We start from the raw sequence: 54,550 nt of genomic DNA on the forward strand, positions 1-54,550 counted from the left end.
CGGTTGGCCTCGTCGGCATCGAACTTCACGAAGGCATCGGCATATTCCTGCTTGAACAGCGGGCTATCGGGCAGGACGGTGTCGGCGCTTGGCGTTCCCAAGCCGTAGAAGGCGACCATGTTGATCTCGTGCCGGTCGATCGCCAGCGACAAGGCGCGGCGCAGACGCACATCGCGGAAAAGGCCGCGCCATACCTCGTCGGCGCAGTTGAGGTTCGGCAGGAGCGTGATGCGTGATCCGCGCGCCACCTTCCAGAGATTGACCTTCACCGGGAAGCGCTTCTCGGCCTCCTTGAGGAAGGTATAGTCGTTGAAGTCGATGCCGGTCGCCTGCAGGTCAGCCTCGCCGGCACCCGCCTTGGCGGCAATGATCGACGAGGAGGAGACATTAAGGACGAACCGGTCGAGGTAGGGGAGCTGCCTGCCAGTCTCGTCGACACGGTGGAAGAACGGGTTTCGCTCGAAGACGAATTGCTCGGCCGGCAGCGGCGTCGTGTTGTGCCAGGGATCGAGCGTCGGCAGGTTGGGATTCTCCGGCCGGTAGGAGCGGGCCATCTTGATGTGCAGGTCCTGCCATTTCTTGACGCGGTTGGCCTGCATCATCTGTTCCATCTTCGCCTCGTCGGGCTGGAACTTCTTATGGAACTGCTTGAGATAATGCGCGGGCCCGACGATGACGAGCGGGATGGGGCCGGCCAGCGTCGGCAGGAACATCGGGTTGGGTTTTTCCCAGGTGTAGCGCACCGTCAGCGGATCGAGCACCTCGAAGCGCGGCAGGCTGCCGTGCGGGCGAAGCTCCAGCGCGCCGCCGCCTGGTGTCAGCTTGTCGTTCAGGATGACGTCTTCCCACCAGTAGCGGAAGTCGTCGGTCGTGAACGGCTCTCCGTCGGACCATTTATGGCCCTCGCGCAGCGTGAAGGTGAAGACCGTATCGTCTTCCGAGTGGAAGTCGGCGAGGATATCCGGCTGGAACTGCAGGTGCTTGTCGTAGCCGATCAGGCGGGCATAGCCATAGATCGTCATGAAGCGGATGTCGCGCTGGCTGCCGATGATCGTGCGCACCGTGCCGCCGTAACTGCCGGGTGCAAGCCCCATCTGTTTCAGGTTGACGATGCGCGGGCGGGCGGGAATGCGCTCGGCCATCGGCGGCAGGCTGCCCGATGCCAGCCGTTCCTTGAGAAACTCAGGCTCGCCGGCCTGTTCCGCCCGAAGCACTGCCGGGGCGATTGCCGCGCCGACAAGGCCGCCGAGAAAGGTGCGACGCGTCACCATCAGCGCAACTCCCTGGCATCGGCGCCTTTGCGGGCGCGCACCAGATGGCCATCGCCGAGATCGGCATAGGCAAGCTCGGCGGCATCGTCATGCTCGGCGGTAAAGGTCGCACCCCAGTTCTGTTTGTCGGCGGCGCCGTTTTCCTGGAGCGCCTTGAAATCGAGCGGCCGGTCGAGATCGGGGAAGGGGACGGCGGCGAGCAGCGATTTCGTATAGGGGTGCACCGGATCGCGCAGGATGATCTCACGCGGTGCGATCTCGACGATGCGGCCCTTGCACATCACGGCGATGCGGTCGGCCATGTAATCGACGACGGCGAGATTGTGCGAGATGAACAGATAGGTCAGTCCCAGTTCCTTCTGCAGGTCCTTCAACAGGTTGAGGATCTGCGCCTGCACGGAGACGTCGAGGGCCGAGACCGGCTCGTCGAGGATGACGAGTTTCGGGCCGAGCGCAAGCGCACGGGCGATGCCGATGCGCTGACGCTGACCGCCCGAGAAGCTGTGCGGGTAACGGCTGAGGTAACGCTTGTCGAGGCCGATCGCCGCCATCAAGCCTTCGACCTTGCGCTTGCGCTCGTCACTGTCGCCGCGGTCGTGGATCTCAAGCGGTTCGCTGAGGATGTTGCGCACCGTCATGCGCGGCGAGAGCGAGGAGACCGGATCCTGGAACACCATCTGGATCTTGGTGCGCATATCCTGAAGTGCCTCGCCGCGCACCGAAAGCACGTCGATCACGTCCTTGCCGTCGTTGAACACCACCGCGCCGCTGTCGGGCGTGATGGCGCGCATCAGGATTTTGCTGAGCGTCGTCTTGCCGCAACCGGATTCGCCGACAAGGCCAAGGCATTCGCCGCGGCGGATGTCGAAGCTGACGTCGTCGACGGCGTGCACGACGGCGGCTTCGTGCTTGCCGAGCAGACTGCGCCTGCGCGTCTTATAGGTTTTCGAGAGGTTGGCGACCGAAAGCAGCGTGCCCGGCGCCTCCGCCTGCAACGGCTTCTTCTTGCCGACAAGGGTCTCGAGATTGACCGGCACGTCGCGCAGCGCCTTCAGCCGCTCTCCGGGTTTCATGTCGAAATGCGGAACGGCGGCCATCAGGGCCTTGAGATAGGGATGCTGCGGATTGCGGAAGATTGCCTCGACCGGCCCGGCTTCCATGATCTCGCCGTGATAGATGACGACCACCTCGTCAGCCATGTTGGCGACGATGCCGAGATCGTGGGTGATGAGCAGCATCGCCATGCCGAGCTTGGCCTGCAGCTCGCGCAGCAATTCGAGGATCTGCGCCTGGATTGTCACGTCGAGCGCCGTCGTCGGCTCGTCGGCAATCAACAGCGCGGGCTTGCAGATTAGCGCCATGGCGATCATCGCGCGCTGGCGCATGCCGCCCGACAGTTCGAACGGATACATGTCGTAGGTGCGGTGCGGATTGGTAAAACCGACAAGACCGAGCATTTCTTCGGTCTTTTCGCGCGCTTCCCGCTTGTCGGTCTTGGTATGGATCAAAAGCACTTCGCTGATCTGGTTGCCGACCGTGTGCAGCGGCGAAAGCGAAGTCATCGGCTCCTGAAAGATCGTCGCCATGCGCCGGCCGCGCAGATCACGCATTTCCTCGCTGTCGCGCGAAAGCGACAGGATATCCGTCGTGTTGCCGTCGAGCGGATCGGTGAAAAGGATGCTGCCGGAAGCACTGGCCGGGTTGGGCAGGATGCCCATCACCGACTGGCTGATCACCGATTTGCCGGAGCCGGATCTGCCGACGAGAGCGGTAACCTTGCCTGGAAGGATGCGAAGATTGGCTTCCTTTACGACACGCAGCCGGTCGCCGAAAACCGAGAAGGAGATGTCGAGATTTTCAATACGCAACAAATCGGCTGCAGACGCCATACCAATGAAATTCCCCAGTCTTCTATGTTCCCGTTAAGGCACACTATCGTACCGCAAACGGGGTGTCTAGCAGATGACAGTCAAGGGAAAACCACTACATCTCGCCGAAGTTCCCCAGGCGAGACGCGCAGATTCATTGCAGGCATTCGAGTATCTACTGGATGAACTTCTCCATGGTTGTACGCTCCACGTGTTTCTTCGCGTCCCGGTGCAGGAGAATGACTTGCTCGGCCTCGGAAAGCCCGTTCTGCACCGACTCGCGGAAGCCCTCGTCGACGTTGATCTCGGGGGCCGGCGCCCGCGGCTGCAGTACGGTCACCTTCTGGCGGATGCCGCGCAGCTTTTCTTCGCCGAGCGTCGTCCATTCGCCGCCGCAATAACCGGCGAAAGCCTGGCTGGCGACGACCTCGCGGCCGTATTTCTTGGTCAGGATCTGCAGCCGCTGCACCTCGTTGACGGCCGAGCCGAAGGCGGAAAAGGTCAGCCGGTCTTTCAGGCCGACATTGCCGAACATGACGTTGCCGACATGCAGGCCGATACCGTAGCCGACCTTGCTGAGGCCTTTCGCCTCGCGGTCCTTGTTGAGTTCGGCGACCCGCGCCTGCGCCTGATGGACGGCGGAAAGCGCTGCCTCGCAGGCGATTTTCGACGGGTCCTTGTGGCGCCCGCAGGGATAGACGGCGAGGAAGCCGTCGCCGAGGAAGCTCAGGATCTCCCCGCCGTTGCGGTTGAAGGGCGCCGCGATCGCGTCGAAGAACTGGTTCAGCGTGTCGATGTAGGCCTGGCGGCCTTCCTTTTCGGCATACATGGTGGATTCGCGCATGTCGCCCATGACGAGTGCCGCACGGATCGTCTCGCCGTCGCCGCGGCGGATCTGGCCGTTCAGCACCCGCTTGCCGGCATCGCCGCCGAGATAGGTGGTCAGCATGTTGTTGGCGAGCTTGCCGAGCACGGCCATCTTGGCGGCGACCGCCAGATGGTTCTGCATCCGAAGAAGCGCGTCGATCATGTCGTCGGAAAAGCCGTTGTGGTGGTCGGTCGACCAGGAGCCCATCATGCCCTGCACCGAGCCGTCGCCGAAGGGCTGCACGAAGGCGAGGTAATCGGTGATGGCGTCCTTGCGCAGGTCCTCGAAGATCGGAAATTCGGCCGGCCCTTCCTGCATCAGGCGGCGGCGGATGTGCTGCAGGTTGTTGTCGAGCAGGTAATAATAGGGGCTCTGCAGAAAACGGTCCGGCTTCTGCCCGGCCGGCATGCGGAAGCCCTCGATGGTGACGCCGCTCGCGCGCCGCCAGGTGAAGCTCAAAGCGTCGTAAAGCGGATGCAGCATCGAAAAGGTCAGATGCACCCGTGCGATCGGCAGGCCGGCCGACGCAATCCTCTCGCAGAAACCGCGCACGATGTTTTCAAGCTCGTCTCCGGCCAGCGAAGAATTCGTCAGCCATTCAGCGACCCGGTCCAACAGGATGGAGGACACGCTGGATTCGATCGTGCTCATTCTCGGTATGATCCTCATAAGGCACGCCATCCCCAAGAGCCAAAAATCCCCCTGCCGGCACATTTTCATGCGCAGGTCACAAGGAAATCAGGATGTACGAGCGGTATTATTTGTCAACGATCTGCCGAAAGCCCGACAGCGGCACCCCTCTGCTCCCCTATCGGGGACCGGACGGGCAGTCCTTTCGCGGCGGTTTATTATCGAAAGTCAAAATAGGGATGCTGCAAATGCGAAACAATGGGAGCGGAATTTTTTTGTGCCTTCAAGTTGTAGCAAAGGGCGGCGGCGGGGCATTTTAGCCACACCCGGGTAAGGGTTCTATCAGCCCAGGAGATCGGTGAGGCCGGCACCTCCCGGCTGCCTAAACCCCTCCCCACAAGGGGGAGGGGCTTAACTTGCCGCATCGCCTCCACTAAAAATCATCGCCGAGAACGCTGTGGTCGAAAGAGGGCACACCGGCGCGCCGTGAGTTAGCCCCGCCCCCTTGTGGGAGGGGTTGGGGAGGGGCCTTGTTCGCCAACCGAACGCTAGTGCCACTCGGGGAGAAGAGAACCCCGGGTTTAATTCACCGCGATCATGCATTAGATCAGCTTCCTCTTCCCCGTTCCGAAAGATCCCGCCTTGGCCATCTCCACCTTCGACACGCTTTTGCAGAAAATCGAAACCCGCAACGCCCGCGCCGGCGTTATCGGGCTCGGTTATGTCGGCCTGCCACTGGCGATGGCGGTGGCGCGCAGCGGATTTGCGGTCACCGGCTTCGACATCGATCCCTCCAAGATGGTGGCGCTCGATGCCCGCCGTTCCTATATCGACGCCGTCAGCAATGAGGCGCTTGCCGCGGAGATCGAGGCTCGCCGCTTCCAGGCGACCACCGATTTCGCCGGGCTCGCCGAGTGCGACGTCATCATCATCTGCGTGCCGACGCCGCTGACCAAACATCGCGATCCCGATCTCTCCTTCGTCGAGGCGACGTCGCGCTCGATTGCTGGGCATCTGCGCCCTGGCCAGCTCGTCGTGCTGGAATCGACCACCTATCCCGGCACGACCGACGATATCGTCAAGGTCATCCTCGAAGGCACCGGGCTGAAATCCGGTTCGGATTTCTTCGTCGGCTTCTCCCCGGAGCGCGAGGATCCGGGCAATCAGCATTATCATACCGCCACCATCCCGAAGGTCGTCGCCGGCGACGGTCCCGAGGCGCTGTCCTTGATGAAAGCCTTCTACGGCGCGGCGGTATCGACCGTCGTTCCGGTCTCCTCGAATGCGACGGCCGAGGCGGTCAAGCTCACCGAAAACATCTTCCGCTCGGTCAACATCGCCCTCGTCAACGAGCTGAAGACCGTCTATGCGGCGATGGGCATCGACGTCTGGGAAGTGATCGATGCGGCCAAGACCAAGCCCTTCGGCTACATGCCCTTCTATCCCGGCCCCGGCCTCGGCGGCCACTGCATCCCGATCGATCCCTTCTACCTCACCTGGAAATCGCGCGAATACGAGCTCCCAACCCGCTTTATCGAGCTCGCTGGCGAGATCAATTCGGCGATGCCGCGTTATGTCGTCGGCAAGCTTGCCGAAGCGCTCGATATCCGCGCCGGCAAGGCGCTGAGCCGCAGCAAGGTGCTGGTGATCGGGCTCGCCTACAAGAAGAACGTAGCTGATATTAGAGAGAGCCCGTCGCTGCGGCTGATCGAGATCATCGAGGAACGCGGCGGACGGGCGGATTATCACGATCCCTTCGTCGCCGAGATCCCGCCGACACGCGAATACCAGGCGCTGAAGGGCCGCCGATCGGCGGCGCTGACGCCGGAAGCTGTGAGCGGTTACGATGCGGTGCTGATTGCGACCGACCATGACAGCGTGGATTATGCGGCGCTCGCAAAAAGCGCTACGCTGATCATCGACACCCGCAACGTCTTCAACCGGCTAGGCCTTTCGGCCGATCACGTCATCAAGGCATAAAAGCAGCGCGACGGCATAAGCCGAGTCGATCCGCTATGATGACGGCGACAAAGAAACCACCCCGACCGGGCGTTGCCATTTCAAATAAGTCCTTCCCTAAATCAGGATAAGATCAGCCCGTCGCCTCAAAGCGGCGGGTTTTGCTTTTTTCGGTGCGCCTCTCAAATGACGCTCGGCGCTGCAGAAAGTGATTTGCCGGTCATCCGGCTGGCGGCTACCGCATAACCGCCCGACGCGCCGTCGATGAAATGCATATGGTCGCGCGAAATCGGCGTCGGCACGAAGCAGGTCATCAGCGCCGAGGCCTGCCGATGCAGGCCGTAGCGGGCAATGCCCTTGGCGCGCGCCGCTTCCAGCAGCGTCTCGATCCGTTTCAGATGTTCGGCGTCGACGTCGACCGTCATCTTCAACCCGTCGTCGAATTTGCGGAAATCGGAATTGCCGGCGACGTCGCGCTTGTAGCGGCGCGCATCGAAGCGGCCGAGCGGAATGCCGAGCCGATAGCAGACCACCGTGATGGCGAGCTGCAGGAAGATGATGAGCTTCTGGCGCAAGCGCCGGCCGGCGGGTGCTGTGGCCTTAGCCTCGCGATTGATGCCGTGCAGCGAGAAGGCAAGCTCCGGGCCGTCGGCCGGCACCGGATGGCTGCCGCGGTTCTGCTCACTGGTGATGGCGACGATACCGTTGACGAGGTTGCGGAATTCCTCGCCCGGCCGGCCTTCGCCGGGCACCGCGATGATCGAGACGATCTCGCCGTTCTGCGCATCGATCGGGCTCCAGCGGCAGGAAAGGCCGGTGAGATCGGGGCGTGTTCCGGCCGCCGCGCGCTCGACGGCGTAATGGCCGAGCTTCATCTGTCGTTCCGCCCAGCTGGTGCCGCCGCCCCAGAACATCGCATAGGTGACGTGCGGGCTTGCCGAGTAACGCGCGACGCGCACGTCAAGCCCCTCGGCGCGGGTGTCGGTGACCGGAACGATGGCGACGCGCAGCATCAGGCCGAGATCCTCCTCGACCCAGATCTGCACGGCGGAAAGGGCGTCGCGCGCCGCCTGCTCCAGCGAGCCCGGAAGCGCAATCAGCGCGCCGTCGCCGCCGAAGACGAAGGGATAATCGCCCTTGCCGACGGCATTCAACACGGCCGAAATGACGCTGGCGCCCGCCATGTTGACGTCCTTGTAGCGTCCGCCGGCGATTGCCTGCGTCGAGCCGACGATATCGGCAAGCGCCAGCACCCAGCCATCCGGCAGCGGCCGGTAATTGGCGGCATCGGTCACGCCCTCGAAGGCGCTGAACAGCGGCACGGCGGCAAAGAATTCTTCGTCGGTCACGGTTTTCATGTCATCCAGCTTAGCACAGACCCATGTTGCCACTGCAACGCCATTTCCCATTTACGGCAATCGACTTGGCAAGGTTTCATGTGTTAGCACCCGCGGACGATTTTTCATCACGGATACGGATTAGATGAGCCGCCTCGACAGCTTCATTCGCCGGTTGACGGCCCAACGCGACATTTTGAACGCGATCATCGATCTGGTCGGCGAAATCGAAGGCCCGGTGCTGGAATTCGGCCTCGGCAACGGCCGCACCTACGATCACCTGCGCGAAAATTTCCCCGGCCGCCGCATCGTCGCCTTCGACTGGGAGGTCCGCTCCTATTCGGCCTCGACGCCAGCGGCGGAAGATATGGTGACCGGCAATATCCGCGAGTCCGGCCAGGCCTTCCTCGGCATCGGCGCTGCGCTCGCCCACGCCGATATCGGCACCGGCCATGACGAGATCGACGCGGTAACGCTCACCTGGCTGCCGCAGCTGATGGCCGGCGTGCTCGCCCCAAACGGCATCGCCGTCAGCGGCCTGCCGCTGGAGCATGCCGAGCTGGTGGCGCTGCCGCTGCCGGAGGGGATCAAGGAAGGGCGGTATTTTCTGTATCGGAGAGGATAAGCGGTTGTAGGCGGCGCTCACGAGGCGCAGGGATACGACGTCGCCCAGCGCGCGGTAAGTTTCGCCTCGAAGTCGGCGGCGATTTCCTCCAGTGTTACGCTGCCCAGCCGCCGCAGGAGTAGGGCCTCCGCTTCCTTCATCGCGTCTTGAAGGACGCTATTCACTGCCTGTTCCACAAGGCACTTCGGCTGATCGTCGGCTGGGCCGATGGCGAAGAGATGTGGTTCGCCGAGAGCGTTGTAGACATCGAGCAGGGTGATTTCCGACAACGGACGCACCAGTGTCCAGCCGCCACCATGACCCTTTTCGGAGCGCACATAACCCCGTTCCCGCAAGCCGGCCATGGTGCGACGGACGACGACGGGATTGGTATTCAGCATCTTGGCGATCATCTCGGAGGTCGCCGAATGCTGATGCCTGTCCATGTGGATCAGCACGTGCAGCATTCGGGAGAGGCGGCTATCATTGCGCATGATTTTCGTCCTGTCGATCGAGCGGGCCACTATCGCAAGTCAATCGTAACAAGACAAGTAACGTGACCCTTGACCGGATTGTATCATGTAACTTATGTTGATCCATGACCGCGGCAACGTCAAAGGAGAGGCTCATGTCGTTCGAAGCCATTGTCATCGGCGGAAATTTCGCCGGTCTGTCGGCAGCCATGCAGCTTACCCGGGCGCGGCGGCGGGTTTTGCTCGTCGACGCAGGCGCGCCGCGAAATCGGTTTTCGCAGGCCTCGCATGGCTTCCTCGGCCAGGACGGCCAGACGCCGGCGGCGATCATGCGGGAGGGAAAGCGACAACTCTCGCTTTATCCGAACATCACCATTCGCACAGGCAAAGTCGTCCAGGCGCAGTGCGATGGTGACGAATTCGTCATCAACGTAGAAGGCGGGGGCGAAGAGAAAGCCGCGCGCCTTGTTCTGGCGACCGGGGTGAACGATACGCTGCCAGAGATATCAGGCCTGCGGGAAAGATGGGGCCGCTCCGCACTGCACTGCCCTTATTGCCACGGTTACGAGGTGAGCGGCGGCAAGCTCGGCGTTCTGGCAAACCATCCGCATTCGGCGCATTCGGCCATGCTGATTCCCGACTGGGGAGCGACGACCTTTTTCACCCAGGCACAGTTCGAGCCCGATGAAGAGCAGCTCGTGCGGCTGAGCGCCCGTGGCGTCCGGATCGAGCGCAGTCCTATCGTCGAATTATTGGGCGATAATCCCGGGCTTGACGCCGTTCGCCTCGCCGATGGGCGCGTCCTTCCACTCGACGCCGTCTTCGTCGCTCCGAAAACGGCGATGGCGAGCCCGCTTGCCGAACAGCTCGGCTGCGTCTTCGATGACGGCCCGTTCGGGCCGGTCATTCGCAACGGCGACAATAAAGAAACCACCGTCAGGGGCGTCTTTGCGGCCGGCGATGCGGCAAGCGCCATGCACAATGCCACACTCGCTTCCGCTTCGGGCGTGCTTGCCGGCGTTCATTGCCATCAATCGCTGGTGATGTAGTTTGCGCAGGTGCATGGAAATCCGTGGCGCGCCGGATGAAACCGATCGGCTTGATGTGATCGCCTATCTCAGAACACTCGCCGACACTCCGGTTCCGCTTCCCTCTGATGGCATCGCGCGCAGCGCCCACGCCGCAGGAGGATGCGGTGGGATCGCTGCCCGTTCCCGTCAATGCCGCCGCGCGCAAGGTCGATCTTCCGCTTCTGGCTGATATTGTCGATTTACTCTGACAAATGGGGCCCGCCGGCACGAGGCTTCGCTTTGAACGCGCTCTTGAGCGCATCGAGGACGACACGAATGGACGGAAAGTCCTTGATCTCCGAGTGCACGACCAACCACAGCTCCCTTACCAGAGCATGTTCGCCCTCGATGCGCTGGAGATCTCCAGGGACTGCGAAATCGGGTAGCATGACGACACCCCCGTCGAGCCTTGCGGCCGCGACCTGAAACTCCAGAACGGACGATCTCAACGCAATTGGGCGGCCGGCGGCCACCTCCTTGAGACGCAGCTGCTGCGGCGAGGCATTCATCGCTTCATCGTAGCCGATAAAGGTCCATTCGGACGGCGCAACGGTTTCGAGATAACGCTTCGAAGCGAAGAGATTGAAAGTCATCTCCTGGAGCTTGGTGATCGAATAGTCGCCATCTTCCGGTCTCGACAGCCGAACCGCAATGTCCGCTTCGCGCCTGTTTAAGGAGGTGAACCGCTTTTCGCCAACAAGCGTAATCTGAACACCCGGATGATCGCGCCGGATGGCGACGATCGGTTTTGCCAGAAGCACGCTCGAAAGAGCGGGTGGGGCGCTGATCCGCACATGGCCACGCACTTCCGTCGCACTGCTGCGCCCAATCTGCTCGACCGCGGCAGTCTGCAGGGCGATGACAGCGGCATGCTTGGCAACCTTCTCCCCTTCCAGAGTGAGAATGACGCGCCGCCCGCGACGGTCGATGAGCTTGCGTTCCAGCTTTGCCTCAAGCGATGAGACGCGCCGGCTTATGGTCGCGTGTTCGACCCCCAGCTGCTTTGCCGCGCCGAGAAACGTTCCCGACTGCGCCAGCGCCAGAAAATGCCGCAAGTCGTCCCAATCGAGTTGTGTGAATTTGTTCCCACTCATTGTGCAGCAATAGGGAATTTTCACAGGTTTGGCCAGCCGGTAGCCTGTGCGCATCAAGGAGATCTCACGATGACAGATCAGATCGTAATGTTGAACGCCCCCGGCGACGTCACGCGGTTTCAGGTACAGGATCACCGTCCGGCCGCTCCCGGTCGGGGCGAGATAAAAATTCGTCATGAAGCGATCGGGACCAACTTCCTGGACATCTATCATCGGAAGGGCATCTATCCGATGCCCTCCTATCCGGCCGTGATCGGTGCTGAGGCTGCGGGTGTCGTGGCAGCGGTCGGTCCTGACGTGACCGACTTGAAAGAGGGCGACCGGGTGGCATATGCGGGGCCGCCGGTCGGAGCCTACTGCTCGACAAGGACCATTGCCGCTGAAAGAGTGCTCAGGCTTCCCGACTCGGTTTCGGCGAAAACGGCTGCGAGCTCGCTGCTCAAAGGCATGACGAGCTACATGCTGCTAAAGAAGACGTGCGATGTTCGCGACGGAAGTCGTATTCTGGTCCACGCTGCTGCCGGTGGGCTTGGAAGCATCCTCGTCCGCTGGGCCAAGTCGCTCAATGCCACGGTGATCGGCACCGTCAGCACGCCCGAAAAGGCGGTGCTCGCCAAGTCCTTCGGCGCAGATCATCTCATCGTCGGGCGAGAGGCCGATATCGTCGCGGAAGTCCAGCTGCTGACGAATGGCAATGGCGTTGATGTCGCCTTTGACGGAATAGGCGGCGATATGCTGGTCAAAAGTCTTCGTTCGGTCCGGGCCTTCGGAATGGCTGTGACCATCGGGCAAGCCGCCGGACCGGTTCCACCGGTTCCGGTCGAGGAGCTTCGGCCTGGAAAGTCGCTCTCTCACCCGAGCATCATGGCCTGGTGCGCCGATGTCGGAAGATACCGCGAGGCGGCGCAGGCGGCAGTCCAGGCCATGGAAACAGGGATTGTCTGTCAGATCGCTGCCGAGTTCAGCCTGGCAGATGTTGCAAGAGCGCATATCGAAATGGAGTCGGGGCGGGCCGCAGGCAGTATTTTGCTGATCCCTTAAAGCATGGCGCGCAAAGGGATGGCTCCGTAGCCGCCTCTACGGCAGAAACAGCACGTTATACTGATCGAATTCCCCCGGCAGATCCCGCACCTTCATCTCCTCCTCGCGGTCCTCGAAGAGGACGAGGCAATCCTCGTAGTAGCCGGCGAGCATGGAGATGAAGGCTCTTGTTCCCTCGGCTCCGTAGAAGAGCGGCGTGAATTCCATATGGAGCGGCACGCGGCGGGTAAGCAGGGGCTCCATCGAGCGGCAGGCGATCGGCTCGTAGCCTTCGATATCCATCCAGACGAGGCCGATTGCTCCAGGGTCGATCGACAGGCCGGCGAGGATTTCGGAGACCGGCTTCACCGGCACGCTGATCTTTTTGTCGGTCGGGCTCTGGCGGATGGCGCTGCTCTTGCCGTGATTGTTGCGGTTGAGGAAGAAGTCGATTTCGCCTTCGCTCTCGCCGGCGGCGCAATTGACGAGCCGGACCTTTTCTTCCAGCCGGTTCTGGCGGATGTTGAGTTCAAGCAGCGGGAAATTGCGCGGGTCGGGCTCGATGCTGACGATCCGGGCGTAGGTGCGGCTCAAGGCGAAATAGACGGTCTGGGTGCCGATATTGCCGCCGATCTCGAGCAGCGTCGCATCCTTCCGCAAGAGGCCGCGCTCGCGCAAGATGACGATCAGCCGGTCGACGGCGTCGCGCTCGAAATGACCCTTCCGGAAGACCTTGCGGCCGATATAATCAGAAGGTGAGAAGGTCATCAGATGGTCGCCGGCGTCGACCGTCATCGAGACGACGCGCGGGCCGATATTTTCGATCAGCAGCCGGCGGCCGAAGCGGGTGTGGAAGAAGCGCGAGGCTGCAGCATTGCGCGCCTTGCGCAGGCGGCGGCTCCAATATTTGGCGGTGAGCCAGGGCTTGCCGGGCATCAGGCTTTTCCTTCGAGCGGTTCTGCAGCTTTCTCTCTCGGAATGACATAGACTTTCAAGGGCAGGGCGCGGCCGCGCACGCTGATTTCACGGCTTTCGATGCCGGAAAGATCGGCGCCGGAAAGGGTTGCTACCGGCTCGGAGATGACGATCGCCGCTTCGAATTCCTTGGCGGCACTTTCCAGCCGGCTCGCGACATTCACGGTATCGCCGATCGCCGTCATGCTGCGCACCCGGCCATAGCCCATTGTGCCGACGACGGCCGGGCCGGTGTGAATGCCGATCGCGATGCGCAGCGGCAGCGCCAGTTCCTCGGCGAGCTCGGCGGCGAGTTTCTCGATCTCGGCGACGATCGCCGCCGCTGCCTTGAGCGCCTGGCGGCAGGCTTCCTCAGGCGCGGTGTTGAGGCCGAAAAGCGCCATGGCGCCGTCGCCGATGAACTTGTCGAGCCGGCCGCCCGTCTGCTCCACCGCCTTGCCGATGATGGCGAAATAGCGGTTCAGCAGGAAGACGACGTCGAAGGGCAGGCGCGTTTCCGTCAGCGTGGTGAAATGGCGGATGTCGACGAAGAGCACGGCGATTTCACGTTCGCGCCCCGGGCTGGTCTCCTGGCTGTTGGCGGGAAGGGCTGCTTCGAGCGCCGGCACAAGCAGCGGCGCGACCGCGACATCGCGGTTCGGGCGAAGCTGGCAGGCAAGCCGCACATCTGGGCCGGCATTGATTCTCCTCAGGGTCGTCTGTTCCATCTTGTCGGGGGCCGGCAGGTGCTCGTAGTCGCCCAAGATCTGCACCCGGCAGGTGGAGCACTGGCCCTTGCCGCCGCAGACGGAATAATGCGGCAGGCCGCCGAGCCGGCTTGCCTCGAGCACCGAGAAGCCGCGCGGCACACGGATCACCTCGCCGCCCGGATAATGCACGGCCACCTGGTCGAGGCGCTCCTTCAGCCTACGCCGGGCGCGGGCGGCGACGACGATCAGCAGCGCGGTCGAAAAAGCGCCATAGAGCCCGGCGCGGATCGTCGAAACCTGGCGGAGAACCTCCGGGTTCGAGGCGTAACGGGTGTTGACCGTCGCCTTATAGGGGCTGTTGGCGATCGCCGGCTGATAGGAGGGGTCGGCCAGCGTGCGGCCCATTTCGACGAAGCCGAGCAGCGAGAGCACCGGCACGAGGATTGCCAGCGCCAGCAGCAGCGGTGCCAGGCCTGGGTACCAGGGGCGGTAGCGCAGCCAGAAATGCAGGCCGATGCAGCCGTGGATCCAGACGGCGATGAGACCGAATGCCTGCCGCAGGCCGTTCGCCGGAGCCCGGATCCACAGCGAGCCGACGACCGTCTCGTAGTCATCGATATAGCCGTAGAGTTCGTGGGCGATGCGCGTGCCGATGACATGATCCATGAGAAGCAGCGGGATCAGCAGGCCGAGCACGATCTGCGCCGTTTCGCCCTTTGGCATGACCAGGCTGCGGCGCATATAAATGGCGCGCAACACCAGCGCTATATGGATCAGAACCGACGAATAGAAGATGGTCGTCCCGACAGGATTGCGCCAGATCGCCATGAACAGGCGGGCGGCCTTATCGGCTGCGGACACGGAAATCAGGCCGATCGCATGGTTCGACAAGTGCAGCAGGACGAAGATGAAAATGACGAGGCCTGAACCGAGCCTCGCCCTTCTGATCGTACGCTCCGAAAAAATCCCTGTGGCCGAGACCGTCGTCATTCATTCCCGTTCTTGTCGATGCAACCGCAGGCCCATAGAGATTGAGAAAGAGGCGGAATTGCTTCCATCGCGATCACATTCCATATGCTTATGCGCAAGTTTTAGGGAAATGGACAATAGCCGAGTTTCGCCACCGGCCATGCCGGCCGGAAACACTGTGTCTTCATATGAGGGTTGTGCATGCGGGTGGCTTTTTACGCGCCGATGAAATCGCCGAACCATCCGGTGCCGTCGGGCGACCGGCTGATGGCGCGGCTGTTGATCCGGGCGCTTGAAATGGCCGGGCACGAGGTCGAGATCGTCTCCGAATTTCGCACCCATGCCGCGACACCGGAAGCGGCAACGAAGCTCGAACCGGCGATCGGTGCCGAACTGCAGCGGTTGCGGCAAAAATGGGCATTAGCGCCGCGACCCGAGCTCTGGTTCTCCTACCACCCCTATTACAAATCGCCCGACCCTTTCGGGCCGGTGATCTCCGCCGGATTCGCCATCCCCTATGTCACCGCCGAAGCGTCCTACGCGGCAAAACGCGATAGCACCGGCTGGGCAGGCGTGCAGAAACGCGTCGGCGAGGCGATACGGCAGGCGGCGGTCAATATCAGCTTCACCGAACGCGACCAAGCGGGCATTTCGGCCGCCTTTCCGCAGGCGCGGTTTGCCGGCCTGAAACCCTTCATCGACACGGCGCTGTTCGAGAGGGTGTCGCCGGCGCCCGATCCGCTGCGGCTGATGACGGTGGCGATGATGCGGGCCGGCGACAAGATGGCAAGTTATGCCATGCTGGCAAAAGCGCTGCGGCTGATCGAACACCGACCCTGGACGCTTGCTGTCATCGGCGATGGCCCGATGCGGCACGAGGTGAAGGCGCTGTTTGCCACTTTCCCCGCCGGCCGCATCGAGTGGTTGGGCGAGCGGGATGCGGCCGAGATCGCCGGCTTGTTCGGGCGCGGCGGCCTCTATGTCTGGCCCGGCTGCGGCGAGGCTTACGGCCTTGCCTATCTGGAAGCCCAGGCCGCCGGGCTGCCTGTCGTCGCGCAGGAGACGGCGGGGGTGCCCGCCGTGGTCGAGGCTGGGGTGACCGGCCTGCTGACGCCGGATGGTGATGTCGCCGCCTATGCCGCAGCCGTGACTGGCCTGCTTGATGACAGGGAAAGACGCGCGGCCATGGGGCAGGCGGCGCGGCGCTTCGTGCTCGAGGAGCGCTCGCTGGCGACGGCGGCCGAGCGGCTGGATGGAATTTTGCGGGACTATGCAGCAACAGGAGTGATGGGATGACCGACAGGATGAGCTGGGAGCCGCTGCGCCGCGAGCTCGACCGCTGGCAGGCCGCCGGCCGCGTGGCCCGCTTCTGGCTGCGGGACGACGACGCGATCGAACCGACGCCTGATCTGGAGACGCTGCTGGCATCGACCGGCGACAACGCGATCCCGCTGACGCTTGCCGTCATTCCCGGCCTGACAGGCGAGGCATTGGCGGCGCGGCTGGTGGAGGAAGCAGGCGTCAGTGTCGCGGTGCACGGGTGGGCGCATACGAACCATGCCGGGCCGGAGCGGAAAAAGCAGGAGCTCGGTGGCGACCGGCCGGCGGACATCGTGCTCGGTGAGCTCAGCGACGGCTTCCGGCTGCTGCAGCGGCTCTATCCGGCCCGCTTTCTGCCGGTGCTGGTGCCGCCGTGGAACCGGATCGACGCCGCCCTCATCCCGGCACTGCCGGATCTCGGCTTTGCAGCGCTTTCGGTCTATGGCCGTGCAAGGCAAAACGGGCCGATACCGCTGCTCAACACCCATGTCGACATCATCGATTGGCACGGCACGCGCGGCGGCCGAGCCGAAGAGGAACTGGTGGCCGAGCTGGTGGCGGAGCTGCACGACCGGTTTGCCGGCAGCGACGAGCCGATCGGCGTGCTGACCCACCATCTGGTGCATGATGCTGCGGCCTGGGATTTCCTGTCGGCCCTGTTTGCGTTGACGCGCCGCCATCCTGCCGTCCATTGGTTGCCGGCAGCTGCACTTCTAACGCCGTGAGTATTGCCGATCAGACGGCGTGAAGGCGCCCGAGAAAATCTCGCCTGCAACGGTGATCGGGCGATGCCGGACGAGGCCGCCATCGGAACGCTTCCGATGTCGCCGCTCATTTTCGGTCTTCCTCGAACTGTTCGGCGCCTTGGACCGGCCGTAGCCACGGTTCGCGGCGCTTGATCCAAAGTTCGTAGCCCGGAACAAGCGGCGTTGGCGCCTCGGACAGGATGCCGAGCTTGATTTCCGCCTCCTCGTCATCGACGGAAAACAGTCGCGAACCACAGCCGGTGCAGAAATGCCGGCCTTGGAACGCGCCGGTTTCCCCGGAATGCTCGAATTGGCCGGCGGGCCAGATGCCATAGAAGGTGAAGGCCGAACCGCTCTCCTTCCTACAGTCCATGCAATGACAGATCCCAACGCGTATGGGTTCGCCGCGAACAGCGATGTGCACCTGCCCGCAAAGGCATTGTCCGGAAAATACTGTCATGGTTGATACCTGTTTCGACGATCTTGCGATGCCCGAGAAAACGGCCCGGCTCGGAATCGGTTCCACGGTGGTCGGCTATATCACCACGATCTGATTATCGCGGGCGGCAAAGGCGCCGGGAAAGGCGGCCTGCGCCTGGGCTTCCATTTGCGCCAGCTGCTCATCCGTGCGCGAAGGGGCGTGGTGGAAGAGGGCGAAGCGTTTGGCGCCCGCGATCTTTGCCAGCTCGGTGCCGTGCTGCCAGGTCGAATGGCCGAAGCCCTTGAAACGCTGCATCTCGTCTTCATTGTAGGTGCAGTCGTAGACGACGAGATCGGCGTCCCGCATCATCTCCAGCGAGACTGGGTCATAACTGCCGGGAATATGTTCGATATCATAAATCAGGGCGATCGAACGGCCCTGCCATTCGATGCGGTAGCCGATGGCGCCGCCCGGATGGTTGAGCATGAAGGTCTTGATCTCGATGCCCTCGTGAGGCGTCAGCGCCTGGCCGGGATGGAAGTCGCGGAAGTTCATCGTCGCCTGACAGATGTCGGTCTTGACCGGAAACCAGGGCGGGCTGATGAACTGCTCGACCATCTCACGCGTGCTCATCTTGCCGTCGAGATGGCCTGACCAGATGTTGAGGTTGATCGAGGGATAATAGATCGCCTTGAAGAAGGGCAGGCCGATAATGTGGTCGTAGTGGCAGTGGCTGAAGAACAGGTCGACGTCGCTGACGCTGTCGGCGAGCAACGACAAGCCCGCCTCGCGCAGACCGGAGCCGGCGTCGAAGATCATCCTGTGTTCTCCGCAGCGAATTTCGATGCAGGAAGTGTTACCGCCGTAGCGGTCGAACTCGGGGCCCGAGACGGGAATACTGCCGCGGACGCCCCAAAATTTTAACTGAAACAGTTCTGTCGTCATCGTTCTTCAAACCGGCCTTCCCGCACCGCCATCGTAAACATAGTTTATCCCGATGCGAAGCAGCAGAATTCCACGGGTTTGCCTGTGTCCCCTTTCATTCCCCTAACCGCTAGCGGAAGAAGAAGTAGATTTTCCTAAGCAATCGGCTTTCGCCTCGGAAAGCAACCCAGTATGGTTGGTTTTCGGTAAAACGTGCTGCTGGGGTGGGGACATTTTCCCGTGAATCATGCCTATTAGATGGTTGCGCGCGATCGAAAAAACAATTGCCCCCTTCCAAGCTCGAATCCAGTGTCGACCGATCGCGCTAAAGTCGACGGCCGGAAGGCCGGCGCATGCGCCGGTGGGGCGAGGCCGGATCCTTATCCAGGTTCAATCTCGGTAGAAAGCCGCATCCTCTGAGAAAATTGTGCCCGCTGCAGCGCGAATGTTTCCTTGATCGGTATTGCCGAAAAGCGATATATCCGATGATATGAAAAATATAAGAGACTCGGTGATGCTGCAGCCTGTCGTGAACGAGACCATCGCCGAAAGCAGTTACCGGCGCATTCGCGCCGACATCATTTTCGGGCGGCTGGCGCCCGGCCAAAAACTCAAACTGGAAAGCCTGAAGGAATCCTACGAGACCAGCATCAGTACGCTGCGGGAGGTGCTGAACCGGCTCTCATCCGAAGGGCTTGTCGTTGCCGAAGGACAAAAGGGGTTCGAAGTCTCTCCGGTGTCGGTTTCCGACCTCAAGGAGACGGCGGCCATGAGGCTGCTCCTCGAGAGCCATGCCTTGGAGCAGTCATTCGCGCGTGGCGACGTGGAATGGGAGGCGCCGCTTGTCGCGGCCCACTACAAACTGGCGCGGATGGAGCAGGTGATGTCATCCGGCGATACCAGCAGGGCCGAGGACTGGAAGCGCTACGACTGGGAGTTCCACCAGGCGCTGATTTCGGCCTGCGGATCGAAACTGCTGATGCAGACCCATTCGGTGATCTTCGACAAATATCTGCGATATCAGATGGTTGCCTTGTCCTACCGGGGCGACGTCGCCGCCGATGAACATCAACAGCTTTTGGATGCGGCCTTGCGGCGGGATGCGGAGACCGCCAAGCGGGTGCTTGCCTTCCATATCCAAGGCGGGGTCGAGCATGCTTTGGCGCGGGGGACGTTGAAATGACAGCGGACGCTCGTCGGGCCATCACACCGGGAAAAGCCATGCTCAAACACGTCCACGACCCGGCTGAAACCGTAAGCGATGTCGTTTTTCGGCAGATCCGCCAGGATATCATATCGGGGATATTGCCGCCGGGCGCGAAGATCAAGCTGGAGCAGGCAAAGGAGCGCTACTCCATCGGCATTTCGTCGCTGCGTGAAATTCTGAGCCGCCTGACCACGGAGAACCTCGTCGTCGCCGAAGGGCAGCGTGGTTTCGAAGTCAGCCCGGCTTCGCGGCGGGAGCTGCTGGAGCTTGCCGATCTGAGGATCGTTCTTGAAACGCATGCGATCGGCCTTGCATTCGCTGCGGGCAATCTCGAATGGGAAGGGCGCATCGTCGCGGCCCATCACCGGCTGGCTGCCGCCGAGCGCAAGCTGCTGGCAGGCGACGTCTCGCGCACCGTCGACTGGGTGCGATACGATTGGGAGTTCCATCAGGCGATCGTCTCGGCCTGCAATTCGGAGACGTTGATGACAACCCTGTCGTCCGTCTTCGACCGCTTTCTCCGTTACCATATGCTCGCCGAAAGTTTTCGCGGAAAACCTGTTGTCGACGACCACCGGCTGTTGTTCGAACTGTCCATTCAGCGTGACGTCGCCGGTGCGACCGAGGTGGTCAGACGGCATGTCCATAGCGGCGTCGAACATGTGCTGAAGAGCGGCCGCATTCTCTAAAGGAAATTAATCGGCGTCTTTCGGAATTCCTTCCGGGCGCATCTGTCTTTTCAGCGCGGCGATCCGGAAAATTGCGTTCGGGGCGCCATAACCGCGATATCCGCGGCGCTCGACGATCTCGAAAAAGAAACCCTCTCCATAGGTGCCGCTGTAGAGCTGGAAATATTCGCCATGCTCGTCTCGGTCATAGAGGATGTTCTCCGCTTTCAGCCGCTCGGTCATGACAGGATCGAGCCCGAAGCGGGCTTCGACGTCGTCGTAATAGTTCGGCGAAATATGCAGGGATCGGAAACCGCAGCTGCGAAGCTTTTCGGCGGTTGCAAAGATGTCGTCGGTCGAAAACGCCAGGTGCTGGATGCCGGACCCGAACTTCTCGGCAATGAAATGGCCTGCCAGGGTGCGGCGATTTTCGGCCCCGTTCATGGTTATGCGCAACGCGCCCGACTGGTTTTCGACGACCTGGCTGCGCACCACCCCGGCTGGATCGATGATGTCGACCATCGGGGTCTTATGGGTCTCGAAGATCGAGGTGTAGAACAGAAGCCAGGTGAGCATTTCATCATAGCCGACCGTCTGGGCGACGTGATCGACGCGAATAAGGCCGGCAGACGCCGTGTCGGTGTCGTCGGTCACCGGGCGAAAGTCGATTTCGGAAAAGCGGCCCAGGGCGCTCTTGTCGTCGATCAGATAGACGATGCCGCCGCCGACGCCCCGAATGGCGGGCAGCTCGAGCTCACCCTTCGCCACAGGCTGGGCGAAGGGCTCGGCATCGAGAGCAAGCGCACGTGCATATGCCTTTGCGGCATCGTCGACCACCAGCGCCATGGCATAGGCAAACGTCCCATGCACGGCGTAGGCTGCATTGGCAAATCCCGCCTGATCGACATTGACGAGGATCCGGATCTCGCCCTGCTCGAACAGGGAAACTTTCTTGGTGCGGTGGACGGCGGTCTGTTTGAAGCCGAGGGTGCGCAGCAGGGCCACCAGCTCGACTTCATCCTGTTCGTCCGTGGCAAACTCCACGAAGCCGACGCCTTGGACGGCAGCCCTTTCCGGCATCGCCGCCCCGGTCATGCTGCCGGTGCCGAGATGGCGGCGCACCTGATCGCCGAGATAGATCAGCGAGCGGTGGCCATCGGCGGCGATCGGCCTCGACAGGCCGCCTCGAAACTGGTCGTTGAAAATCTCCAGCGAGAAATAGCCGTCATAACCTGTGGCAGCGACGGCTTCGGTAAACGCCGTGACGGGAAGGTCGCCTTCGCCGGGCATATTGCGGAAGTGGCGGCTCCAGTAGAGCAGGTCCATGTCGATCAGCGGTGCATCGGCAAGCTGGACGATGAAGATCTTCTCTTTCGGAATCGAGCGGATCGAATTGACGTCGATCTTGCGCGACAAGGTGTGGAAACTGTCGAGGATGAGACCGACATTCGGATGATCGGCGCGCCGGACGATTTCCCAGGCGTCGCGGTGGTCACTGATATGGCGACCCCAGGCCAGCGCCTCGTAACCCACCCTCAGTCGACGCCGGGCGGCACGCTCGCCAAGTTCCCGGAAATCCTCAGCCGCCCGGTCGATGCCGCCGATGGCGGCCGGCGAGACGTTCGAGCAGACCAACACCAGATCCGTTCCAAGCTGCTGCATCACGTCGAACTTTCGTTCGGCGCGATCGAAGGTGCGGCTGCGCAGCGGCTCCGGCATGCCCTCGAAATCACGAAACGGCTGAAACAGCGTGATCTCCAGGCCATGGTCGCGCACCAGTTTTCCGACATCGGCCGGGCTGCCGTCGAAGGCCAGGAAATCGTTTTCGAAGATCTCGACGCCGTCGAACCCCGCCCGGGCGATCGCCTCGAGCTTCTCAGGCAGTTCGCCGCTGATCGTCACAGTCGCAATCGAGGTCTTCATAGCAAAACCCTTTCGGCACCCACGGCCAGCCGCGAAAAATCGCTCTCACCTATTATTGCAAATCTCGTGAGGAATTCAAATAGCTTGAGGCATTATAAAATCTCATATGATTTTGAAAAACTCTGTTGATTTGCGCGTCGGTCTCTGGCAATCATTTCTTCCACAGTCAAAAGGTGAGGTGGCTGTCCGGTCGAAAGGCCGCCAAAAGAGGAGGAAACAGAATGTTCAAATCTATGCTGACGCGTCGAAACGCGATGCTCGGAGCCGCGGCCCTGGTGGCTGCCGTCACCTTGGCGCAACCGGCCGCCGCCATCACGCCTGACGAAATCAAGGCTCGCGGCAAGATCATCGTCGGAATCCAGGGCGACAACCCGCCTTGGGGCTTTGTGACCAGCGGCGGCAAACAGGACGGCCTCGATGCGGATATTGCGACGCTGTTCGCCAAGGAACTGGGCGTTTCCGTCGAGTTCGTGCCGCTCGAAGTCAACAACCGCATTCCGGCGCTGACGGCGGGGCGCGTCGACGTTCTCTTTGCAACCATGGCAATGCTGCCGGATCGCGCAAAGGCCGTGCAGTTCAGCAAGCCCTATGTGGCCAACGCCATCGTTCTGATCGGTCCCAAATCGGCGGAAATCAAGACCAATGCCGACATGGCCAAGTTCACGATCGGCGTCGCCAAGGGCGCTGCGCAGGACACGCAGGTGACGAAGAACGCGCCTGAGGGTACGACGATCAGGCGCTATGACGGAGACGCTGCGAGCGTCCAGGCCCTGGTCTCCGGCCAGGTCGATGCGCTGGGCGGCAACATCTTCTATATGGACCGGGTGAACAAGGCGCGCCCGGGCGAATTCGAAAACAAGCTTGAATTCCAGAAGCTCTACAACGGTGCTTGCACACGTCTCGGCGAGAAGGAAATCAATGCGGCGCTGAATAGCTTCATCGACAAGATCAAGACAAACGGCGATCTCAAGGCCGTCTACGACAAGTGGATGAAGGTCCCGGTGCCGGAATTCCCGGACACGCTGGAGGGCATTCCGTTCGCGGCGAACTGAGCCAAGGGTCAAGGCGGGACGAGGTCCGGCCATCTGGCTGGTGACAAGGCCCGCCAACCACTCTTCCGTCAGGCTCGGGCTTGTCCCGGGTATCTTCGGCGGCAGATCCTCGGCACAAGGCCGAGGATGACGCCTAGTGAGACGAAGCCCCCCACCAAACAAGGCGGGCATGCCAATGCCCGTCGACGCAACAGCCATGCCCAACGCCCTGAGGTGCGCGACATGACCAGAACCATTTTTGTGCTCAACGGACCGAACCTCAACCTTCTGGGTGAGCGCGAGCCCGCAATCTACGGTTCGACGACGCTGGCCGATATCAGGGACAGGTGCCTGGCAAAGGCCGAGAGCCTCGGCTTTGCCATCGACTTCCGCCAGACCAATTTCGAGGGCGAGCTGGTGGAAAGCGTGCATCAGGCCCGCAAAGAGGCCTGCGGCATCATCATCAATCCGGCCGGTTACACCTTCACCTCGATCGCGCTTCTCGATGCGCTGAAAATGTTCGACCCGCCGAAGATCGAGCTGCACATCTCGAATGTTCATGCGCGCGAAAGCATCTACCACAATTCGCTGATCTCGCGCGTCGCCACCGCCATCATGATCGGTTTCGGCGCCCGCGGTTACGAACTCGCCGTCGAAGCAATGGCCGACATGGCGGGAGCAGCGAAAGCATGAATTACAAGCTGGATTTCACCCCTGTTATCGATGGGCTGCCGAACCTGCTGCTCGGTTGTCTCGGGACGTTCCTGCTGGCCATTTGTGGAATGCTGCTGGCGATCGTCATCGGGATCGGCGGGGTTGCCCTGCGCGACTCCGCGCTCAAGCCCTTGCGGTGGCTGGTCATCGCCTTCGTCGAGCTGATCCGCAACACGCCGTTCCTGGTGCAGATCTTCTTCATCTATTTCGCGCTTCCGCTCACCGGCATTCGGCTCGATCCTACACCGACGGCGATCATCGCACTCGGCATCAATGGCGGCGCCTACGCGATCGAGATCATTCGCGGCGGCGTCCAGTCGATCCCGAAGGGGCAGATGGAAGCCGGCCTGGCGCTTGGCCTGCACAAGGCGCAGGTCTTCCGGCTGATCATCCTCAAGCCGGCACTGCGGGCGATCTATCCGTCGCTCACCAGCCAGTTCGTGCTGTTGACGCTGACCACCAGCATTGCCTCGGCGATCTCGGCCTATGAGCTGACCTCCGTTTCCCAGCGCATCGAATCGGAGAGCTTCCGGAGCTTCGAGGTCTACTTCACGGTCACGCTTTTCTATTTCGTGATTTCCTGGGTGATGATGCGCCTGTTTGCGGCGTTTTCCGCCCGCTACTTCAAATATCCCGTCAAGTAGGAGGAATTCCATGGGTCACGACGAGTTGGTCTTCCTCCTGATCGGCCTGAAATGGACCGTGGTCCTGTCCGCGGTCGGTTTTGTCTGCGGCTGCATTGCCGGGCTCGGCGTCGCTCTCGCCCGCGTCTCGGGCAACCCGCTCTTGGAACGCCTGACCGCCGGCTACATCGCGGTCTTCCAGGGAACGCCGCTTCTGATGCAGCTTTTCGTGGTCTATTACGGTCTGGCTCTGATCGGGCTGATGCTCGATGCCTGGGTGGCCGTCGCCATCGGGCTGACGCTGCATGCCAGCGCCTATCTCGGCGAGATCTGGCGCGGATCGATCGAAGCGGTTCCGCGCGGCCAGACGGAAGCGGCAAAGGCGCTCAGCCTCAGATACATCTCCCGCATGAGGGATGTCATCCTGCCGCAGGCGCTGCGCATCTCGCTGCCTGCCACGATCGGCTTCCTCGTGCAGCTGATCAAAGGCACCTCTCTTGCCTCGATCGTCGGCTTCACCGAGCTGACGCGGGCCGGCAACATCATCTCCAACCAGATCTTCCAGCCGCTGACGGTCTTCGGCGTCGTCGGCATCCTGTACTTCCTGATGTGCTGCCCGCTGACAATCCTCGGCGCGCGCCTCGAGCGAAAGTTTGCCGCTTCCGCGCGCTGATCCGCATCCCCTTCTTCTTCGATGCGGCCTTGACCGCCAATTGTGGAGTTCTACCGATGACCAGTCCCACGCCCGCCCAGGCCGCAGAAACCATGATCAACATGGCGCAGGTGGAAAAGTGGTACGGCTCGTTTCAGGCCCTTCACGACATCAACATGACGGTTCGCAGCGGCGAGAGGATCGTCCTGTGCGGGCCCTCCGGCAGCGGAAAGTCGACGCTCATTCGCTGTATCAACCATCTCGAGACCTACCAGAAAGGTGAAATCCGGGTCGGCGGCATCGTTCTCAGCGACCAGGCCAAGACCATCGATGCGATCCGCCGCGAGGTCGGCATGGTCTTCCAGCAGTTCAACCTGTTTCCGCACCTGACCGTGCTGCAGAATTGCATGCTGGCGCCGATGAAGGCGATCGGCGTCGGCAGGGCGGAGGCCGAGGAACGGGCGCGCGGGCTGCTCGAGCGGGTCAAGATCCTGGAACAGGCCGACAAATATCCGGTTCAGCTCTCGGGCGGCCAGCAGCAGCGCGTCGCCATTGCCCGCGCGCTCTGCATGCGGCCGAAAGTGATGCTGTTCGACGAGCCGACGTCGGCGCTTGACCCGGAGATGGTCAAGGAGGTGCTGGATACGATGATCGCGCTGGCCGACGAGGGCATGACGATGATCTGCGTCACCCACGAGATGGGTTTTGCCCGCCAGGTCGCCGATCGGGTGATCTTCATGGCCAGCGGCGCGATCGTCGAGGAAGCCCCGCCCGCCGAATTCTTCACCAACCCGCAGCACGAGCGAACCAGAAAGTTTCTCGGAGAAATCCTGCGGAAATAAGCGGTTTCAAGGCCGAACCCTCGTCAAATTCTGGAGCCGATGATGAAGCCATTGAAGATTGCAGTCATGGGAGCCGGCCTGATCGGCAGACGCCATGCCGAGCGCGTGATGACAGAGCCCGGAACGCTTCTCTCCGCCGTGATCGATCCGTCCCCGGTCGGTCGCGATTTCGCCGGCAATGCCGGCATCCAATGGTACCCGTCGTTCCAGGACATCCGCGCCGAGGACAGGCCCGACGGCGTCATCGTGGCAACGCCGAACCACCTTCACGTCGAGAATGCGATGGAGGTTATTACCGCCGGCATCCCTGTTCTTATCGAGAAACCGATCGCCGACGACGTCGACGCTGCCGCAGCGCTGGTGACCGCCGGCGAGAGGGCGGGGATACCGCTCCTCGTCGGTCATCACCGCCGCCACAACCCGATGATCCAGGTGGCCAAACAGATCGTCGACGGCGGCAGGCTTGGCCGGATCGTCACGGTGCACGGCATCTTCTGGGTCGCCAAGCCGGACGACTATTTCGACATCCCCTGGCGGCGGGAAGCCGGCGCCGGCCCGATCTTCGTCAACCTGATCCATGATGTCGACCTCTTCCGATTTCTGTTCGGCGAGGTCGAGGCCGTGCATGCGATGGAATCGCACGCGGTGCGCGACCACGCCGTCGAGGACACGGCCGTCGTCTCATTGCGGTTCGCGAACGGCGTTCTCGCCACGCTGACCGGCAGCGATGCGGTGGCCGCACCCTGGAGTTGGGAGGCGACGACCGGCGAGAACCCTGCATTTCCTCGCTATGCCGGACATTGTTACCAGATCGGCGGCACGAAGGGTTCGCTCGGCATTCCCGATCTGACGCTTTGGACAGCGACGTCGAAGCCGGATTGGCTGGAGCCGCTTGCCGAGGAGCGCGTGGCTTACGAGGCCGCCGATCCGCTTTGCCGTCAGCTCAGCCATTTCTGCGATGTCATTCGCGGCGAAGCAGCACCTCTCGTGAGCGGGTGGGAGGGCCTTGCCACCCTCAGGGTCGTCGAAGCGATCAAGAGATCGGCGCGCTCGGGGCAGATGATCCACCTCGCTGACGCCGGCGCCTCTGCCGATCCCCAGAAAGTCTAGCCACATGATCACCGGGACGACCAAACTCATCGCCCACCTCGGCTACCCCACCGAGTCCTTCAAGGCGCCTCTGATCTACAACCCCTATTTCGAGAAGAACGGCATTGATGCGGTCGTCGTGCCGATGGGCTGCCGGCCGGAAGACTATCCGGCGTTCTTGAAGCTTGTCTTCCGGCTCTCCAATATTCACGGCGCGCTCATCACCATGCCGCACAAGATTGCGACGATGGCGCTGCTCGACGAAGCCTCGACCAACGCCAAAGTCGCAGGCTCGTGCAATGCGGTGCGTCTTACTTCGAATGGCAGGCTGATCGGCGACATGTTCGATGGTGAGGGCTTCGTGCGGGGCGTTCTGCGCAAGGGCAAAAAGGTCGAGGGCGCAAAAGCGCTGGTCGTCGGCGCTGGCGGCGTCGGTTCGGCGATCGCGGCATCGTTGGCTAAGGCGGGCGTCGCCCATCTGGCGATCGTCGACGCCAACGAGACGACCGCGACGGCGCTGCTCGACCGGTTGAAGACATATTATCCCCACCTCCACGTCACGGTCGGCTCTCTCGACCCAACCGGCTTCGACATCGTCGTCAACGCGACACCACTTGGAATGCGGCGGGGTGACCCTCTTCCGATCGATGTCGACCGCATCTCCCCATCGACCTTCGTCGGCGAGGTGGTGATGAGCAGGGAGATGACCCCTTTTCTCGAGGCGGCCCGGGCGCGCGGCTGCACCTTTCAGGTCGGCACGGATATGCTGTTCGAACAAATCCCCGCCTATCTCGAATTCTTCGAATTCCCGACAACGACGGCCGACAATCTGCGGGCAATCGCCAAGCTCGGTTGATGCTCGTTTCGCGTGGCTTTAGGCAGTTCCAAGCCGCTTGATATTCCCCGTCAATTCCCGCGCCAGCCGCAGGCTGCCGGCGGTTGCCATCGTCATTTGCGGCAGTAGCAGCCATTCGAGCGTCCAGGCAGCACCGGAGCGTTCCTGCTCGTGGACGAGGGACTGGTGGATGCCCGACAGGGCCGTGGCGTTGAAGCGGGCGAGCGAGACCAGGGTTTCGGCGGCGACGGGGTTCTGTTTGTGCGCCATCGCCGAGGAGCTGCCGCCGCCTGCGATTTCGATCTCTTGGCCTGCCTGGGCAAGCAGAGCGATATCCTGACCGATTTTGCCGAGGCTGCCCGAGATCGACGCAAACAGCCCGGCGATGTCGGCGATCGGCAGACGCGCGCTCTGCCATTGCCTGGTGTCGGTCAAGCCAAGTTCCTGGGCGAGCGAGGCGCGGATGGCCGGGCCGTGCGGCCCGAGCTTGTCGAGGGTGCCGGACGCGCCGCCGAACTGGACGGGAAAACTGTGCTCGGTCAGGCGGTCGCGATAGATCCCCAATGGCGCGCGCCAAGCAGTGAGGCGGTCGCTGACCGAAATCGGGATGGCTGCCTGCATGCGGGTATGACCCATCAGCCGGTTGCGGCCGAACCGGCGGTCGAGCGCACCGAGTTCGGCGACGATGGCGGAAAGCCGGCCGGCAAAGAGGAAAACCACCGCCTTCAGGCGGATCATCAGGCTGGTGTCGATCACATCCTGGCTGGTGGCGCCGAGATGCAGACTTTTGGCCACTTCCTCGCCGACTTCGGTGCGCAGCTGCTTGATGAGCTCTGGAACGACGACGCCGTCCCTTGCCGTTGCCGCTCGAAGATGGTGCAGATCGGGGGAAAGGCCGGCGCAGATTTCGGCGATCCGCCTTGCGGCTTCGGCGGGGATCAGGCCATGGATGGCTTCGGCCCTCGCCAACGCAGCCTCGAAGGAGAGCATGGCGCGGATATCGGCCTCGGCGGAGAAATAGCGCGCGATTTCATCGTCGCCGAGCAGGCCGGAGAGGAAGGGGTGGTCGAAAGGCGATGTGGTCATGGTCTGCTCGTTTGTGGTGGCGGGCCCTCGTCCGGCTCCACCTTCTCCCGAGGGGAGAAGGGATTTGGGGCACTGTTCCCCACTCGCTTCCGGGAGAGGGCAGGCAGACGCTACCTGCGCAAGGCCATATCAGCAAGCCTCCAACGCGGGCCTCAGATATCCAGAAACACTGTCTCCTGAGGACCCTGCAGATGGATATCGAAATGGCAGGTGGCGCCATCGCGGGTGGCGACCATGGTGGCGACACGCTCGCGATGCTCGATGCGCAGAAGCAGCGGGTCGGCGGCGTTGGCCTCTGTCTCCTCAGGGAAATACATGCGCGTGTGCAGGCCGATATTGATGCCGCGGGCAACGATCCAGAAAGTGATGTGCGGGGCCATCTTGCGGCCGTCCTTGAAGGGGACGCGGCCGGGCTTGATGGTTTCGAAGCTGTAGACGCCGTCTTCAGCGCGGGTCGGGCAACGACCCCAGCCGGTGAAATTGGGGTCGGCGGCGCCGCGCATTTCCGAGGGGCTGTTGTAGAGGCCGGCGCTGTCGGCTTGCCAGATCTCGACGACGGCATCACGCACCAGGGCGCCGGCGCCGTCGAAAATGCGGCCGTTGACGGTGATGCGTTCGCCGAGCGTCTTGTCGTTGACCATCTGGGTGCCGAGGTCGCTGTCGTAGACACCCGTTATGTCGCAGAAATTCGGCGTCAGGCCGATATGGACATAGGGACCGGCCGTCTGCGACGGGGTTTCCTTGAGGTAGCCGAGCTGCTGCATGGTCAATTGCCCTCCAGCTTGTTTTCGAACATCGTCGAGCGGCGGCCGCGCAGGACGATATCGAATTTATAGGCGCGTGAATCCATTGGGATGGTATTGCCCCAGTCGAGCAGCGCAATCAGCTGTTCGATCGCCGCCTTGTCGGGGATCGTGCCGACGATCGGACATTTCCAGATCATCGGATCGCCCTCGAAATACATCTGGGTGATCAGACGCTGGGCAAAGCCGTGGCCGAAAACCGAGAAATGGATATGGGCCGGGCGCCAGTCGTTGATGCCGTTCGGCCAGGGATAGGCGCCGGGCCGCACCGTGCGGAAATGGTAGCGGCCCTCCTCATCGGTGACGGCACGGCCGCAGCCGCCGAAATTCGGATCGATCGCCGCCAGATAGCTTTCCTTCTTGTGGCGATAGCGCCCGCCCGCATTGGCCTGCCAGAATTCGACCAGCGCGCCGGCAACCGGCTTGGCGCGCTCGTCGAACACGCGGCCATGAACGATGATGCGCTCGCCGATGGCGCTTTCGCCGGGCCGCGCATAATTCAGAATCAGGTCGTTGTCGAGCTCGCCAAGCATCGAATGGCCGAAGACCGGACCGGTGGTTTCGGAGATCGTGCCATCGAGCGAGAGCAGGGCGCGCTGCGGCGCACGCAGCACGGAGGTCTTGTAGCCGGGGGTCAGCGCCGGCGCATGCCAGGCGCGGTCGCGGGCGAAGAAGGCGCCGGTCTCCGGCTTTCGGTTGACTAATTCGGACATTTCTCCCCCTCAGGCCGCCTTTTCGGCGTCCATTTGTGCAAAGGTGTGTTTGGCGATCTTGATCGCATGATTGGCGGCGGGAACGCCGGCATAGATTGCCACATGCAAGAGCGCCTCGCAGACATCCTCGCGGGTCGCGCCAGTGTTGGCGGTGGCGCGCACATGCATGGCGACCTCGTCGTCCTGGCCGAGAGCAGCGAGCAGGGCGATGGTGACGATCGAGCGCTCGCGCTTGCTCAGCGCCGGGCGCGACCAGACATGTCCCCAGGCGGCTTCGGTGATCAGCTCCTGGAAGGGCCGGTCGAACTCGGTCGCCGCAGCGGCGGCGCGGTCGACATGGGCGTCGCCGAGCACCGCGCGGCGGGTCGCCATGCCCTGCCGGTAGCGCTCGGAGGAGGCGGTCTCGTTCATCGGTTGGGTTCTCCAGGCGGAAGAGATGAGAGGAAGGCACGGATGATCGCCGTCAGCGCTTCCGGCTGCTCGACGCAGGGAATGTGGGCGCAGTCTGGGATGACCTCGTAGCGGGCGTTGGAGATCAGCTTTGCTGTGGAAAGCACGAGATCGGGCGGCGTCGAGCCGTCCTGGTCGCCGACGATGCAGATCGTCGGGACAGTGATCCTCTTGGCCGCTTCGGTGAAATCGGCATCGCGGATCGCTTCGCAGGCGGCGATATAACCTTCGACCGGCTGGCGCGTCAGCATGTTGCAATAGCCTGAATAGGCGGTGTTTTCGGGCCGGCGGAAGGCAGGCGTGAACCAGCGCTCCATGATGGCGTCGACGATGCTGCCGATGCCGTTTTTCTCGACCGCGGCGATGCGGGCGTTCCAGCTTTCAGCCGTGCCGATCTTATGGGCAGTGTCGCTGAGGATAAGGGCGCCGACAAGATCCGGCCGGCGCTGATAGAGCGACTGGGCGATGAGGCCGCCGACGGAGAGGCCGAAGATGACGGCGTCCTTCACCGAAAGCAGATCGAGCAAGCCGGCGAGATCGGTGGCGTGATCCTCGATCGACGAGGGCAGCTGGCCGACATCGGAGAGGCCGTGGCCGCGCTTGTCGTAGAGTACGATGGCATAGTCCCCGGCAAGCCGCACCACGACATCGCGCCAGATGCGGAAATCCGTGCCGAGCGAATTGACAAAGACGATCACCGGCCGGTCGGCAGGCGCGCCGATGACCTGATAATGGATCGTCCCGTCATTTATGCGGGCGAATTGCACGTCAATCTCCTCCGTCATCAAGTCAGCTCAGCTGGGGTGCCCCTCATCCGGCTGCCGCCACCTTCTCCCCGCGGGCGGGGAGAAGGGGATATGCCGCACCGTCTCCGTCAAACTCAACGCCACGTTTGGCACGTCCCCTCGCCCCGCTTGCGGGGAGAGGGTTAGGGTGAGGGGCATTCGCGCCCTCCGTCATGCTCGGCCTTGAGCCGAGCATCCACCCGGCACCCGCGGCAGGGATTCTCGGGTCAAGCCCGAGGATGACGGAATGCGGGGTAGGCTTCTCGCCAAACTCGTCCCGGCATAGCCCATCCAACGGCACACTCTCCTGTTCGCAAAATTGACTGGTTGATCCGGTTAAGTAAAATGATATTTATAAGCCTTTCGATAACCTCGGAGTTATGTGAACGATGATCGACAGCCGCGTCAAGTTTCGTCATCTGCAGACCTTCGTCGAGGTGGCGCGGCAGAAGAGCGTCATGAAGGCGGCCGAATTGCTGCATGTCAGCCAGCCGGCGGTGACGAAGACGATCCGCGAGCTCGAGCAGGCACTGGGTGTCGACGTCTTCGAGCGCGATGGTCGCGGCATCAAGATCACCCGTTACGGCGAGGTCTTCCTGCGGCACGCCGGGGCGGCGCTGACGGCGTTGCGCCAGGGGCTCGATTCCGTCTCGCAGGAACAGTTCGCCGATGCGCCGCCGATCCGGATCGGCGCCCTGCCGACGGTGTCGTCGCGCATCATGCCGCGGGCGATGGAGCTCTTCCTCAAGGAGCGGACCTGGAGCCGGGTGAAGATCGTCACCGGCGAGAACGCCGTGCTGCTGGAGCAGCTTCGCGTCGGCGATCTCGATATCGTCGTCGGACGCCTGGCGGGTGCGGAGAAGATGGCGGGCTTTTCCTTCGAGCATCTTTATTCCGAGCAGGTGGTGTTTGCCGTGCGCGCCGGCCATCCGCTGCTCGACGCCGGGCAATCGCCCTTTGCCGGTTTTGGCGATTACACGGTGCTGATGCCGACGCGGGGCTCGATCATCCGGCCGGTGGTCGAAAATTTCCTCATCGCCAACGGCGTCTCCAGCCTGCCGAACCAGATCGAGACAGTGTCGGATTCCTTCGGCCGCGCCTTCCTGCGCTCGAGCGACGCGATCTGGATCATTTCCAACGGTGTGGTCGCCGATGACGTCGCCGACGGGCGGCTGGCACTGCTGCCGGTCGATACGAGCGAGACCAGGGGGCCGGTCGGGCTGACGATGCGCGCCGATGCCGTGCCGTCGGCGCCGCAATCGATCCTGATGCAGACGATCCGGGAGGCGGCCGGGGAGGTTTCTTGAGGTAACGGAGATGGACCGATGGAGGATCAGAAGAAGGATCTCGGCAGGCGGGCGACGGAAGCGACGGTGAAATTCGCCGCCGTGCTCGCGGTGATGATCTTCGTCGCTGCAGGTTCGCTGTCCTATTGGCAGGGCTGGCTGTTCTTTCTCAATTTTTCCGCCTGGATCGTTGCGACGACAGCCTATTTCCTGAAATATGACCGCGGCTTGCTGGAACAGCGGCTGCATGTCGGGCCGGCTGCGGAGCGGGAGCCGGCACAGAAGCGTATTCAATTTTTCAACGGCATCGTGCTGATTGGGCTCTTCATCGGCTCGGCGGTCGATTATCGGTTCGGCGGGTCGGCCGTTCCTGCGCCGATCGTGATTTTCGGCAATATCCTGGTCGCAGCTGGCTTTTACGGCTGCTTCCTGGTCCTGCGGCAGAACAGCTTCGCCTCGGCGACGGTCGAGATCCGCAGGGATCAGCGGGTTATTTCGAGTGGGCTCTATAGCGTCGTGCGCCATCCGATGTATGCGGCGGCGCTGGTGCTCTTCGTCGGCATACCGCTGTCGCTTGGCTCGTATTGGGGCTTGCTTGCCATCCCTCCTGCCTTTGCCGGACTCGTCGCACGGCTGCTGGACGAGGAGAAGCATCTGGTAAGAGACCTGCCGGGTTACGCCGGATACCGCCGCATGGTCCGCTACCGGCTGCTGCCTGGATTGTGGTGATATCCGAACCGGCAGTTGGAAAGACCAGCTCTTTAAATCTCTTGATGCAAGCCTAGATTTGGACTATGTCTAATTCAAGACAGGAAGCTATTATGCAGCATTCGCGACGCAAAGAGCAACGGGAAGACCAGGGGCCACAGCGGCTGGACGTCGAGCGGTTTGCCCGGGCGAACCGCAAAAGGCTGAGTGCACCGGCCTTGCGAACCTTCCTGGCGATCGCCGATCTCTGGGGCCTGAGCGAAGAGCAGCGCCTGCTCATGCTCGGCTACCCCTCCCGGTCGACCTATCACAGCTGGGCCAAGCAGGCGCGCGAGCATGGGGCTTTCACGCTCGATGTCGATACGCTCACCCGGATCTCCGCCGTGCTCGGTATCCATCAGGCGCTCGGCGTGCTGTTTGCGGACGAACGTGCCGGCGTCGCCTGGCTGCGCATGCCGCATCAGGCGCCGGTTTTCGGCGGGCATCGGCCGCTCGATATCGTGACCAACGGAACCCAGGACGGGTTGATGACCGTGCGCCGGTTCCTCGATGGCGCAAGAGGCGGTGTCTATATGCAGCCGAATAGTCTCGACGAGGCCTTCACGCCTTACGAAGACGCGGACATCGTCTTCCGGTGAGCGTGCGTTTTGCAGAAGCGCCGCGTCCCTCCTACCGGCTGATCCCATCGCAATTTCCGCCGATCGGGCTTTTCGATACGGTGACGCGGGCGGCCGATCTCGAAGCCGTGATGGAGCTCGTCGGCTGGACCAATGATCGCCTCGTCGCCGACCGCATCCAGCGGCTTCCCGAGGATGAATGGGTTTACGGCACGCCGAATGCCAGCATCGTGATGGCGGCCTTCCTGCATGTCGCGCCCGGCGGCATGCGTTTCAACGGTCCCGATCTCGGCGCTTGGTATGCCGCCGATGCTCTGAAGACAGCCGCCGCCGAGGTCGGCCATCATCTGAGGCGCGAGGCAGTCGCCCGTAGCATTGCGACAATGGCGCGCACCTATCGAAGCTATGCGGCCACTCTGATCGGCGACTATCTCGATATTCGCGGCGAGCAGACATTGCGGTCCGCCCTCTATGACGGCGCGAGCTATGCGGCGTCGCAAGTGCTGGGCGAAGAGGTGCGTTCGAGCGGCGGCGCCGGCATCCTCTATGACAGTGTCCGGATGAAAGGCGGGGTCAACATTGCAGCACATCGGCCGCGCAACATTCGCGATGTGCTGCAGGCCGACCACTTCGAAATCACCGTTTTCGCCGCCGACCGGCGCATCGATGTCAGGAAGCTCGCCGCCTAGAGGACGAGACGCTCCGCCCAGGCCTTTGCCGTCTTCGCCATCGTGGCGAGGTGATCGGCAGCGGAGAAGCCGGAGATTTTCTTGCGCGGCTTGAGGTCGTGGTCGCCGTCCTCCAGCCAGAGGATTTCGATCTTGCCTGAGAGATCGTAGCCCGGCACCTCGTCCCGCGTGCCGAACTCGTCGCGCGTTCCCTGGCAGATCAGCGCGGGCGTTACGAGCCCCTTGAGGTGAGCGGTGCGCAGTTTCGTCGGCTGGCCGGGCGGATGGAAGGGATAGCCGAGGCAGAGTAGGCCGGCGATCTTGCCTCTGCCATAGAGATCGTCGGCGATCATGCTGGCGACCCGGCCACCCATCGACTTGCCGCCGATGATCAGCGGGCCGTCAACGCCGAGTTCGGCAATTGCTGCTTCATATTCGGGATTGAGCGTTTCGGCCCGCGGCGGCGGCTTGCGGTCTCCGGTGCGGCGGGCGGCCATGTAGGCGAATTCGAACCTGACAACCCTGAAGCCGACGCCGGCAAGCGCTTCCGCCGCTGCTGTCATCGACACCGAATCCATCGGCGCGCCGGCGCCATGGGCCAGCAGGATGGTGAAGCGCGCATCCTGCGGCCCCTTGAGCAGAAATCTGTCGAGCATCGGCAATCCTCCATAGCGCCACCGGAACCATCTCGACGGCCGTGACTTCTTGCCTGAAAGGAGACAGACAATGTCGACGAATGACGAAAACGTAAAGCCCGAGCAGCGGCGCCCCAAAGACGTCAGCGCCGTTCCAGACAAGCCGGAGCCTGCCGATGCAGAATCGCTGGCGCCACCGACGGTGCAGCCGGCTGGGGCGGGCGACAAAAGCGAACGGCCGGTCGTCAACCCCGTAACCGGCGTCGCTTTCTAGGGATCGTAAAATTATGATGCCGATCGGCCCTTGAAACCGCGGCGGAGAGGGCGCATATACCACGCCTGCCTGAAAAATGGATGCATGGGGTATCGACGTCGTCGAACTCTTTGCCGTCCGACAGGATAAGGGCGCTCCCCGCAAGGGTCGAGCGCCCTTTTTGCTTTTCAGACATTGCATTCACCGAAGCGTCTGTTTCGATCGGGGCGATCGTGACGAACTCCCACCATACTCTATATAGCACTTCGGAATCCCGAAATTGGTTGAGGCATTGAAATCATTGCCTGTTTTTTCTCAGTGCCTCCGCGAAAAGCCCGGCGGATTTCGGAATCCCGAAGCGGCAGTCCTTCGGGATTCCGAAGTGGGATTTTTTCCTGCCGCCGTTTTTTCGCCGGCGCTGTCGATTTTCGCATCCGCCGATCGTCATCCTAACGATGTGCTGCAATCGTGCGGCAACAGAAGGAGGAAATGTCATGGATCATCAGCATCTCGTCCCCGCCGCTGTGCTTGCGGCAAAGAACGGTGTTCGCTTCCCCAATGAGAGCCAGGAATATCGCAGCGCCCGCGACGCGCTGCTCGCCGAAGAAATCGAATTGCGCCGCCACATCGAGCGCGTGGCCGTCCAGCGCCGGGCGCTGCCGCCGGGCGGCGAGGTGAAGAAAGACTACCGCTTCGAAGGCGTTGACGGGCCGATCAGTTTCAGCGAGCTCTTCGCCGACAAGGAAACGCTGGTCGTCTACAGTTACATGTTCGGGCCGGAGCGCGAGCGCCCATGCCCGATGTGCACCTCGCTGCTGTCGGCCTGGGACGGCGAGGTGCCCGATATGCAGCAGCGCGTCGCGCTTGCCGTCGTCGCCCGCTCGCCGCTCCAACGGCTGCTCGCCTTCAAGAAGGAGCGCGGCTGGCATCACCTGCCGCTTTATTCCGACACGACGGATGAATACAGCCGCGACTATCACGCCATCGGTAAAGACGGCAGCGATGACGCCGCTTTCAACGTCTTCACGCGGCGCGACGGCACCATCCGCCATTTCTGGGGCGGAGAGATGGGCGGGGTGACGGCCGATCCCGGCGAGGATCCGCGCGGTGCTCCGGATCTGATGCCGCTCTGGACGGTGCTGGATTCAACGCCGGAAGGCCGGGCGCCGGATTGGTATCCGAAGCTGTCCTACTAGAGCATGACCGAAAAGTGTGCGCGGTTTTCGGGTGGCATCACGCTCTAACTCTTTAATTTAGAACAGGATTCATATTTTAGGCCAGCCGGGCCTAAAATCATCCTGTTCTAAGGCCGCGTCGCGCGTCAGCCGGTGGAGCGGTTTCTGGAGGGCTCGGCCCATTCGATGCTGGTGACCGAGGCCTCCGGCAGCGGCGTCGGGTCGACGTCGTAGATATAGCCGGCGAGCATGTCGGCGGCGCGTTCCGCTGCCTTGATCTTCGCCTCGGTTTCCACGACCGCCTTGCCAATCGCTTCGATGCGGGCGCGGAACATGTGAGCGAGCACATCGCGGCCGGACTGTTTTTCGAGCCGTTCCAGATGCAGGCCGATGCGCGAGGCGTGGCGTTCCAGCTCGCTCTTGCTGAAGCGCGCTTTGCGCAGTTCCTCGGAAAGGCTTTCCTGCATGACGGCGACGGGATCGAAACTTCCGGGCAAGCGCTCGTCGAGCACCGCGTCGGTGACGAGCTTCTCGATCATGACAAGCGCCTGCAGCTCGGCGGCATCGGCGAATTCGACGTCGTAGCCGGTATCGTCGTAGACCTTGCGGCGGACCGGATCGAGAAGCAGCGCATAGGCTTTCTGCAGTTTGTCGAAAGCTTGCGAATCGCCGCCCGAATCCGGGTGGGCGACTTTTGCATGCTTGCGATAGGCGGCCTTCAGCTGCGCCTCATCCGCATTGCGTTCAACGCCGAGAATATCGTAGGGATCCGTCACGCCCGCTCCATTGCTACCCCGCACGTCGGGCAGTCTAGGTCTTGTTCTGCATCAGAAAGGCAAAGTTTAGACCGAAAGCAGGAATGACGTCCATGGCCGGAAATCGCAACGGTGCGCGCCGATGCCCGGACCGCTTTGGGATTGTAATATTGTTTCAAGCGGTTAGGGTAAAATCAGCCGGCGTTGATCGAAGCAAGATAACAGGTTGCCTCGCCATCGATTTTGAGTTCGATTCCCACTGCATCCGTCATCAGCAGCGCATCGCCTGATGCAAGCGTGCCGGTTTCATCGCCCTGTCGGAACGACAAGGCGCCGCGGTGGCAAAGCAACAGGCATGTCGACGCCGTCAGCGGCACGGTCTTGCCGCCATTGATTTCGATCCGCACCAGCGTGTGAACAAGGCCCGCGCGGCGGGTCATGACGTTGAGATCGGTGATCGCGCCGTCCTGGAGCCTGGCGGCGACCGGGATATCCGCCGGAAAGGCGAGGGGATTGCTTGCCGTCGTCAGCAGCGCCGGCGCCCTGCCTTCGATGTCGAGCGTCATCCCGTTGCCGTTTAGGATCGCCAGCGTGCGGTCGATGCCGGGAAAGATCGAGAACGGCCCGTCGGTTGCGACGGTCGCCATGCTGACGCGCCAGTCGAAGCCGGCAAGGCCGGCATCTTCGGGCGAAACGGCGATCTCCACCGTTTCGCCGCCGCCGTTTTTCCACGGCATGCGCTTGTGATCGGCGGCGCGCAGGGTCCTCAACGGTCTTAGTTCCCGAGGATGCCGGGCAGGCGCAGGCCCTTATCCCGGGCGCAGTCGAGAGCGATGTCGTAGCCGGCATCGGCGTGGCGCATGACGCCGGTCGCCGGGTCGTTCCAGAGCACACGCTCGAGGCGCTTGGCCGCATCGTCGGTGCCATCGGCGCAGATGACGACGCCGGAGTGCTGGGAAAAGCCCATGCCGACGCCGCCGCCGTGATGCAGCGATACCCAGGTGGCGCCCGACGCCGTGTTGAGCAGGGCGTTCAGCAGCGGCCAGTCGGAGACGGCATCCGAACCGTCCTTCATCGCCTCGGTTTCGCGGTTCGGCGAAGCGACGGAGCCGGAGTCGAGATGGTCGCGGCCGATGACGATCGGCGCGGAAAGCTCGCCGTTCCTGACCATTTCATTGAAGGCCAGAGCCAGGCGGTGGCGGTCGCCGAGGCCGACCCAGCAAATGCGTGCCGGCAGGCCCTGGAAGGCGATGCGCTCCCTGGCCATGTCGAGCCAGTTATGCAGGTGGGTATTGCCGGGGGTCAGTTCCCTCACCTTGGCATCGGTCTTGTAGATATCCTCCGGGTCGCCGGACAAGGCGGCCCAGCGGAAGGGGCCGATGCCGCGGCAGAACAGCGGACGGATATAGGCCGGCACGAAACCCGGGAAAGCGAAGGCGTTTTCCAAGCCTTCCTCCTTGGCGACCTGGCGGATATTGTTGCCGTAGTCGAGTGTCGGAATACCGGCGTTCCAGAAGGCGATCATCGCTTCGACATGCTCGCGCATCGAGGCGCGCGCGGCTTTTTCCACTGCCTTCGGATCGCTCTCGCGCTTGGCCTTCCACTCGGCCATCGTCCAGCCCTTCGGCAGGTAGCCGTTGATCGGGTCGTGCGCCGAGGTCTGGTCGGTGACCATGTCCGGACGGATGCCGCGGCGGACCATTTCCGGCAGGATTTCGGCGGCATTGCCGAGCAGGCCGACGGATTTGGCTTCGCCTGATTTGGTCCAGCGGTCGATCATCTCAAGCGCTTCGTCGAGCGTCTCGGCCTTGGCGTCGAGATAGCGGGTGCGCAGGCGGAAATCGATCGAATCGGGATTGCATTCGACGGCGAGGCAGCAGGCGCCGGCCATGACCGCGGCGAGCGGCTGGGCGCCGCCCATGCCGCCGAGGCCGCCGGTCAGGATCCATTTGCCCTTGAGATTGCCGCCGTAGTGCTGGCGCCCGGCCTCGACGAATGTCTCGTAAGTGCCCTGCACGATGCCTTGCGTGCCGATATAGATCCACGAGCCGGCCGTCATCTGGCCGTACATGGCAAGGCCCTTCTTATCCAGCTCGTTGAAATGATCCCAGGTCGCCCAATGCGGCACGAGGTTGGAATTGGCGATCAGCACCCGCGGCGCATCCTTGTGGGTGCGGAAGACGCCGACCGGCTTGCCGGACTGCACCAGCAGCGTTTCTTCTTCCGTCAGCGTCTTCAGCGTCGCGACGATGCGGTCGAAATCCTCCCAGGTGCGGGTGGCGCGGCCGATGCCGCCGTAAACGACGAGTTCGTTCGGATTCTCGGCGACATCAGGATCGAGATTATTCATCAGCATGCGCAGCGGCGCTTCGGTCATCCAGCTCTTGGCATTGAGCTCGTTGCCGCGGGGCGCGCGGATTTCACGGATGTTATGACGTGGATTGTTCATGGCGGTTCCCCTGTCGAGTGATCGTTATCGTTTCAAACCCGGTGCGATTTGCTCAATGCGCACCAGAATGTCTCTGAGATGGATGCGAAGCCTGTCCGCCCTCGCGGTGTCATAGGCGAAAGGCGGTGTCTCGGTCTGGAGATGGGTCGATTGCGCGAGCTCCATCTGGATCGCATGCACGCCGGTCTCGGGCCGGCCATAATGGCGGGTCGTCCAGCCACCTTTGAAGCGGCCGTTGAGCACGCTGTCGTAGCCTTCTGCGGCTTCGACCACGGTGAGTGTCGCCTGCTCGATGGCGCCGTCGCAGGTCTTGCCCATATCGGTGCCGATATTGAAATCCGGCAGTTTGCCTTCGAAGAGGAAGGGAATATGGGAGCGGATCGAGTGGCAATCGTAGAGGATCGCCACACCGTGGATTGCCCTGACGCGCTCGATCTCGGCAGCAAGGACGGCATGATAGGGCGCATGGAAATCCCGCAGCCGGGCGGCGATATCGGCCTCGTCAGGCGCCTGCCCATCCTTCCAGATCGGCTTGCCGTCGAAATCCGTTTCCGGGACGAGGCCGGTGGTGTTCTGGCCGGGATAGAGGCTGGCGCCCTTGGGATCGCGGTTGGCGTCGATCACATAGCGGTGGAAGGTGGCGCGCACGGTCGTGACATCATCGAGCAACCCGTCATAGAGCCGGTGGATGTGCCAGTCGGTATCGGCGAGGATCCGGCCATTGTCGTTGAGCCGGTCGGCGATCCCGGGCGGCACATCGGTGCCGGTGTGGGGGAACGCGAGGATGACGGGGGAAGTGCCCCGATGGATTTCGTATGATGTGGTCATGGCAGAAACCTCTCCCCAACCCCTCCAAAACCGGGAGAATGCCATTCGAAACGGCGGCGTTCAGGGTGCCCGTCGCGACCAGTTCGGCCGCCGCGGCGAGGTCGCCAGCCATATAGCGGTCACTGTCGAGGCTCGGCACCTTGCTGCGGATTGCGGCAATTGCCTTCAAAAGCTCCGGGCTGGTCGACAGCGGCGCGCGCAGCTCGACGCCTTGAGCGGCGGTCAGCGCCTCGATGCCGATGATGCCGAACAGGTTCTCGGTCATGCCAAGCAGGCGGCGGGCGCCGTGGCAGGCCATCGAGACATGGTCTTCCTGGTTGGCGGAGGTTGGGGTCGAATCGACCGAGGCCGGGTGCGACATCTGCTTGTTCTCGGACATCAGCGCCGCCGAGGTGACCTCGGCGATCATCAGGCCGGAGTTCAGGCCCGGCTTCTTGGCGAGGAAGGCCGGCAGGCCGTAGGAAAGCACCGGGTCGACCAGCAGCGCGATGCGGCGCTGGGAGATCGCGCCGATCTCGCAGACGGCAAGCGCGATCTGGTCGGCGGCGAAGGCGACGGGTTCGGCGTGGAAATTGCCGCCCGAAACGACGGAATTGTCCGAGAGCACCAGCGGATTGTCGGTGACCGCATTGGCCTCGATTTCGAGGGTACGGGCGACCGAGCGCAAGAGATCGAGGCAGGCGCCGTCGACCTGCGGCTGGCAGCGGATGCAGTAAGGATCCTGCACGCGCTCATCGCCCTCGATATGGCTCTGGCGGATGACGGATTGTTCGAGCAGGGCGCGAAGGGAAGTCGCCGTATCGATCTGGCCCTTGTGGCCGCGCAGGGTATGAATATCCGGATGGAAAGGCGCCGACGAGCCCATCGCCGCATCGGTAGACATGGCGCCGGTGATGAGAGCCGCCTGTGCTGCCCGATGGGCGCGGAAGAGGCCGGCAAGCGCCAGCGCCGTCGAGGTCTGCGTGCCGTTGATCAGCGCCAGGCCTTCCTTGGCGGCAAGCACGACCGGCTTCAGTCCGGCCCTTTCCAGGGCTTCGGCACCAGTCAGACGTTCGCCGGCGAAGAAGGCTTCGGCCTCGCCCATCATCACGGCGGCCATATGGGCGAGCGGGGCAAGATCGCCGGAGGCGCCGACCGAGCCCTTTTCCGGGATCAGTGGAATGACGCCCTTTGCCAGCATGCCTTCGATCAGCCGCACCAGCTCCAGCCGTACGCCCGAGGCGCCGCGCCCGAGCGAGACCAGCTTCAGCGCCATGACCAGCCGGACGATATTCTCCGGCAGGGGCGCGCCTATGCCGCAGCAATGCGACAGGATGAGATTGCGCTGCAGCGTTGCGACGTCGGCGCTGTCGATCTTGATCGAGGCGAGTTTGCCGAAGCCGGTATTGATGCCGTAAACCGGCGCATTGCCGGCGGCGATCTCGGCGATGCGGGCGGCGGCCTTGGCGATGCCGGCATCGAAGGCAGGGTCGAGCCTGGCCGGCGCACCGGTCCAATAGATGGTCTCGAGGTCCTTGAGCGAGACGGAGCCCGGATGGAGCGTAATGGTCATCGACCGTTCCTTTCGCCCTTGAAGACGCGTGCGTGAAGCGGGTTGAAGCCGATGCGGTAGACGAGCTCGGCGAGGCTCTCGATATTCCAGACGGCGAGATCGGCGGATTTGCCGGCTTCGAGCGTTCCTGTCTCGTCGAGGAGACCGAGCGCTCGAGCGCCTTCGCGGGTGGCGCCGGCGATGCATTCCTCGACGGTGAGGCCGAAAAGCGTCGCCGACATGTTCATGGTGAGCAGCATCGAGGTGAGCGGCGAAGTGCCCGGATTGCAGTCGGTGGCGATCGCGATCGGCACGCCGGCCCGGCGCAGCGCCTCCACCGGCGGCTTCTGCTTTTCATGGATGGCGTAGAAGGCGCCGGGCAGGAGCACGGCGACGGTGCCGGCCGTGGCCATCGCGGCAACACCTTCCTCGTCGAGATATTCCAGATGGTCGGCGGACAGCGCCCCATATGCGGCCGCCAGCTTGGCGCCGCCGAGATTGGAGAGCTGCTCGGCATGCAGCTTGACCGGCAGGCCGAGCGCCTTGGCCTTTTCGAAGACGCGGGCGATCTCGGCTGTCGAAAAGGCGATGCCTTCGCAGAAGCCGTCGACGGCATCGGCAAGGCCGAGATTATACATGTCGTCGAGGCCGGGCAGAACGACATCGTCGAGATAGTCGCCGTTGCGGCCCTTATATTCGACAGGCGTCGCATGGGCGCCGAGATAGCTGGTGGCGACGCGGACCGGCCTGACATGGCCGAGCAGGCGGGCGCTCTGCAGCATCTTCACTTCGCCGCTTCGGTTGAGGCCATAGCCGGATTTGATCTCGACCGTGGTTACGCCTTCGGCAAGCAGCGTATCGAGCCGCGGCAGCGCCGCGGCGACGAGTTCCTCCACCGACAGCGCATTGGTCGCCTGAACGGAGGAGACGATGCCGCCGCCGGCCCGCGCGATCTCTTCATAGGTCGCGCCTTCAAGACGCATCTCGAATTCGCGGGCGCGATTGCCGCCGTGAACGATATGAGTGTGGCAGTCGACCAGGCCCGGCGTTACCCAGCGGCCTTCGAGGTCGATAATCTCGGAATGTTCGATGGCCGATGCCGGCAGCTCGCTTTCGGCGCCGGCAAAGGCGATGCGGCCGTTTTCGATCAGAATGGCGCCCTTTTCGACGATGCCGAGGCCCGCTTTATCGGGCGCGAGCGTCGCCAGGCGCGCATTGCGCCACAGCGCCGGCCTGACCTCGGCGGATGGGGTTTCCTCTGAAAAATTGTTCCCGGTCATCAGCTTTGCGCCTTTCCTTATGCCAAAACATGTATATACATAATAAGCAGGTGACAAGAGAAATTTTGCGCGCTCTTCTGGAAAAGAAAGATCGGCGGCGCGGCAGGAGGAGAAAAAGGCCATGACCATACTTCACGCAAGCGCGGCTCTGACGCCGCAAGGCTGGCAGAAGGACGTGCGGCTGACGCTCGAAGCCGGACGCATCGCCCGGATCGAGGCCGGCGTTTCTGCCGCGCCCGGTGATGAACGCCATGCTCTGATCGTTCCGGCCATGGGCAACCTGCACAGCCATGCCTTCCAGCGGGCGATGGCCGGTCTTGCCGAAGTGCGCGGCCCGGCAAACGACAGCTTCTGGAGCTGGCGCACGGTCATGTACAAGTTCGCTTTGGCGATGACGCCTGAACATGTCGAGGCGGTGGCGGCCAAGCTTTATGCGGAGATGCTGGAGGCGGGCTTTTCCCGTGTCGGCGAGTTCCACTATCTCCATCACGACAGGGATGGCGGCGCTTATGCCAATATCGCCGAGCTTGCCGAACGCATCGGTGCCGCAAGCGAGGAGACCGGCATCGGCCTGACCCTGCTTCCGGTCTTCTATGCCCATTCCGGCTTCGGCGGCGCTCAGCCGATCGACGGTCAGCGGCGCTTCATCAATTCGCTCGAAAGCTTCGAGAGGCTGATGGAGGGATGCAGGGGGGTGACCGGCCGGCTCGACGGCGCCGAACTCGGGCTTGCGCCACACAGCCTGCGCGCCGCAACGCCCGAGGAATTGGCGAAGCTGGTGCCGCTGGCGGGCGACGGCCCGATCCATATGCATGTCGCCGAGCAGGTGAAGGAGGTCGAGGACTGCGTCGCCTGGTCGGGCGCGCGGCCGGTGGAATGGCTGCTCGATCATATGCCTGTGGATGAGCGCTGGTGCCTGATCCATGCGACGCATATGACCGAGGACGAGACGCGACGGATGGCAAAGAGCGGCGCGATTGCCGGCCTCTGCCCGATCACCGAGGCCAATCTCGGCGACGGCGCCTTTGCCGCGCCGCTTTTCCTAGAAGAGGGCGGCCGTTACGGCATCGGCTCGGATTCCAACGTGCTGATCTCCGTGCCGGAGGAACTGCGCCAGCTCGAATATTCGCAGCGCCTGGCGCTGCGTGCCCGCAACGTCGTCGCAGCAGCCGGCGGTTCGACGGCGCTTTGCCTGTTCACACACGCCCTTGCCGGCGGCGGTGCCGCACTGAAGACGCCGGCCGGTCTTGCCGAGGGTCGTTACGCCGATCTCCTTTCGCTCGATACCTCAGCCGTCCCTTATCTCTCCGGCGACCAAATTCTCGATCACTGGCTGTTTGCCGGCGGCATTTCCGTCGATTGCGTCTGGGCACGCGGCCGCAAGCAGGTGGCGGGCGGGCGTCATGTCAGGCGCGAAGCCATCGACCGGCGTTTCCTCGCCGCGATGGGCGAATTGCTGGCCGGCTGAAAAAGCGCTTTTCATGAGCGGGCATTCGATTTAGAGCATGATGCCGAAAAGTGTGAGCGGTTTTCTCAAGACATCATGCACTAACTCTTTAATTTAGAACAGGATTCAGATTTTAGGCCTACCGGGCCTAAAATCATCCTGTTCTAGAGCGGGAGATCAATGGGAACGTGACGATGAACCAAAGCAGGGATCCCACCTTGCACCAGCGCATCCTCGGCGAGATCGAGGGCCGTATCGTCTCGGGCGAATGGCCGCCGGGGCATCGTATTCCCTTCGAAGTGGATCTCGCCACGCAGTATGACGTCTCGCGCATGACGGTGAACAAGGTGCTGACCCAGCTCGCCAAGGCCGGTCTCATCGAGCGCCGCAAGAAATCCGGCAGCTTCGTCACCCAGCCGCAGGCGCAATCGGCCGTTCTCGAAATCCACGATATCAAGGCCGAGGTGCAGTCGCTGAACCTGCCTTATTCCTACGCGGTTTCGAAGACGGCGAGCCGCAAGGCCAAGGCCGAAGACAGCCGCCGGCTGGAGCTGCCCGTGGCTTCCTCGGTCGTCGAGGTCGTCTGCATCCACAATGCCGGCACGCGGCCCTTCTGCCTGGAGGAGCGGCTGATCAGCCTTGCGACCGTGCCTGAGGCTGCCGATGCCGATTTTCGGATGGTGGCGCCGGGGCCCTGGCTGCTCAATCAGGTGCCGTGGAGCACGGCCGAACACCGGATCCACGCCGTCTCCGCCAATGCCGAGGTGGCCGCCGCGCTTGATATCGCCCGCAACACCGCTTGCCTCGTCGTCGAACGCCGCACCTGGAGCAGCGCCGGCCCGGTGACCCATGTGCGCTTCACCTATCCCGGCGATCGTCACGCCCTGGTGGCGCGTTTCACGCCGGCCTCACAGTAAGCCATGTTCCATATACAACATGGCGACTGTTTTCATTCCTCGAACATCTTGCCGCTGCGTGCTTCCAGCCGGTAGCGATAGCCGGGATAGACGAGGCGGGCGGTCGAGACCACCTGTTTTGCCGACCATGTGCGCCGGCGGATCGTCAGGCAGGGTTCGGTCTTCAGGATAGTCAGCAGCTTGCATTCCCAGGCCTGCGGCATCGCCGCCTCGACGACGTGTTCGGAGCCGCTGAGCGGGGCCGCCGCCGTCAGATAGGCGTTCGGCGTCAAGGTGGTGAAATCCTGGGCGAGATATTCGGGAGCGGCCTCCGGATGGACGAAACGGTCCTCGATCTGCACCGGAACGCCGTTTTCGCTGTGCACGATCAGCGAGTGGAAGACAGCCGCGCCGATCGCAAGTTCGAGTGCGTCGGCGATCTCGGGAGAGGCCGTTTCCTGGGCGAGGACGACGACGGAAGCCTCATGGACATGGCCGCGTTCGGCGATTTCCTCGGCGATGTTGCGCACCTCGAACAGCGCCGAATAGCCCTTGCGTTCGGCAACGAAGGAGCCGACGCCCTGAATGCGGACGAGTTCGCCTTCATTGGCAAGTTCGCGCAGCGCCCGATTGGCGGTCATCTTGCTGACGCCGAGCTCGACGACCAGCTCGTTTTCCGACGGCACGCGGTATTTCGGCGGCCATTCGCCGCTGTGGATGCGATCGAGGATCACCTGCTTGACGCCGGCATAAAGCGGCGTGCTATCATTTTCCGCCAGCTCGCGCTTCATCTCGCCGGAACGCTTCATTGCCTATTCCTTTTGCACGAATGGAATTCGCCGCATAAACCGACTTTCCTCTTGCATATCACAAAATATCTCATATGGTACCATATACAACCTCCCAATCGGTCCTGGACGCAAAAATAGGATAGAAAGGGCAAGCCGGCGAAGATCGGCGTGGTGCCGCAAGGTCTGTTTCAACTCCAGAGGAGAATTCATCAATGAAATTCAGCACAATCCTGTTTTGCGGCGTCGCCGCTCTTTCCGCCTTCGCAGCGCCCGCTTTCGCCAAGGACTGGACGAAGGCGACCATCACGCTCGAGGGCGCCTATGCGCCGTGGAACCTCACCAATGCCGACGGCACGCTCGGCGGCTTCGAGCCGGAGCTTGCCAAGGTGCTGTGCGAACGCGCCAAGATCGAATGCACGCTGGTTGCTTCCGATTGGGACGGCATGATCCCGGCGCTCAACGCCGGCAAGTTTGATGTCATCATGGACGCGCTGTCGATCACCGAAGAGCGCAAGCAGGTGATCGATTTCACAATTCCCTATGCCGCGACGCCCGCCGCCTTCGCCACCGCCAAGGACAGCCCGCTGGCGAAAGCCGCCGGCACCGGCGCCACGATCAAGATGACGCCCGGCCAGACCGGCGTGAAGGAGATCGATGCGCTGAAGGAAGCCTTCAAGGGCAAGACGATCGGCATCCAGGCGGCTACCGTCTACGCCAAGTTCGTCTATGACAATTTCGGCGATATTGCCGAGATCCGCGAATACAAGACCGGCGCCGACCGCGACCTCGACCTGCAGAACGGCCGCATCGACCTCGGCTTCGACGACGCCGTCTATTTCGCCAATGCCTTCAAGAGTGCCAACGGCGCGCTCGACTTCACCGGCCCGGAGATCGTCGGCTCGATCTGGGGCGAGGGCGAAGGCCTCGGCGTCCGCAAGGCCGATACCGATCTGCGCGACAAGTTCAGCGAGGCGATCAAGTCCGCACTCGCCGACGGCACCGTCAAGAACCTCTCGATGAAGTGGTTCCAGGTCGACGTCAGCCCGCAGCAGTAAGCGCTTCGGCCTTTTGGCCGCAGGCGCCGGTCCCCCGCTTTGTCGCCGGGGACCGCGTGTTATTCTCGATCCATAAAACACTGCCACGGACGGGGAACGGACGATATGGCAAGTTTGGAACTGCTTGGCTTCGGCTCGACGGGATGGGGCGCGCTGCTCATTCTCGCCACCTTGACGACGCTGGCCGTCACCGCGACGGCGCTGGCGATCGGCGCGGTGCTCGGCGCGATCGTCGCGGGGGCGAAGCTCTCCGGCAATCCCATTCTCGTGGCGCTCGGCAACGTCTATACGACGGTGTTTCGCGGCGTGCCGGAACTGCTGATCATCTATCTCATCTATTTCGGCGGCTCCTCGGCCGTCACCTCAATCGGCAAGGCAATGGGTTACGAGGGTTTTCTCGGCCTGCCCTCCTTTGCCGCCGGCGCGCTTGCCGTCGGCATCATTTCCGGCTCCTATCAGGCTGAGGTGTTCCGCGGCGCCTTCCTCGCCATCTCCAAGGGTGAGCTCGAAGCGGCCTCGGCAATCGGCATGAATCGCGCCATGCGCTTTCGCCGCATCATCATGCCGCAGGTGCTGCGGCTGGCCATTCCCGGCCTCGGCAATGTCTGGCAGCTCAGCCTCAAGGATTCGGCGCTGATCTCGGTCACCGGCCTTGCCGAACTGATGCGCACCAGCCAGGTGGCGGCGGGTTCGACCCGGCAATATTTCCTGTTCTTCATCGCAGGCGGCTGCCTCTATCTGATCTTGACCAGCCTTTCCGACCGCATCTTCAACGGTGCGGAGCGCCGCGCCAACCGCAGCATGCCGGCATCCGCCATGGGCCAGGCGTAAGGAGGCGACGATGGATTTCACCTTTCTTGCGTCAACCATGGTCACCCTGCTCAAGGCCGTGCCGACGACGCTGATCCTGTTTTCGCTGTCGATCTTCTTCGGCGGCCTGCTGGCGCTGGTCATCGTCTCGATGCGGGTGAGCGGCAACCGCGTGCTGTCCGGTTTCGCCAAGGGCTACATCTTCGTCTTCCGCGGCTCGCCGCTGTTGATCCAGATGTTCCTGGTGTTCTACGGCCTCGGCCAGTTCGGCGTCATCCGCTATTCCTTCCTCTGGCCCTTCCTGCGCGAGCCGATGGTCTGTGCCGTGCTGTCGCTGGCGCTCTGCACCGCCGGCTACACGGCGGAGATTTTCCGCGGCGGCATTCGCGCGGTTTCGCCGAAAGAGATCGAGGCGGCGCGCTCGATCGGCATGTCCGGCTTCCTGCTGGTGCGCCGCATCCTGGCGCCGATCGCCTTCCGCCATGCGCTGCCGGCCTATTCCACCGAGATCGTGCTGATGATGAAATCGACGGCGCTCGCAAGCCTCGTCACCGTCTGGGAGGTGACTGGTGTCGCCCAGCGGCTGATCGCGCAGACCTACCGCACGATGGAAGTCTTCCTCTGTGCGGCGATCATCTATCTCGTTTTGAACTTCATCATCCTGCAGGGCATGGCCCTGCTCGAATATTCGCTATCCCGACACCGCCGCGCGGCCCCGCAGCCGCTGAAGGCGTAAGCGGTTTTTGAAGATTGGAGCAATCATGCCAGGCGTTACCCGACTTTCGGTCCGCAATATCCGCAAGAGCTTCGGCACACACGAGGTCCTGCGCGGCATTTCCCTCGATGCCGAGGACGGCGATGTGATTTCGCTGCTTGGCGCCTCCGGTTCCGGCAAATCCACCTTTCTGCGCTGCATCAACATGCTCGAAACCGCAAGCGACGGCGAGATCTGGGTCGATGGCGAGCACATCGAGATGGTGCACAAGAACGGGCGCAGCAAACCGGCGAGCCAGAAGCAGGTGGACCATATCCGCTCCGAACTTGGCATGGTGTTCCAGTCCTTCAATCTCTGGTCCCATATGACGATCCTGCAGAACGTCATCGAGGGCCCGATCCATGTGCTGAAGCGCCCGCGCGCCGACTGCATCGCCGAGGCTGAAGCGCTGCTCGAAAAGGTTGGTATAGCCGATAAACGCCATGCCTATCCCGCCCATCTCTCCGGCGGCCAGCAGCAGCGCGCCGCAATCGCCCGCGCTTTGGCGATGAAGCCGAAGGTGATGCTGTTCGACGAGCCGACCTCGGCACTCGATCCGGAACTCGTCGGCGAGGTGTTGCGCGTCATGCGCGCGCTTGCCGAAGAAGGCATGACCATGCTCGTCGTCACCCATGAGATGAGCTTTGCCCGCAACGTCTCCAATCGCGTCGTCTTCATGCGCGAAGGGCTGGTCGAAAGCAGCGGCAAGCCCGACGACATGTTCGCCGGCGGCGCCACACCCGCCTTCCGCCAGTTCATCGGCCATTTCGGAAGCGGTCAATGACGATCACTATCGAGACCGTACTGACCTGGCGCGATGTCGCGCGCGTCGGGGCAGGGGAGGCGCTGTCGCTGTCGCCGGCCGCCTGGGCGCGGGTCGAGCAGGCAAGCCGCATCGTTGCGCGCATCGTCGAAACCGGCGTTCGCGCCTATGGCATCAACACAGGCGTCGGGGCGCTGGCCGATACGGTCGTCGATCGGGCCTCGCAGAGCCTGTTGTCACGCAGCATCGTGCTCAGCCACGCCTGCGGCGTCGGGCCGCTGCTCGTGGCGCGAGGTGCGCGCCATCATCGCCGCCCAGATCGCCAATTTTGCCCACGGCCATTCCGGCGTGCGGCGCGAGATCGTCGAGCATCTTACGGCCCTGCTGGAGCATGACTGCATTCCCGACGTGCCGTCGAAGGGCTCGGCTGGTTATCTCACCCACAATGCCCATACCGCGCTGGTTCTGATCGGCGAAGGCAGCGCGACACTGGCCGGCCGGCGCTTGAGCGGCCGCGAGGCGCTTGCCGCGATCGGCCTCGAACCGTTGGTGCTCGGCGCCAAGGAGGGCTTGAGCCTCGTCAACGGCACCGCCTGCGCCACCGGCCTGACAGCTGTCGCGCTGTTGCGCGCCGAACGGCTGCTCGACTGGGCCGATGCCATCGCGGCGCTGACGCTGGAGGCGGCAGGCTGCCAGATCGCCGCCTTCGACGAGGCGGTGCTGGCGCTGCGCCCGTCTGCGGGAATCGAAAAGGTCGGAGCCACCTTGCGCGCTAGGCTTCGGGGCAGCGGGCTTGTCGCTGCAGCCTTCGGCCGGCGCACCCAGGATGCGCTGAGCCTTCGCTCGGTGCCGCATGCCCATGGCGCCGCCCGCGATGTCTTCGACAATTCCGCCCGCATCGCCGATCAGGAACTTGCCTCGGTCACGGACAATCCGGCTGTGTCAGGCACGCCGGAACAGCCGATCGTTTCCTCCGAGGCCCATGCCGTCGCCCCGGCACTCGGGCAGGCAGCCGACAGTCTTGCGATTGCGTTGGCGCAGATCGGCGCGATCAGCGAAAGGCGCATGGATCGCCTCGTCAATCCGCTGGTAAGCGGCCTGCCGCCCTTTCTGGCGAGTGACCCCGGCAGCCATTCCGGCTTCATGATCGCCCAATATACCGCGGCAGCCCTCAGCAACGAGAACCGCCGGCTCGCCGCACCCGCAGCCATGGATGGCGGCCTGACCTCCGGTCTGCAGGAGGATTTCCTTGCGCATCCGACAGCCGCCGCCGGCAAGCTGCTCGCCGTCATCGACAATGCGGAATATATCCTGGCGATCGAGCTAATGGCGGGGGCCCAGGCGCATGATTTCCTGGTGGCGACCGCGCCGCGGGCGCCAGGTACGGATCTCGTCTATCAGGCGGTGCGGGAGCGTATTTCCCATTATGGCGACGAGCGGCCGCTCAACGGCGATATCGAGGCCGTGCGCAGCCTGATCCGCGAGACGGTGCCGCCGGCAATCGTCTGAACCAGAAAGTCGTGTGAACCAGAAAATTCTCAGAACGGCTTGCTGGTGGCCGAATCCTGCTTGGGTTTTTCGCCGGCCTCGAGCCGTTTGAGGCAGTCACGATACGTCGGGTAGAGCTGATCCACCCGCGACAACGGCAGCGTCCAGTCGCCTTCGTCACCGGCAAAGGTCAGCTGTACGTCAGGGGTTCCGGCAAAGGCGTTCTTGATAATCTTCTTCAGGCCGCCGCTTCCTTTGCTGGCCGGCGGCCAGAGACGAAGCGTGGTCTTGTCGAAGAATTCGGCGGCGACGACTTTCGTCATCGAACGATCGGTCAGCGTCACCTCGGTGGTGGTGCCGGCCGGAATGTCCCAGCTGTCCTTGGTGACCAGCCAGAAGGTTTCGGTGGCGCTCTGGCGGAATTCCATGGTCTTGCCGAGCTCGCTGTTCCAGAGCAGCCGGCAATAGGCAGGGCGCTCGCTTGAGAAACCGACCGACCATTGCCTTGCGCCGCCCATCCATTCGGTCTCGCCGAGGGCAGCGACCGGCTGCAGGGCGGCCGCCATCAGAACCATCGCTGTCAGAATTTTCATCGCCGAAACCATCTCCAGGACAATCGGCTCCAGCCATAACAAAAGAAGGTTGAGCTTTTGCTACCGGCTGGCTCCGAATGCCACAAGGGCTTGAATTTGCGGCTCACCTTGCCGATCTGGCGTAGATCGACATGAAATGAAGGAGCGTGACGGCTGGCATGAGCGAGGTTCAACGACGCGGATTTTTGGCGAGGCTCACCACCTATGAGCCGCTGACGCTGATCATGCTGGCATCGGTCGCCGGCGGGCTGTTCTTGCTGCAGCGACTGACGAGCGAGGTTCTCGAAGGCGAGACCTTCCGTTTCGACGAGGCGATCCTGCTGGCGCTGCGACGGCCGGGTGAGCTTGGCGTGCCGATCGGGCCTGGCTGGCTGACGCATGCCGTCGGCGATATCACCAGTCTCGGCGGCATCACTGTCCTCTCGCTGATGACGATCCTCATCACCGTCTATCTCTTGCTCGACCGGCGCTGGCCGATTGCGCTGTTCATTTTCTCATCGGTGCTGACCGGCTGGCTAGCGAGCACCATCTTGAAGATCCTCGTCGCGCGGCCGCGCCCAGACATCGTCCCGCATCTGGTCGAGGTCAGCGATCTCAGCTTTCCCTCCGGCCACGCGATGGTCTCGGCCGTGACCTATCTGACGCTCGGGGCACTGCTGGCGCGGACGCAGCGTTATCGGTCGACGCAGAATCTTCGTCATGTTCGCCGGTGTCTTCCTGGCCGTCATCATCGGCCTCAGCCGGATCTATCTCGGCGTCCATTACCCAACGGATGTCTTCGCCGGATGGTGCGCCGGGGCGGTCTGGGCGCTCGGCTGCTGGCTGATCTCGAAACGGTTCATTCCGAGCCGCGCCCCTGACGCTGCCGCCGAAAACGGCGACGGCTAGTAGCGCTTCCACATTCTACGCAGCTGGCTGGCGAGCTCGGCGCCGCCTGCCAACGGATAATGGGTATCTCGGCCGGGCCGATCTCGTTAGGCCATGACGGCATTGAAGGTTATGTTGCCGGCTTCTCCGGCCTTGGCATGAGGCCTTACGAGAATTTCAACGTCTTGGTTGAAAGCTGTCAGGAAGCTCATGAGGCGCTCAACGGAGTACTCCCGGAAATGGCCCCGGAAGAGGCGGGACACTTCCGGCTGAGTAATACCCATGAGGGTTCCGGCCTTCGCCTGGTTGAGTTTGCGCTCGTTGACGAGGCGGCGCAGGGCTGCCGCAATCTGCGCTTTCAGGAAGTGGTTTTCGGCGTCCGGTAGCCCCAGCTCCTCAAAGATGTTGGGGTTGCCGGCATGAACCTCGACATGTTCGGTTTTCATCGCTTGCGCTCCTCATTTTGTTTCGCTGCATAATCGGCTTCCGCATCACGGAAACGGCGTTTAATCAGCTCGATATCGCTCTGGGGTGTTTTGATGCCGCGCTTGGATTTGCTTTTTGAAGCAATGCAGCACGTAGACGGCCGTATCAAAACGGGTGGTGTAAACGGCGCGGTAGGTATCGCTGTCGTGGTCTTCGACCAGCTCCACGATACCATTGCCGAGCCCCTTGAGCATCTTTGCCGATGGAGGGTGTTGCCCCGTCTGTGCGAGAAACAGCTCAAAGCCAAAAGCTTCCTGCACTTTGGGAGGAAAATCCGCATAGTCTTTGCGGCCGACGCTATCAAAGGAGCGCTCCGGTAGGAGCGGGGTAAGCTTTCCATCTAAACACATTATGAGTAAAGACTCATAATTTGTCAAGCTGGTATTTCATGGCAGGACATTCAGTGTGGGAGCTATCGCTTAAGCACTTACGGCGCCGGGCATCTTTTAAACGCGCGGCGCCGTAACGCTTTCAATCCCGCATCGTGTTTTCCGAAAATCGATTCCGATTTCGGGCCGATGCGTTACGTGCGGGGCTTCAGGTTTTCCGGGTCGTAGATCGGCTTGTAGCCGACGCCGACCACTTCCACCGGATAAGTCTCGGCAAAGTACTCGACATTCAGCTTGCGCCCGACCTGGCAATGCGACCAGGGCAGATAGGCCAGAGCAATGTTCTTTCCGACCGTCGGGCCATAGGCGATCGAGGTCGTGTAGGAGCGGCGGCCGAGCTCGTCGACCAGGACTTCTCCGGTGGCGG

Annotated in this window: 55 protein-coding genes and 3 pseudogenes (2 of these 58 only partly in view); 30 read left to right on the plus strand and 28 right to left on the minus strand. The window is 62.6% G+C overall.

Annotated elements, in window-relative coordinates; translation table 11 throughout:
- The 3 genes from ACS4RS_RS22565 to ACS4RS_RS22575 form a co-directional block, all read right to left on the minus strand.
- Positions 1-1,271, minus strand: partial view of an ABC transporter substrate-binding protein gene (locus ACS4RS_RS22565; protein WP_439013511.1) — the 5' portion only. Its footprint begins 637 nt before the window's first position; only the first 1,271 of its 1,908 coding nucleotides appear in the window; it begins with the start codon at positions 1,269-1,271; its stop codon lies off the left edge, out of view.
- Positions 1,271-3,160 carry an ABC transporter ATP-binding protein gene (locus tag ACS4RS_RS22570; protein ID WP_449314025.1) on the minus strand — a complete coding sequence of 630 codons (1,890 nt, stop codon included), beginning with the start codon at positions 3,158-3,160 and terminating at the stop codon, positions 1,271-1,273. The genes ACS4RS_RS22565 and ACS4RS_RS22570 overlap by 1 nt, the downstream gene beginning before the upstream one ends.
- A 154-nt stretch (positions 3,161-3,314) precedes the next feature.
- Complete coding sequence (locus tag ACS4RS_RS22575) at positions 3,315-4,658, minus strand: adenylate/guanylate cyclase domain-containing protein (protein WP_003595075.1); 1,344 nt, start codon at positions 4,656-4,658, stop codon at positions 3,315-3,317.
- Between the two features lie 621 nt (positions 4,659-5,279).
- Between ACS4RS_RS22575 and ACS4RS_RS22580 the strand changes: the two genes are divergently transcribed.
- Entirely contained in the window at positions 5,280-6,617 is a 1,338-nt protein-coding gene (locus ACS4RS_RS22580) for a nucleotide sugar dehydrogenase (RefSeq protein WP_003595077.1), read from the plus strand.
- A gap of 161 nt (positions 6,618-6,778) precedes the next feature.
- Here the strand turns inward: ACS4RS_RS22580 and ACS4RS_RS22585 are convergent, their stop codons facing one another.
- The gene (locus tag ACS4RS_RS22585; protein ID WP_449314026.1) at positions 6,779-7,954 is read right to left on the minus strand and encodes a DUF3095 domain-containing protein; all 1,176 of its coding nucleotides are present in this window, start codon (positions 7,952-7,954) and stop codon (positions 6,779-6,781) included.
- Between the two features lie 124 nt (positions 7,955-8,078).
- Between ACS4RS_RS22585 and ACS4RS_RS22590 the strand changes: the two genes are divergently transcribed.
- Positions 8,079-8,558 carry a class I SAM-dependent methyltransferase gene (locus ACS4RS_RS22590; protein ID WP_012555329.1) on the plus strand — a complete coding sequence of 160 codons (480 nt, stop codon included), beginning with the start codon at positions 8,079-8,081 and terminating at the stop codon, positions 8,556-8,558.
- Between the two features lie 17 nt (positions 8,559-8,575).
- On the opposite strand, the gene ACS4RS_RS22595 is transcribed toward ACS4RS_RS22590, so the two are convergent.
- A complete protein-coding gene (locus ACS4RS_RS22595; RefSeq protein WP_439013514.1) occupies positions 8,576-9,031 on the minus strand; it encodes an Rrf2 family transcriptional regulator in 456 nt (151 codons plus the stop codon).
- A gap of 134 nt (positions 9,032-9,165) precedes the next feature.
- Here ACS4RS_RS22595 and ACS4RS_RS22600 point away from each other — a divergent pair, with 134 nt between their 5' ends.
- Together ACS4RS_RS22600 and ACS4RS_RS22605 are read left to right on the plus strand one after the other, a co-directional pair.
- Positions 9,166-10,059, plus strand: a complete 894-nt coding sequence (locus tag ACS4RS_RS22600; RefSeq protein WP_439013515.1) for an FAD-dependent oxidoreductase — start codon at positions 9,166-9,168, stop codon at positions 10,057-10,059.
- Positions 10,060-10,166: 107 nt separating this feature from the next.
- The gene (locus tag ACS4RS_RS22605; RefSeq protein ID WP_439013516.1) at positions 10,167-10,289 is read left to right on the plus strand and encodes a hypothetical protein; all 123 of its coding nucleotides are present in this window, start codon (positions 10,167-10,169) and stop codon (positions 10,287-10,289) included.
- On the opposite strand, the gene ACS4RS_RS22610 is transcribed toward ACS4RS_RS22605, so the two are convergent.
- Complete coding sequence (locus ACS4RS_RS22610) at positions 10,281-11,174, minus strand: LysR substrate-binding domain-containing protein (RefSeq protein WP_439013517.1); 894 nt, start codon at positions 11,172-11,174, stop codon at positions 10,281-10,283. The genes ACS4RS_RS22605 and ACS4RS_RS22610 overlap by 9 nt on opposite strands.
- 69 nt (positions 11,175-11,243) lie before the next feature.
- Here ACS4RS_RS22610 and ACS4RS_RS22615 point away from each other — a divergent pair, with 69 nt between their 5' ends.
- Positions 11,244-12,215 carry a zinc-binding dehydrogenase gene (locus ACS4RS_RS22615; protein ID WP_439013686.1) on the plus strand — a complete coding sequence of 324 codons (972 nt, stop codon included), beginning with the start codon at positions 11,244-11,246 and terminating at the stop codon, positions 12,213-12,215.
- Between the two features lie 36 nt (positions 12,216-12,251).
- Here the strand turns inward: ACS4RS_RS22615 and ACS4RS_RS22620 are convergent, their stop codons facing one another.
- Positions 12,252-13,130: an FkbM family methyltransferase gene (locus tag ACS4RS_RS22620; protein WP_439013518.1), complete on the minus strand. Its 879-nt coding sequence runs from the start codon at positions 13,128-13,130 to the stop codon at positions 12,252-12,254.
- Positions 13,130-14,848, minus strand: a complete 1,719-nt coding sequence (locus ACS4RS_RS22625; RefSeq protein ID WP_439013519.1) for an adenylate/guanylate cyclase domain-containing protein — start codon at positions 14,846-14,848, stop codon at positions 13,130-13,132. Before ACS4RS_RS22625 ends, ACS4RS_RS22620 begins: the two co-directional genes overlap by 1 nt.
- A 180-nt stretch (positions 14,849-15,028) precedes the next feature.
- Here ACS4RS_RS22625 and ACS4RS_RS22630 point away from each other — a divergent pair, with 180 nt between their 5' ends.
- Both ACS4RS_RS22630 and ACS4RS_RS22635 read left to right on the plus strand, forming a co-directional pair.
- Positions 15,029-16,123, plus strand: a complete 1,095-nt coding sequence (locus ACS4RS_RS22630) for a glycosyltransferase (protein WP_439013520.1) — start codon at positions 15,029-15,031, stop codon at positions 16,121-16,123.
- Positions 16,120-16,872 carry a polysaccharide deacetylase family protein gene (locus ACS4RS_RS22635; protein ID WP_439013521.1) on the plus strand — a complete coding sequence of 251 codons (753 nt, stop codon included), beginning with the start codon at positions 16,120-16,122 and terminating at the stop codon, positions 16,870-16,872. Before ACS4RS_RS22630 ends, ACS4RS_RS22635 begins: the two co-directional genes overlap by 4 nt.
- 106 nt (positions 16,873-16,978) lie before the next feature.
- On the opposite strand, the gene ACS4RS_RS22640 is transcribed toward ACS4RS_RS22635, so the two are convergent.
- Both ACS4RS_RS22640 and ACS4RS_RS22645 read right to left on the minus strand, forming a co-directional pair.
- Positions 16,979-17,353, minus strand: a complete 375-nt coding sequence (locus ACS4RS_RS22640) for a GFA family protein (protein WP_439013522.1) — start codon at positions 17,351-17,353, stop codon at positions 16,979-16,981.
- Between the two features lie 75 nt (positions 17,354-17,428).
- Positions 17,429-18,259: an MBL fold metallo-hydrolase gene (locus tag ACS4RS_RS22645; protein WP_439013523.1), complete on the minus strand. Its 831-nt coding sequence runs from the start codon at positions 18,257-18,259 to the stop codon at positions 17,429-17,431.
- Positions 18,260-18,752: 493 nt separating this feature from the next.
- On the opposite strand from ACS4RS_RS22645, the gene ACS4RS_RS22650 reads away from it, so the two are divergent.
- Positions 18,753-19,421 carry an FCD domain-containing protein gene (locus tag ACS4RS_RS22650; RefSeq protein WP_439013524.1) on the plus strand — a complete coding sequence of 223 codons (669 nt, stop codon included), beginning with the start codon at positions 18,753-18,755 and terminating at the stop codon, positions 19,419-19,421.
- 38 nt (positions 19,422-19,459) lie between these two features.
- Positions 19,460-20,134 (plus strand): FCD domain-containing protein, encoded by a 675-nt coding sequence (locus ACS4RS_RS22655; protein ID WP_439013525.1) that lies wholly within the window; start codon positions 19,460-19,462, stop codon positions 20,132-20,134.
- A gap of 6 nt (positions 20,135-20,140) precedes the next feature.
- Here ACS4RS_RS22655 and ACS4RS_RS22660 read toward each other — a convergent pair whose 3' ends face one another.
- Entirely contained in the window at positions 20,141-22,036 is a 1,896-nt protein-coding gene (locus ACS4RS_RS22660) for a bifunctional sugar phosphate isomerase/epimerase/4-hydroxyphenylpyruvate dioxygenase family protein (RefSeq protein ID WP_439013526.1), read from the minus strand.
- A gap of 221 nt (positions 22,037-22,257) precedes the next feature.
- Between ACS4RS_RS22660 and ACS4RS_RS22665 the strand changes: the two genes are divergently transcribed.
- The 7 genes from ACS4RS_RS22665 (at position 22,258) to ACS4RS_RS22695 (ending at position 27,843) form a co-directional block, all read left to right on the plus strand.
- Complete coding sequence (locus ACS4RS_RS22665; RefSeq protein WP_439013527.1) at positions 22,258-23,088, plus strand: transporter substrate-binding domain-containing protein; 831 nt, start codon at positions 22,258-22,260, stop codon at positions 23,086-23,088.
- Between the two features lie 222 nt (positions 23,089-23,310).
- Positions 23,311-23,760: a type II 3-dehydroquinate dehydratase gene (locus ACS4RS_RS22670; RefSeq protein ID WP_439013528.1), complete on the plus strand. Its 450-nt coding sequence runs from the start codon at positions 23,311-23,313 to the stop codon at positions 23,758-23,760.
- Positions 23,757-24,425, plus strand: coding sequence for an ABC transporter permease subunit (locus ACS4RS_RS22675; RefSeq protein WP_439013529.1), 669 nt, complete (start codon positions 23,757-23,759; stop codon positions 24,423-24,425). Before ACS4RS_RS22670 ends, ACS4RS_RS22675 begins: the two co-directional genes overlap by 4 nt.
- A gap of 10 nt (positions 24,426-24,435) precedes the next feature.
- Positions 24,436-25,077, plus strand: coding sequence for an ABC transporter permease subunit (locus ACS4RS_RS22680; protein ID WP_439013530.1), 642 nt, complete (start codon positions 24,436-24,438; stop codon positions 25,075-25,077).
- A 56-nt stretch (positions 25,078-25,133) separates the two neighbouring features.
- On the plus strand, positions 25,134-25,898 hold the full coding sequence (locus ACS4RS_RS22685) for an ATP-binding cassette domain-containing protein (protein ID WP_439013531.1): 765 nt from the start codon (positions 25,134-25,136) through the stop codon (positions 25,896-25,898).
- A gap of 42 nt (positions 25,899-25,940) precedes the next feature.
- On the plus strand, positions 25,941-27,008 hold the full coding sequence (locus ACS4RS_RS22690; RefSeq protein WP_439013532.1) for a Gfo/Idh/MocA family protein: 1,068 nt from the start codon (positions 25,941-25,943) through the stop codon (positions 27,006-27,008).
- 4 nt (positions 27,009-27,012) lie between these two features.
- Complete coding sequence (locus tag ACS4RS_RS22695) at positions 27,013-27,843, plus strand: shikimate dehydrogenase family protein (protein ID WP_449314027.1); 831 nt, start codon at positions 27,013-27,015, stop codon at positions 27,841-27,843.
- An 18-nt stretch (positions 27,844-27,861) separates the two neighbouring features.
- On the opposite strand, the gene ACS4RS_RS22700 is transcribed toward ACS4RS_RS22695, so the two are convergent.
- The 5 genes from ACS4RS_RS22700 to pcaD all read right to left on the minus strand — a co-directional run bounded on the left by ACS4RS_RS22700 (position 27,862) and on the right by pcaD (position 31,641).
- Complete coding sequence (locus tag ACS4RS_RS22700; protein WP_439013533.1) at positions 27,862-28,908, minus strand: 3-carboxy-cis,cis-muconate cycloisomerase; 1,047 nt, start codon at positions 28,906-28,908, stop codon at positions 27,862-27,864.
- Positions 28,909-29,060: 152 nt separating this feature from the next.
- Positions 29,061-29,672 (minus strand): protocatechuate 3,4-dioxygenase subunit alpha, encoded by a 612-nt coding sequence (pcaG, locus tag ACS4RS_RS22705; protein ID WP_439013687.1) that lies wholly within the window; start codon positions 29,670-29,672, stop codon positions 29,061-29,063.
- Between the two features lie 2 nt (positions 29,673-29,674).
- Positions 29,675-30,424 carry a protocatechuate 3,4-dioxygenase subunit beta gene (gene pcaH / locus ACS4RS_RS22710; protein WP_439013534.1) on the minus strand — a complete coding sequence of 250 codons (750 nt, stop codon included), beginning with the start codon at positions 30,422-30,424 and terminating at the stop codon, positions 29,675-29,677.
- A 9-nt stretch (positions 30,425-30,433) separates the two neighbouring features.
- Complete coding sequence (pcaC, locus tag ACS4RS_RS22715) at positions 30,434-30,835, minus strand: 4-carboxymuconolactone decarboxylase (RefSeq protein WP_439013535.1); 402 nt, start codon at positions 30,833-30,835, stop codon at positions 30,434-30,436.
- A complete protein-coding gene (gene pcaD / locus ACS4RS_RS22720; protein ID WP_439013688.1) occupies positions 30,832-31,641 on the minus strand; it encodes a 3-oxoadipate enol-lactonase in 810 nt (269 codons plus the stop codon). Before pcaD ends, pcaC begins: the two co-directional genes overlap by 4 nt.
- Before the next feature lie 407 nt (positions 31,642-32,048).
- Between pcaD and pcaQ the strand changes: the two genes are divergently transcribed.
- From pcaQ to ACS4RS_RS22740, 4 genes are all read left to right on the plus strand, one after another.
- Positions 32,049-32,966: a pca operon transcription factor PcaQ gene (gene pcaQ, locus ACS4RS_RS22725; RefSeq protein WP_439013536.1), complete on the plus strand. Its 918-nt coding sequence runs from the start codon at positions 32,049-32,051 to the stop codon at positions 32,964-32,966.
- Between the two features lie 18 nt (positions 32,967-32,984).
- On the plus strand, positions 32,985-33,674 hold the full coding sequence (locus ACS4RS_RS22730) for a methyltransferase (protein ID WP_439013537.1): 690 nt from the start codon (positions 32,985-32,987) through the stop codon (positions 33,672-33,674).
- 92 nt (positions 33,675-33,766) lie between these two features.
- Positions 33,767-34,291, plus strand: a complete 525-nt coding sequence (locus ACS4RS_RS22735) for an MbcA/ParS/Xre antitoxin family protein (RefSeq protein WP_439013538.1) — start codon at positions 33,767-33,769, stop codon at positions 34,289-34,291.
- On the plus strand, positions 34,288-34,959 hold the full coding sequence (locus ACS4RS_RS22740) for an RES family NAD+ phosphorylase (protein WP_439013539.1): 672 nt from the start codon (positions 34,288-34,290) through the stop codon (positions 34,957-34,959). The genes ACS4RS_RS22735 and ACS4RS_RS22740 overlap by 4 nt, the downstream gene beginning before the upstream one ends.
- Here ACS4RS_RS22740 and ACS4RS_RS22745 read toward each other — a convergent pair.
- Positions 34,956-35,594 carry an alpha/beta fold hydrolase gene (locus ACS4RS_RS22745; RefSeq protein ID WP_439013540.1) on the minus strand — a complete coding sequence of 213 codons (639 nt, stop codon included), beginning with the start codon at positions 35,592-35,594 and terminating at the stop codon, positions 34,956-34,958. The two genes, ACS4RS_RS22740 and ACS4RS_RS22745, sit on opposite strands and share 4 nt — an antisense overlap.
- A gap of 70 nt (positions 35,595-35,664) precedes the next feature.
- Between ACS4RS_RS22745 and ACS4RS_RS22750 the strand changes: the two genes are divergently transcribed.
- Together ACS4RS_RS22750 and ACS4RS_RS22755 are read left to right on the plus strand one after the other, a co-directional pair.
- Positions 35,665-35,847: a hypothetical protein gene (locus ACS4RS_RS22750; RefSeq protein WP_054184085.1), complete on the plus strand. Its 183-nt coding sequence runs from the start codon at positions 35,665-35,667 to the stop codon at positions 35,845-35,847.
- 473 nt (positions 35,848-36,320) lie between these two features.
- Positions 36,321-37,022 (plus strand): DUF899 family protein, encoded by a 702-nt coding sequence (locus ACS4RS_RS22755; RefSeq protein WP_439013541.1) that lies wholly within the window; start codon positions 36,321-36,323, stop codon positions 37,020-37,022.
- Positions 37,023-37,147: 125 nt separating this feature from the next.
- Here ACS4RS_RS22755 and ACS4RS_RS22760 read toward each other — a convergent pair whose 3' ends face one another.
- From ACS4RS_RS22760 to hutI, 6 genes and pseudogenes are all read right to left on the minus strand, one after another.
- Positions 37,148-37,777 carry a DnaJ domain-containing protein gene (locus ACS4RS_RS22760; RefSeq protein ID WP_439013542.1) on the minus strand — a complete coding sequence of 210 codons (630 nt, stop codon included), beginning with the start codon at positions 37,775-37,777 and terminating at the stop codon, positions 37,148-37,150.
- A gap of 173 nt (positions 37,778-37,950) precedes the next feature.
- Positions 37,951-38,526, minus strand: coding sequence for a HutD/Ves family protein (locus tag ACS4RS_RS22765; RefSeq protein ID WP_439013543.1), 576 nt, complete (start codon positions 38,524-38,526; stop codon positions 37,951-37,953).
- A 5-nt stretch (positions 38,527-38,531) separates the two neighbouring features.
- Positions 38,532-40,205, minus strand: a complete 1,674-nt coding sequence (hutU, locus tag ACS4RS_RS22770) for a urocanate hydratase (protein WP_439013544.1) — start codon at positions 40,203-40,205, stop codon at positions 38,532-38,534.
- Between the two features lie 24 nt (positions 40,206-40,229).
- Positions 40,230-41,033: an N-formylglutamate deformylase gene (gene hutG / locus ACS4RS_RS22775; RefSeq protein ID WP_439013545.1), complete on the minus strand. Its 804-nt coding sequence runs from the start codon at positions 41,031-41,033 to the stop codon at positions 40,230-40,232.
- Between the two features lie 19 nt (positions 41,034-41,052).
- Positions 41,053-42,585 (minus strand): annotated as a pseudogene (gene hutH, locus ACS4RS_RS22780) (histidine ammonia-lyase); the annotation flags it as partial.
- Positions 42,582-43,844 carry an imidazolonepropionase gene (gene hutI, locus ACS4RS_RS22785; RefSeq protein ID WP_439013546.1) on the minus strand — a complete coding sequence of 421 codons (1,263 nt, stop codon included), beginning with the start codon at positions 43,842-43,844 and terminating at the stop codon, positions 42,582-42,584. The gene hutI and the pseudogene hutH, both read right to left, overlap by 4 nt.
- A gap of 121 nt (positions 43,845-43,965) precedes the next feature.
- Here hutI and ACS4RS_RS22790 point away from each other — a divergent pair, with 121 nt between their 5' ends.
- The gene (locus tag ACS4RS_RS22790; RefSeq protein ID WP_449314028.1) at positions 43,966-45,312 is read left to right on the plus strand and encodes a formimidoylglutamate deiminase; all 1,347 of its coding nucleotides are present in this window, start codon (positions 43,966-43,968) and stop codon (positions 45,310-45,312) included.
- A 173-nt stretch (positions 45,313-45,485) separates the two neighbouring features.
- The gene (gene hutC, locus ACS4RS_RS22795) at positions 45,486-46,208 is read left to right on the plus strand and encodes a histidine utilization repressor (protein ID WP_439013547.1); all 723 of its coding nucleotides are present in this window, start codon (positions 45,486-45,488) and stop codon (positions 46,206-46,208) included.
- A gap of 32 nt (positions 46,209-46,240) precedes the next feature.
- Here hutC (ACS4RS_RS22795) and hutC (ACS4RS_RS22800) read toward each other — a convergent pair whose 3' ends face one another.
- On the minus strand, positions 46,241-46,996 hold the full coding sequence (gene hutC, locus ACS4RS_RS22800) for a histidine utilization repressor (RefSeq protein ID WP_439013548.1): 756 nt from the start codon (positions 46,994-46,996) through the stop codon (positions 46,241-46,243).
- 194 nt (positions 46,997-47,190) lie between these two features.
- Here hutC (ACS4RS_RS22800) and ACS4RS_RS22805 point away from each other — a divergent pair, with 194 nt between their 5' ends.
- From ACS4RS_RS22805 to ACS4RS_RS22825, 5 genes and pseudogenes are all read left to right on the plus strand, one after another.
- Entirely contained in the window at positions 47,191-48,033 is an 843-nt protein-coding gene (locus ACS4RS_RS22805) for a transporter substrate-binding domain-containing protein (RefSeq protein ID WP_439013549.1), read from the plus strand.
- A gap of 105 nt (positions 48,034-48,138) precedes the next feature.
- Positions 48,139-48,864, plus strand: coding sequence for an ABC transporter permease subunit (locus tag ACS4RS_RS22810; protein ID WP_439013550.1), 726 nt, complete (start codon positions 48,139-48,141; stop codon positions 48,862-48,864).
- 10 nt (positions 48,865-48,874) lie between these two features.
- Complete coding sequence (locus tag ACS4RS_RS22815; protein WP_439013551.1) at positions 48,875-49,579, plus strand: ABC transporter permease subunit; 705 nt, start codon at positions 48,875-48,877, stop codon at positions 49,577-49,579.
- A 25-nt stretch (positions 49,580-49,604) separates the two neighbouring features.
- Positions 49,605-50,381, plus strand: a complete 777-nt coding sequence (locus ACS4RS_RS22820) for an ATP-binding cassette domain-containing protein (RefSeq protein WP_439013552.1) — start codon at positions 49,605-49,607, stop codon at positions 50,379-50,381.
- Positions 50,378-51,869: pseudogene (locus ACS4RS_RS22825) on the plus strand (HAL/PAL/TAL family ammonia-lyase). Before ACS4RS_RS22820 ends, ACS4RS_RS22825 begins: the two are co-directional and overlap by 4 nt.
- 29 nt (positions 51,870-51,898) lie before the next feature.
- Here ACS4RS_RS22825 and ACS4RS_RS22830 read toward each other — a convergent pair.
- Positions 51,899-52,441 (minus strand): hypothetical protein, encoded by a 543-nt coding sequence (locus ACS4RS_RS22830; protein WP_439013554.1) that lies wholly within the window; start codon positions 52,439-52,441, stop codon positions 51,899-51,901.
- A 158-nt stretch (positions 52,442-52,599) separates the two neighbouring features.
- Between ACS4RS_RS22830 and ACS4RS_RS22835 the strand changes: the two are divergent.
- Positions 52,600-53,329, plus strand: a pseudogene (locus ACS4RS_RS22835) (phosphatase PAP2 family protein).
- A gap of 86 nt (positions 53,330-53,415) precedes the next feature.
- On the opposite strand, the gene ACS4RS_RS22840 reads toward ACS4RS_RS22835, so the two are convergent.
- The 3 genes from ACS4RS_RS22840 to ACS4RS_RS22850 form a co-directional block, all read right to left on the minus strand.
- Positions 53,416-53,754 (minus strand): XRE family transcriptional regulator, encoded by a 339-nt coding sequence (locus ACS4RS_RS22840; protein ID WP_439013555.1) that lies wholly within the window; start codon positions 53,752-53,754, stop codon positions 53,416-53,418.
- A 60-nt stretch (positions 53,755-53,814) separates the two neighbouring features.
- A complete protein-coding gene (locus ACS4RS_RS22845) occupies positions 53,815-54,171 on the minus strand; it encodes a type II toxin-antitoxin system RelE/ParE family toxin (protein ID WP_439013556.1) in 357 nt (118 codons plus the stop codon).
- A 146-nt stretch (positions 54,172-54,317) separates the two neighbouring features.
- Positions 54,318-54,550, minus strand: the 3' portion of a protein-coding gene (locus tag ACS4RS_RS22850; protein ID WP_439013557.1) for a GcvT family protein. 2,329 nt of this gene lie beyond the right edge of the window; 233 of the gene's 2,562 nt are visible here — the last part of the coding sequence; its start codon lies beyond the right edge, outside the window — the gene reads right to left on this strand; its stop codon occupies positions 54,318-54,320.

It is taken from the genome of Rhizobium sp. F40D2, from assembly GCF_051810745.2.
In the GTDB taxonomy this organism is placed as follows: domain Bacteria; phylum Pseudomonadota; class Alphaproteobacteria; order Rhizobiales; family Rhizobiaceae; genus Rhizobium.

What these genes read in the sequence shown, in the direction of transcription:
- ACS4RS_RS22570 (WP_449314025.1), bottom strand. Translation starts at nt 3,160, where the DNA reads ATGGCGTCTGCAGCCGATTTGTTGCGTATTGAAAATCTCGACATCTCC.
- ACS4RS_RS22575 (WP_003595075.1), bottom strand. Translation starts at nt 4,658, where the DNA reads ATGAGCACGATCGAATCCAGCGTGTCCTCCATCCTGTTGGACCGGGTC.
- ACS4RS_RS22585 (WP_449314026.1), bottom strand. Translation starts at nt 7,954, where the DNA reads ATGAAAACCGTGACCGACGAAGAATTCTTTGCCGCCGTGCCGCTGTTC.
- ACS4RS_RS22590 (WP_012555329.1), top strand. Translation starts at nt 8,079, where the DNA reads ATGAGCCGCCTCGACAGCTTCATTCGCCGGTTGACGGCCCAACGCGAC.
- ACS4RS_RS22595 (WP_439013514.1), bottom strand. Translation starts at nt 9,031, where the DNA reads ATGCGCAATGATAGCCGCCTCTCCCGAATGCTGCACGTGCTGATCCAC.
- ACS4RS_RS22600 (WP_439013515.1), top strand. Translation starts at nt 9,166, where the DNA reads ATGTCGTTCGAAGCCATTGTCATCGGCGGAAATTTCGCCGGTCTGTCG.
- ACS4RS_RS22605 (WP_439013516.1), top strand. Translation starts at nt 10,167, where the DNA reads ATGGCATCGCGCGCAGCGCCCACGCCGCAGGAGGATGCGGTGGGATCG.
- ACS4RS_RS22610 (WP_439013517.1), bottom strand. Translation starts at nt 11,174, where the DNA reads ATGAGTGGGAACAAATTCACACAACTCGATTGGGACGACTTGCGGCAT.
- ACS4RS_RS22615 (WP_439013686.1), top strand. Translation starts at nt 11,244, where the DNA reads ATGACAGATCAGATCGTAATGTTGAACGCCCCCGGCGACGTCACGCGG.
- ACS4RS_RS22620 (WP_439013518.1), bottom strand. Translation starts at nt 13,130, where the DNA reads ATGCCCGGCAAGCCCTGGCTCACCGCCAAATATTGGAGCCGCCGCCTG.
- ACS4RS_RS22625 (WP_439013519.1), bottom strand. Translation starts at nt 14,848, where the DNA reads ATGACGACGGTCTCGGCCACAGGGATTTTTTCGGAGCGTACGATCAGA.
- ACS4RS_RS22630 (WP_439013520.1), top strand. Translation starts at nt 15,029, where the DNA reads ATGCGGGTGGCTTTTTACGCGCCGATGAAATCGCCGAACCATCCGGTG.
- ACS4RS_RS22635 (WP_439013521.1), top strand. Translation starts at nt 16,120, where the DNA reads ATGACCGACAGGATGAGCTGGGAGCCGCTGCGCCGCGAGCTCGACCGC.
- ACS4RS_RS22640 (WP_439013522.1), bottom strand. Translation starts at nt 17,353, where the DNA reads ATGACAGTATTTTCCGGACAATGCCTTTGCGGGCAGGTGCACATCGCT.
- ACS4RS_RS22645 (WP_439013523.1), bottom strand. Translation starts at nt 18,259, where the DNA reads ATGACGACAGAACTGTTTCAGTTAAAATTTTGGGGCGTCCGCGGCAGT.
- ACS4RS_RS22650 (WP_439013524.1), top strand. Translation starts at nt 18,753, where the DNA reads ATGCTGCAGCCTGTCGTGAACGAGACCATCGCCGAAAGCAGTTACCGG.
- ACS4RS_RS22655 (WP_439013525.1), top strand. Translation starts at nt 19,460, where the DNA reads ATGCTCAAACACGTCCACGACCCGGCTGAAACCGTAAGCGATGTCGTT.
- ACS4RS_RS22660 (WP_439013526.1), bottom strand. Translation starts at nt 22,036, where the DNA reads ATGAAGACCTCGATTGCGACTGTGACGATCAGCGGCGAACTGCCTGAG.
- ACS4RS_RS22665 (WP_439013527.1), top strand. Translation starts at nt 22,258, where the DNA reads ATGTTCAAATCTATGCTGACGCGTCGAAACGCGATGCTCGGAGCCGCG.
- ACS4RS_RS22670 (WP_439013528.1), top strand. Translation starts at nt 23,311, where the DNA reads ATGACCAGAACCATTTTTGTGCTCAACGGACCGAACCTCAACCTTCTG.
- ACS4RS_RS22675 (WP_439013529.1), top strand. Translation starts at nt 23,757, where the DNA reads ATGAATTACAAGCTGGATTTCACCCCTGTTATCGATGGGCTGCCGAAC.
- ACS4RS_RS22680 (WP_439013530.1), top strand. Translation starts at nt 24,436, where the DNA reads ATGGGTCACGACGAGTTGGTCTTCCTCCTGATCGGCCTGAAATGGACC.
- ACS4RS_RS22685 (WP_439013531.1), top strand. Translation starts at nt 25,134, where the DNA reads ATGACCAGTCCCACGCCCGCCCAGGCCGCAGAAACCATGATCAACATG.
- ACS4RS_RS22690 (WP_439013532.1), top strand. Translation starts at nt 25,941, where the DNA reads ATGAAGCCATTGAAGATTGCAGTCATGGGAGCCGGCCTGATCGGCAGA.
- ACS4RS_RS22695 (WP_449314027.1), top strand. Translation starts at nt 27,013, where the DNA reads ATGATCACCGGGACGACCAAACTCATCGCCCACCTCGGCTACCCCACC.
- ACS4RS_RS22700 (WP_439013533.1), bottom strand. Translation starts at nt 28,908, where the DNA reads ATGACCACATCGCCTTTCGACCACCCCTTCCTCTCCGGCCTGCTCGGC.
- pcaG (WP_439013687.1), bottom strand. Translation starts at nt 29,672, where the DNA reads ATGCAGCAGCTCGGCTACCTCAAGGAAACCCCGTCGCAGACGGCCGGT.
- pcaH (WP_439013534.1), bottom strand. Translation starts at nt 30,424, where the DNA reads ATGTCCGAATTAGTCAACCGAAAGCCGGAGACCGGCGCCTTCTTCGCC.
- pcaC (WP_439013535.1), bottom strand. Translation starts at nt 30,835, where the DNA reads ATGAACGAGACCGCCTCCTCCGAGCGCTACCGGCAGGGCATGGCGACC.
- pcaQ (WP_439013536.1), top strand. Translation starts at nt 32,049, where the DNA reads ATGATCGACAGCCGCGTCAAGTTTCGTCATCTGCAGACCTTCGTCGAG.
- ACS4RS_RS22730 (WP_439013537.1), top strand. Translation starts at nt 32,985, where the DNA reads ATGGAGGATCAGAAGAAGGATCTCGGCAGGCGGGCGACGGAAGCGACG.
- ACS4RS_RS22735 (WP_439013538.1), top strand. Translation starts at nt 33,767, where the DNA reads ATGCAGCATTCGCGACGCAAAGAGCAACGGGAAGACCAGGGGCCACAG.
- ACS4RS_RS22745 (WP_439013540.1), bottom strand. Translation starts at nt 35,594, where the DNA reads ATGCTCGACAGATTTCTGCTCAAGGGGCCGCAGGATGCGCGCTTCACC.
- ACS4RS_RS22750 (WP_054184085.1), top strand. Translation starts at nt 35,665, where the DNA reads ATGTCGACGAATGACGAAAACGTAAAGCCCGAGCAGCGGCGCCCCAAA.
- ACS4RS_RS22755 (WP_439013541.1), top strand. Translation starts at nt 36,321, where the DNA reads ATGGATCATCAGCATCTCGTCCCCGCCGCTGTGCTTGCGGCAAAGAAC.
- hutU (WP_439013544.1), bottom strand. Translation starts at nt 40,205, where the DNA reads ATGAACAATCCACGTCATAACATCCGTGAAATCCGCGCGCCCCGCGGC.
- hutG (WP_439013545.1), bottom strand. Translation starts at nt 41,033, where the DNA reads ATGACCACATCATACGAAATCCATCGGGGCACTTCCCCCGTCATCCTC.
- hutI (WP_439013546.1), bottom strand. Translation starts at nt 43,844, where the DNA reads ATGACCGGGAACAATTTTTCAGAGGAAACCCCATCCGCCGAGGTCAGG.
- ACS4RS_RS22790 (WP_449314028.1), top strand. Translation starts at nt 43,966, where the DNA reads ATGACCATACTTCACGCAAGCGCGGCTCTGACGCCGCAAGGCTGGCAG.
- hutC (WP_439013547.1), top strand. Translation starts at nt 45,486, where the DNA reads ATGAACCAAAGCAGGGATCCCACCTTGCACCAGCGCATCCTCGGCGAG.
- hutC (WP_439013548.1), bottom strand. Translation starts at nt 46,996, where the DNA reads ATGAAGCGTTCCGGCGAGATGAAGCGCGAGCTGGCGGAAAATGATAGC.
- ACS4RS_RS22805 (WP_439013549.1), top strand. Translation starts at nt 47,191, where the DNA reads ATGAAATTCAGCACAATCCTGTTTTGCGGCGTCGCCGCTCTTTCCGCC.
- ACS4RS_RS22810 (WP_439013550.1), top strand. Translation starts at nt 48,139, where the DNA reads ATGGCAAGTTTGGAACTGCTTGGCTTCGGCTCGACGGGATGGGGCGCG.
- ACS4RS_RS22815 (WP_439013551.1), top strand. Translation starts at nt 48,875, where the DNA reads ATGGATTTCACCTTTCTTGCGTCAACCATGGTCACCCTGCTCAAGGCC.
- ACS4RS_RS22820 (WP_439013552.1), top strand. Translation starts at nt 49,605, where the DNA reads ATGCCAGGCGTTACCCGACTTTCGGTCCGCAATATCCGCAAGAGCTTC.
- ACS4RS_RS22830 (WP_439013554.1), bottom strand. Translation starts at nt 52,441, where the DNA reads ATGAAAATTCTGACAGCGATGGTTCTGATGGCGGCCGCCCTGCAGCCG.
- ACS4RS_RS22840 (WP_439013555.1), bottom strand. Translation starts at nt 53,754, where the DNA reads ATGAAAACCGAACATGTCGAGGTTCATGCCGGCAACCCCAACATCTTT.